General features: G+C 70.5%; 46 protein-coding genes (2 of these 46 cut by a window edge). 18 read left to right on the plus strand and 28 right to left on the minus strand.

The annotated features are described in order from the left end of the window. The 14 genes from ACZ7KI_RS05895 to ACZ7KI_RS05960 all read right to left on the minus strand — a co-directional run. Positions 1 to 858 carry the 5' portion of a 3-deoxy-7-phosphoheptulonate synthase gene (locus ACZ7KI_RS05895; RefSeq protein ID WP_470272064.1) on the minus strand. It extends 183 nt beyond the left edge of the window, so the window shows 858 of its 1041 coding nt (coding positions 1-858); its start codon is at positions 856 to 858; its stop codon lies off the left edge, out of view. Continuing rightward, positions 851 to 2257 (minus strand): DHA2 family efflux MFS transporter permease subunit, encoded by a 1407-nt coding sequence (locus ACZ7KI_RS05900; RefSeq protein WP_470272065.1) that lies wholly within the window; start codon positions 2255 to 2257, stop codon positions 851 to 853. The genes ACZ7KI_RS05895 and ACZ7KI_RS05900 overlap by 8 nt, the downstream gene beginning before the upstream one ends. Next, complete coding sequence (locus tag ACZ7KI_RS05905; RefSeq protein WP_470272066.1) at positions 2254 to 12210, minus strand: amino acid adenylation domain-containing protein; 9957 nt, start codon at positions 12208 to 12210, stop codon at positions 2254 to 2256. The genes ACZ7KI_RS05900 and ACZ7KI_RS05905 overlap by 4 nt, the downstream gene beginning before the upstream one ends. After that, positions 12204 to 12980, minus strand: a complete 777-nt coding sequence (locus tag ACZ7KI_RS05910; protein WP_470272067.1) for an ABC transporter ATP-binding protein — start codon at positions 12978 to 12980, stop codon at positions 12204 to 12206. Before ACZ7KI_RS05910 ends, ACZ7KI_RS05905 begins: the two co-directional genes overlap by 7 nt. Continuing rightward, the gene (locus tag ACZ7KI_RS05915) at positions 12977 to 13999 is read right to left on the minus strand and encodes a FecCD family ABC transporter permease (protein ID WP_470272068.1); all 1023 of its coding nucleotides are present in this window, start codon (positions 13997 to 13999) and stop codon (positions 12977 to 12979) included. Before ACZ7KI_RS05915 ends, ACZ7KI_RS05910 begins: the two co-directional genes overlap by 4 nt. Further along, entirely contained in the window at positions 13996 to 14979 is a 984-nt protein-coding gene (locus ACZ7KI_RS05920) for a FecCD family ABC transporter permease (protein WP_470272069.1), read from the minus strand. The genes ACZ7KI_RS05915 and ACZ7KI_RS05920 overlap by 4 nt, the downstream gene beginning before the upstream one ends. Further along, positions 14976 to 15980 (minus strand): ABC transporter substrate-binding protein, encoded by a 1005-nt coding sequence (locus tag ACZ7KI_RS05925; protein WP_470272070.1) that lies wholly within the window; start codon positions 15978 to 15980, stop codon positions 14976 to 14978. Before ACZ7KI_RS05925 ends, ACZ7KI_RS05920 begins: the two co-directional genes overlap by 4 nt. Before the next feature lie 29 nt (positions 15981 to 16009). After that, positions 16010 to 16864, minus strand: coding sequence for a siderophore-interacting protein (locus tag ACZ7KI_RS05930; protein ID WP_470272072.1), 855 nt, complete (start codon positions 16862 to 16864; stop codon positions 16010 to 16012). Then, positions 16861 to 17094 carry a phosphopantetheine-binding protein gene (locus ACZ7KI_RS05935; RefSeq protein ID WP_470272074.1) on the minus strand — a complete coding sequence of 78 codons (234 nt, stop codon included), beginning with the start codon at positions 17092 to 17094 and terminating at the stop codon, positions 16861 to 16863. Before ACZ7KI_RS05935 ends, ACZ7KI_RS05930 begins: the two co-directional genes overlap by 4 nt. After that, on the minus strand, positions 17094 to 17762 hold the full coding sequence (locus ACZ7KI_RS05940; RefSeq protein WP_470272075.1) for an isochorismatase family protein: 669 nt from the start codon (positions 17760 to 17762) through the stop codon (positions 17094 to 17096). The genes ACZ7KI_RS05935 and ACZ7KI_RS05940 overlap by 1 nt, the downstream gene beginning before the upstream one ends. Next, entirely contained in the window at positions 17759 to 19390 is a 1632-nt protein-coding gene (locus ACZ7KI_RS05945; RefSeq protein ID WP_470272076.1) for a (2,3-dihydroxybenzoyl)adenylate synthase, read from the minus strand. Before ACZ7KI_RS05945 ends, ACZ7KI_RS05940 begins: the two co-directional genes overlap by 4 nt. Next, on the minus strand, positions 19387 to 20580 hold the full coding sequence (locus ACZ7KI_RS05950) for an isochorismate synthase (RefSeq protein ID WP_470272077.1): 1194 nt from the start codon (positions 20578 to 20580) through the stop codon (positions 19387 to 19389). Before ACZ7KI_RS05950 ends, ACZ7KI_RS05945 begins: the two co-directional genes overlap by 4 nt. 157 nt (positions 20581 to 20737) lie before the next feature. Continuing rightward, positions 20738 to 21487, minus strand: coding sequence for a 2,3-dihydro-2,3-dihydroxybenzoate dehydrogenase (gene dhbA / locus ACZ7KI_RS05955; protein WP_470272078.1), 750 nt, complete (start codon positions 21485 to 21487; stop codon positions 20738 to 20740). Between the two features lie 116 nt (positions 21488 to 21603). Beyond that, a complete protein-coding gene (locus ACZ7KI_RS05960) occupies positions 21604 to 21906 on the minus strand; it encodes a GerMN domain-containing protein (protein WP_470272079.1) in 303 nt (100 codons plus the stop codon). Between the two features lie 39 nt (positions 21907 to 21945). Between ACZ7KI_RS05960 and ACZ7KI_RS05965 the strand changes: the two genes are divergently transcribed. Both ACZ7KI_RS05965 and ACZ7KI_RS05970 read left to right on the plus strand, forming a co-directional pair. Next, positions 21946 to 22470, plus strand: coding sequence for a M15 family metallopeptidase domain-containing protein (locus ACZ7KI_RS05965; protein WP_470272080.1), 525 nt, complete (start codon positions 21946 to 21948; stop codon positions 22468 to 22470). Between the two features lie 30 nt (positions 22471 to 22500). After that, positions 22501 to 23136 carry a hypothetical protein gene (locus ACZ7KI_RS05970; protein WP_470272081.1) on the plus strand — a complete coding sequence of 212 codons (636 nt, stop codon included), beginning with the start codon at positions 22501 to 22503 and terminating at the stop codon, positions 23134 to 23136. Here the strand turns inward: ACZ7KI_RS05970 and ACZ7KI_RS05975 are convergent. After that, entirely contained in the window at positions 23129 to 24133 is a 1005-nt protein-coding gene (locus ACZ7KI_RS05975; protein WP_470272082.1) for a saccharopine dehydrogenase family protein, read from the minus strand. The two genes, ACZ7KI_RS05970 and ACZ7KI_RS05975, sit on opposite strands and share 8 nt — an antisense overlap. Positions 24134 to 24214: 81 nt before the next feature. Between ACZ7KI_RS05975 and ACZ7KI_RS05980 the strand changes: the two genes are divergently transcribed. Continuing rightward, positions 24215 to 25189 carry a helix-turn-helix domain-containing protein gene (locus tag ACZ7KI_RS05980; protein ID WP_470272083.1) on the plus strand — a complete coding sequence of 325 codons (975 nt, stop codon included), beginning with the start codon at positions 24215 to 24217 and terminating at the stop codon, positions 25187 to 25189. Here the strand turns inward: ACZ7KI_RS05980 and ACZ7KI_RS05985 are convergent. Genes ACZ7KI_RS05985 through ACZ7KI_RS06000 form a run of 4 tightly spaced genes read right to left on the minus strand, consistent with a single transcriptional unit; the run spans position 25170 to position 29964 of the window. Next, entirely contained in the window at positions 25170 to 25991 is an 822-nt protein-coding gene (locus tag ACZ7KI_RS05985; RefSeq protein WP_470272084.1) for an SGNH/GDSL hydrolase family protein, read from the minus strand. The two genes, ACZ7KI_RS05980 and ACZ7KI_RS05985, sit on opposite strands and share 20 nt — an antisense overlap. Positions 25992 to 26001: 10 nt before the next feature. Beyond that, positions 26002 to 27258 carry a carboxyl transferase domain-containing protein gene (locus tag ACZ7KI_RS05990; RefSeq protein ID WP_470272085.1) on the minus strand — a complete coding sequence of 419 codons (1257 nt, stop codon included), beginning with the start codon at positions 27256 to 27258 and terminating at the stop codon, positions 26002 to 26004. Next, positions 27251 to 28669: an acyl-CoA synthetase gene (locus tag ACZ7KI_RS05995; RefSeq protein ID WP_470272086.1), complete on the minus strand. Its 1419-nt coding sequence runs from the start codon at positions 28667 to 28669 to the stop codon at positions 27251 to 27253. The genes ACZ7KI_RS05990 and ACZ7KI_RS05995 overlap by 8 nt, the downstream gene beginning before the upstream one ends. Positions 28670 to 28680: 11 nt before the next feature. Then, positions 28681 to 29964, minus strand: coding sequence for an SLC13 family permease (locus ACZ7KI_RS06000; protein WP_470272087.1), 1284 nt, complete (start codon positions 29962 to 29964; stop codon positions 28681 to 28683). 147 nt (positions 29965 to 30111) lie between these two features. Between ACZ7KI_RS06000 and ACZ7KI_RS06005 the strand changes: the two genes are divergently transcribed. Then, positions 30112 to 30816, plus strand: coding sequence for a FadR/GntR family transcriptional regulator (locus ACZ7KI_RS06005; protein ID WP_470272088.1), 705 nt, complete (start codon positions 30112 to 30114; stop codon positions 30814 to 30816). On the opposite strand, the gene ACZ7KI_RS06010 is transcribed toward ACZ7KI_RS06005, so the two are convergent. Next, the gene (locus ACZ7KI_RS06010) at positions 30813 to 31991 is read right to left on the minus strand and encodes an aminotransferase-like domain-containing protein (protein WP_470272089.1); all 1179 of its coding nucleotides are present in this window, start codon (positions 31989 to 31991) and stop codon (positions 30813 to 30815) included. The genes ACZ7KI_RS06005 and ACZ7KI_RS06010 overlap by 4 nt on opposite strands. A 110-nt stretch (positions 31992 to 32101) precedes the next feature. On the opposite strand from ACZ7KI_RS06010, the gene ACZ7KI_RS06015 reads away from it, so the two are divergent. Continuing rightward, on the plus strand, positions 32102 to 32452 hold the full coding sequence (locus ACZ7KI_RS06015) for a hypothetical protein (protein ID WP_470272090.1): 351 nt from the start codon (positions 32102 to 32104) through the stop codon (positions 32450 to 32452). Here ACZ7KI_RS06015 and ACZ7KI_RS06020 read toward each other — a convergent pair. Beyond that, positions 32449 to 33672, minus strand: coding sequence for an FAD-binding protein (locus ACZ7KI_RS06020; RefSeq protein WP_470272091.1), 1224 nt, complete (start codon positions 33670 to 33672; stop codon positions 32449 to 32451). The two genes, ACZ7KI_RS06015 and ACZ7KI_RS06020, sit on opposite strands and share 4 nt — an antisense overlap. 107 nt (positions 33673 to 33779) lie before the next feature. Between ACZ7KI_RS06020 and ACZ7KI_RS06025 the strand changes: the two genes are divergently transcribed. The 3 genes from ACZ7KI_RS06025 to ACZ7KI_RS06035 are packed head-to-tail and all read left to right on the plus strand — an operon-like array spanning position 33780 to position 37019. After that, positions 33780 to 35012: an SLC13 family permease gene (locus ACZ7KI_RS06025; protein WP_470272173.1), complete on the plus strand. Its 1233-nt coding sequence runs from the start codon at positions 33780 to 33782 to the stop codon at positions 35010 to 35012. A gap of 25 nt (positions 35013 to 35037) precedes the next feature. Beyond that, positions 35038 to 35811 carry an IclR family transcriptional regulator gene (locus tag ACZ7KI_RS06030; protein ID WP_470272092.1) on the plus strand — a complete coding sequence of 258 codons (774 nt, stop codon included), beginning with the start codon at positions 35038 to 35040 and terminating at the stop codon, positions 35809 to 35811. A gap of 32 nt (positions 35812 to 35843) precedes the next feature. Further along, a complete protein-coding gene (locus ACZ7KI_RS06035) occupies positions 35844 to 37019 on the plus strand; it encodes a 4-hydroxybenzoate 3-monooxygenase (RefSeq protein ID WP_470272093.1) in 1176 nt (391 codons plus the stop codon). A gap of 209 nt (positions 37020 to 37228) precedes the next feature. Here the strand turns inward: ACZ7KI_RS06035 and ACZ7KI_RS06040 are convergent, their stop codons facing one another. Together ACZ7KI_RS06040 and ACZ7KI_RS06045 are read right to left on the minus strand one after the other, a co-directional pair. Next, positions 37229 to 39001, minus strand: a complete 1773-nt coding sequence (locus tag ACZ7KI_RS06040; protein ID WP_470272094.1) for a bifunctional sugar phosphate isomerase/epimerase/4-hydroxyphenylpyruvate dioxygenase family protein — start codon at positions 38999 to 39001, stop codon at positions 37229 to 37231. Then, the gene (locus ACZ7KI_RS06045; RefSeq protein WP_470272095.1) at positions 38991 to 39839 is read right to left on the minus strand and encodes a shikimate dehydrogenase; all 849 of its coding nucleotides are present in this window, start codon (positions 39837 to 39839) and stop codon (positions 38991 to 38993) included. The genes ACZ7KI_RS06040 and ACZ7KI_RS06045 overlap by 11 nt, the downstream gene beginning before the upstream one ends. Positions 39840 to 39953: 114 nt before the next feature. On the opposite strand from ACZ7KI_RS06045, the gene ACZ7KI_RS06050 reads away from it, so the two are divergent. From ACZ7KI_RS06050 to ACZ7KI_RS06060, 3 genes are all read left to right on the plus strand, one after another. After that, positions 39954 to 40595: a TetR/AcrR family transcriptional regulator gene (locus tag ACZ7KI_RS06050; RefSeq protein ID WP_470272096.1), complete on the plus strand. Its 642-nt coding sequence runs from the start codon at positions 39954 to 39956 to the stop codon at positions 40593 to 40595. Positions 40596 to 40716: 121 nt separating this feature from the next. Then, complete coding sequence (locus tag ACZ7KI_RS06055) at positions 40717 to 42024, plus strand: MFS transporter (RefSeq protein WP_470272097.1); 1308 nt, start codon at positions 40717 to 40719, stop codon at positions 42022 to 42024. A gap of 63 nt (positions 42025 to 42087) precedes the next feature. After that, on the plus strand, positions 42088 to 43029 hold the full coding sequence (locus tag ACZ7KI_RS06060) for an alpha/beta hydrolase (protein WP_470272098.1): 942 nt from the start codon (positions 42088 to 42090) through the stop codon (positions 43027 to 43029). Between the two features lie 3 nt (positions 43030 to 43032). Here ACZ7KI_RS06060 and ACZ7KI_RS06065 read toward each other — a convergent pair whose 3' ends face one another. Next, a complete protein-coding gene (locus ACZ7KI_RS06065) occupies positions 43033 to 44148 on the minus strand; it encodes a PucR family transcriptional regulator (protein ID WP_470272099.1) in 1116 nt (371 codons plus the stop codon). A gap of 17 nt (positions 44149 to 44165) precedes the next feature. Next, entirely contained in the window at positions 44166 to 44741 is a 576-nt protein-coding gene (locus ACZ7KI_RS06070; protein WP_470272100.1) for a TetR/AcrR family transcriptional regulator, read from the minus strand. A gap of 87 nt (positions 44742 to 44828) precedes the next feature. On the opposite strand from ACZ7KI_RS06070, the gene ACZ7KI_RS06075 reads away from it, so the two are divergent. Then, positions 44829 to 45740 (plus strand): SDR family NAD(P)-dependent oxidoreductase, encoded by a 912-nt coding sequence (locus tag ACZ7KI_RS06075; protein ID WP_470272101.1) that lies wholly within the window; start codon positions 44829 to 44831, stop codon positions 45738 to 45740. Here ACZ7KI_RS06075 and ACZ7KI_RS06080 read toward each other — a convergent pair. Further along, complete coding sequence (locus ACZ7KI_RS06080; RefSeq protein ID WP_470272102.1) at positions 45730 to 47130, minus strand: PepSY-associated TM helix domain-containing protein; 1401 nt, start codon at positions 47128 to 47130, stop codon at positions 45730 to 45732. The two genes, ACZ7KI_RS06075 and ACZ7KI_RS06080, sit on opposite strands and share 11 nt — an antisense overlap. A 114-nt stretch (positions 47131 to 47244) precedes the next feature. Beyond that, positions 47245 to 47784 carry a hypothetical protein gene (locus ACZ7KI_RS06085; RefSeq protein WP_470272174.1) on the minus strand — a complete coding sequence of 180 codons (540 nt, stop codon included), beginning with the start codon at positions 47782 to 47784 and terminating at the stop codon, positions 47245 to 47247. A 73-nt stretch (positions 47785 to 47857) separates the two neighbouring features. Here ACZ7KI_RS06085 and ACZ7KI_RS06090 point away from each other — a divergent pair, with 73 nt between their 5' ends. From ACZ7KI_RS06090 to ACZ7KI_RS06115, 6 genes are all read left to right on the plus strand, one after another. Beyond that, positions 47858 to 49069 (plus strand): MFS transporter, encoded by a 1212-nt coding sequence (locus tag ACZ7KI_RS06090; protein ID WP_470272103.1) that lies wholly within the window; start codon positions 47858 to 47860, stop codon positions 49067 to 49069. Between the two features lie 32 nt (positions 49070 to 49101). Further along, a complete protein-coding gene (locus ACZ7KI_RS06095) occupies positions 49102 to 50103 on the plus strand; it encodes a LacI family DNA-binding transcriptional regulator (protein ID WP_470272104.1) in 1002 nt (333 codons plus the stop codon). 619 nt (positions 50104 to 50722) lie between these two features. Beyond that, positions 50723 to 52102 carry an ABC transporter substrate-binding protein gene (locus ACZ7KI_RS06100; protein WP_470272105.1) on the plus strand — a complete coding sequence of 460 codons (1380 nt, stop codon included), beginning with the start codon at positions 50723 to 50725 and terminating at the stop codon, positions 52100 to 52102. Next, entirely contained in the window at positions 52080 to 53054 is a 975-nt protein-coding gene (locus tag ACZ7KI_RS06105; RefSeq protein WP_470272106.1) for a carbohydrate ABC transporter permease, read from the plus strand. Before ACZ7KI_RS06100 ends, ACZ7KI_RS06105 begins: the two co-directional genes overlap by 23 nt. Then, positions 53051 to 53920 (plus strand): carbohydrate ABC transporter permease, encoded by an 870-nt coding sequence (locus ACZ7KI_RS06110; protein WP_470272107.1) that lies wholly within the window; start codon positions 53051 to 53053, stop codon positions 53918 to 53920. The genes ACZ7KI_RS06105 and ACZ7KI_RS06110 overlap by 4 nt, the downstream gene beginning before the upstream one ends. A 48-nt stretch (positions 53921 to 53968) precedes the next feature. Next, on the plus strand, positions 53969 to 55570 hold the full coding sequence (locus ACZ7KI_RS06115) for a glycoside hydrolase family 13 protein (RefSeq protein WP_470272108.1): 1602 nt from the start codon (positions 53969 to 53971) through the stop codon (positions 55568 to 55570). Positions 55571 to 55909: 339 nt separating this feature from the next. Here the strand turns inward: ACZ7KI_RS06115 and ACZ7KI_RS06120 are convergent, their stop codons facing one another. Beyond that, on the minus strand, positions 55910 to 57671 hold the 3' portion of the coding sequence (locus ACZ7KI_RS06120) for a helix-turn-helix transcriptional regulator (RefSeq protein WP_470272109.1). Its footprint extends 926 nt past the window's final position; the window shows 1762 of its 2688 coding nt (coding positions 927-2688); the start codon falls outside the window, past its right edge; the stop codon is at positions 55910 to 55912.

The raw sequence follows: 57671 nt of genomic DNA on the forward strand, positions 1-57671 counted from the left end.
CATCACCCCGGCCAGCGCGTCGTTGCCCGACGAGATCTGGTCCGCCAGATCCGCGACGACGACGGGCTGCCGGTTGTGGTCCTTGCCGCTGTTGCCGTGCGAGGCGTCGACGACGAGCCGGTGCGGCAGGCCCGCGGCGGTCAGCGCGTCGAGGGCGTCCGCGACGGCGTGGGCGTGGTGGTTCGGTTTCGGGCCGCCGCGCAGGACGAGGTGCGCGTCCGGATTCCCGGTGCTGCGCAGGATCCGCGGGCGCCCGTCCGCGGCGGCGCCGGGGAAGACATGCGGCAGCCCGGCGGCCTGGACGGCGGCGACAGCGGTGTCGAGCCGCCCGGACACGCAGTTCTTCATGCCCACCGGCATCGGCAGCCACGACGACAGGTGCCGGTGCGGCTGGCTGGCCACGGTCCTCGCGCCGATCGCGGCCCAGCTGATCGTGTCCGCGAAGTAGGGCGCCAGGAACGGGTCGACGAACTCGTACGCCAGCGGCAGCCCGGTCGCGGCGGCGTCGTCCAGGAACCGGCGTCCGATCCGCACGCCGGACGCGAGATCGCCCTCGCCGTCCAGGGTGGGGTCGGGCACCAGGCCGGTCCAGCCCGCGATCGTCCGCGGTTTCTCCAGGTAGGCGCGCAGGACCACGACGAGGTCGTCGGCGAACCGCCGGGCCGTATCCGCGAGCCGGTGCGCGTACTCGAGCGCACCGTCGGTGTCGTGCACCGAACACGGGCCCACGACGACGAGCAGCCGGGAATCGCGCCGGGCGAGGACGTCCGCGACGGTCTCGCGGTGCCGCGCGATCTCCGGCACGACGCCGTTCGTGGCCACCTCGGCCGGACTGGGCAGGGTGTCCTGGTCAAGCATCCGCGTGACCTCTCTTCTTGTCAGGGGCGGCTGTCCCGGCACGGGGCAGCCGCTTCGCGCCGGCGACCGCCACGACGGCGAGGCCGAGAACGCACCAGAAGGCGTCGGCGAAAGCCGCGGCGACGTCCGGACCGCGTGCGGCCAGCCGGGCCTGCAGCACCACGGCCAGCACGGCCGTGCCGATCGAGCCGCCGAGGGTGTTGAGCAGGTTGAGCGCACCGGCCGCCCGGGGCAGCCGGGCGGGTTCGACCTGGCGGTAGACGATGGTCATCACCGGCGCGCCGATCAGCGCCGCGCCGAAACCGCGCAGCAGCAGCGAAACCACGATCACCCAGTCCGGGAAACCAGGGCCGAGCTGGGTGAAGGGTGCGGTCCCGAGCGCGACCAGCCCGATCCCGCTCAGCACCAGCGTGCGCGGCGAGAGCCGGTCGACCAGCCGGTTCACCAGCACCGACCCGGCCGCCGCGCCGATACCCTGCGGCACCAGCAGCAACCCGGTGTCCCATGTGGACAGTCCGGCGCCGCGCTGGAGATAAAGCGGGAGCAGGAACATTGTGCCGAACACCGACGCGCCGAGCAGGACCAGCGCCAGCGCGGCGACCCCGAACGGCGGCCGGGTGAACAGGCGCGGGTCGAGCAGTGGCGCGTCGGCGCGCAGGCCGTGCCGGACGAACGCCGCGAGCATCACGACGCCGGCCGCGACGGCGATTCCGGCGGCGACCGGTGTCCCGCGTTCGAACCAGGTTAGTCCGAACACCAGGACCGCGAGCCCTGGGGACAACAGCAACGCGCCCCGGAAGTCGAACCGGTGCCCCTTGCCGCCCGGTTCGTCCGCCGGGACCCAGCGCCGCGCCAGGACCACGGCCACCACGCCGACCGGAAGGTTGACGTAGAACAGCCACGGCCAGTCGGCGACGGCGAGGATCGTGCCGCTCGCCAGCGGGCCGAGCACCGGCGACAACAGCGGGACCAGGCCCACGACGCTGATCACGCGGCCGATCCGGTCCGGCCCGGCGGACCGCGCCAGCAACGCCTGTCCGGTCGGTGGCAACAGGCCACCGGCGAGCCCTTGCAGGACACGGAAGGCGATGAGCGCGGGCAGTGTGGGCGCCAGCGCGCACAACAGCGACGCCAGCAGGAACACGACGACGGCGGTGAGCCAGACGCGGCGGCCGCCGAACCGGTCGGCGAGCCAGCCGGACGCCGGCACGGCGGTGACCACGGCCAGCAGGTACGCCGTCGTCACCCATTGGACGCCGGTGATCGGCGCGCCGAACTCTTCGGCGAGGGTGTCGACGCCGACCGAGACGATCGTGCTGTCCAGCGTCGCCATGAACGTGCCGAGCACCAGCACGGCCGCCGTACGCCACAGCGCGGCGTCGATCGGGCGCGCGGTCACCGCTCCCCCACGAATCCGGCGGCGTCGCCGTCCAAACAGGACGGCAGCTTCCGGAGGAGCCGGACCAGATCGTCGGCCAGCGACCGAGCGTCGGTTTCCCGCGCGTAGAGAACGCCTTCCCACCCGTGTTCACCGGGAACCACGGTGACGCTCACCGGATGGTGCGTCCGTTCCCGGAACCTCGTCCCGGTGACGGTCAGGCCTGGCGCGGGTTCACGCAGTTTCGCCGGATCCACCGGGTAGTTCTCGAAGACGAGCAGGCTGTCGAACAGCCGCTCGCGTCCGGCGAGCGACGCGAGTTCGAGCAGTCCGATCCGGTGGTGCCCCGCCATCGCCTGCTGCCGGGCCTGCACATCGGCGAGGGCCTCGGCGACCGTGCCGGTGAACCGGGCGCGGACCGGGACACTGTTCGCCAACAGGCCGATGATCTCTTCTATACCGTCCACATCGGACGTCCGGTTCGAGGTCATCACCCCGAAGCTGACGTCCGTGCGACCGGCCCGGTTCGCGAGCACAGCCGCCCAAGCACCCTGCAACAGTGTGTTGACGGTGAGACCGCGTGACGCGCCCAGCCGGGTCAGTTCCGTGACCAGCTGACCGTCCACAGTGAACACCACCGGCTCGGCGGCCCTGCCGGTACGCGGCAGGTGGTCGCCTTCGGGAAGGCCGTCGAGTTCCACCCGCCAGGCCCTGACGTCGGCGGAGTGATCGGCCGCGGCGAGCGAGCGGGTGTACCGGACCAGCGGAACAGGCTCCGGCAGCGGACTTCCCGCGTACAGAGCGAACAATTCGCCGAGGATGCGCGGCGCCGACCAGCCGTCGGAGAGCAAGTGGTGACTGGTCAGCACGACGGCATGACGGCTGGGCTCCTGCCGCACCACCGTGACCCTCCACAGCGGACCGTTGGCCAGATCGAGCGGCTCCGCGAGCTCTTCGTCCAGTGCGGCGTCCACTTCGGACACCTCTCGGGTGCGGAAACCCGCCCTCGGTTCCGCCGGAATCAGCTGGACCTCATGCGACGGCGGGAAGACCGCGCCCAGGTTCGGATGCCGCCGCACCAGCGCGCCCGCCGCCGCCTGAAGTGCCTCGACGTCGAGGTCACCGGACAGCGTGAACGCGGCCTGCACCGGATACGGATCTTCTTCCGAGGTCCGCGACTCGCGCAGGATCACCTCCTGCAACGGCGTCAGCGGGAGGACTTCTCCCGGCCCCGGCACGTCGGCGGCGAGTGCGTCCAGTTCGCGGCGGAAGTGCTCGCCCAGCACGGCGATCTCGTCGTCGGTGAACAACGCGGACGGCCAGGTGAAGCGGACGCCGAGCGGGCCACCGTCGGGGACCATCGCGTTCACCGTCAGCGCGTAGGGCAGCGGCAACTCCGCGCCGCCGCCGGAACCGAGCGGATCGGCGTCCGGCGGCCGCTGCCACGGGGTCTCCTCGACCGGAGCCGCCGGGAAGCGCCCGAGGTAGTTCCACGCGATCTCGGGGCGGGGGCCGCCGATGCCGAGGATTCCGTGGCCGAGGCCGTCCCCTGCCGCGCGCAGATGGTCACGCACGGCCCGCAGCGCGTCCGGTAGTGAACCGGCGGGCGGGGCGATGCGCGCCGGATGCACGGCGGTGAACCAGCCCGCGGTCTGCGCCAGATCGACCTTGCCCGCGAAGTCCGGGGTGTGCCCCGGACGCCCGTGGCTTTCGACGGCGACGAGCAGGTCGGCCCCGGTCCCCCGCCAGGCGGCGACGGCGCGGGCGAGCGCGGTCAGCAGCACGGTGTCCGGGCCGGTGCGGTACGCCGTGGGCAGCGCGGTCAGCACGGCGTGGGTGGTGTCCGCCCCGACGTCGATCCGGTGATGCCGTGCGGTCGCGACGGTGTCCCGCGCCGGGTCGAGCCTGGTACGGCCCAGCCGGGTTTCGGGGGCGGCGGCGATGGCGCGCCAGTACGGCATTTCGTCCTCTCGATGCGGTGCGCCCGCCCGCAGCGACCGTGCCCAGCCCAGGAACGACTGCCCGCGCCGAGGCAGGGTGTCGCCGTGGAAGGCCTGTTCGACGTCGTCGAGCAGCACGCGCCAGGTCACCGCGTCGGCGACCAGATGGTGTGCCACCAGCAGTAGTCGTCCCGGCCGGTGCTCCCCGGCGTCCGCCAGAACCGCGCGCAGCAGCGGTCCTGTGCGCGGGTCCATCCGCGCGACGATCTGCTCGACCTGAGCGTCCAGCACCGCACGCGGATCACCGGACGCGGGGACGGTGGTGAGCACGTCGGCACCGGTCACGGCCCCGACGTCCGGGATGCGCAGCGCGTCCTCGATCAGGTGCGCGCGCAGGACGTCGTGGCGGGCGAGGACGGCGTCGAGCACGGATCGCCACCGCGGCACGTCGCCGGCCGAGGGCACGCAGATCTCGACCCACTGGCAGAACCCGTCCGCCGCCTTTCCCGCGCGCCGCAAGAGATCGCGCATGATCGGGGTGAGCGGGGCGTCCCCGACCGCGTGCGCCTCCTCGGCCCGTTCCGGTTCGCCGCAGCGCGCGGCGATGCCGGCGACCGTGCCGCCTTCGAGGACGTCACGCGCGGTCAGGTGCAGCCCTTCGCGACGGGCACGGGAGACCACCCGCAACGACGCGATGCTGTCGCCTCCCGCGTCCAGGAATCCGTCGTCCAGGCCGACGCCGGGGCCGAGCAGATCCCGGACCACGCGCAGCAGCACGGCTTCCGCCGGCGTGGCCGGTTCTCGCCCATCCGCGGACCGGCTTTCCGGCGCGGGCAGCGCGGCCCGATCCAGTTTGCCGCTCGGGCCGAGCGGCAACCGGTCCAGCGCCACGAACGCTGTCGGCACCATGTACGCGGGCAGCTCCGCGGCGAGGTACTCGCGCAGCGCGGCCGCATCGGGTTCAGCGCCGTCCACGGGGACGAAGTAGGCGACGAGCCGGTCTTCGCGGACGATCACCGCGGAGGCACGGACGTCGTCGTGCGCGGTCAGCGCGGTCTCGATCTCCCCGAGTTCGATCCGGAATCCACGCAGTTTGACCTGGTGGTCGGCGCGGCCGAGGAAGACGATCTGCCCGTCCGGTCGCCACCGGACCAGATCACCGGTGCGGTACATGCGCTCCCCCGGCGGCCCGAACGGATCGGCCACGAACCGTTCGGCGGTCAGCGCCGCCCGGCCGACATAACCCTGGGCCAGCTTCGGCCCGGCCAGGTACAGCTCACCGGTGACGTTCGTACCGACCGGCAACAGCCCGCCGTCGAGCACGTACGCGCGGACCTCGGGATCCGGGCGCCCGATCGGCAGCGGGCCGGGGTCGGCCGGGTCGTAGTGCCAGGTGACCGAGTTGATGGTGACCTCGGTCGGACCGTAGGCGTTGAACAACGCACGCCGGTTCCCCCAGCGCCGCGCCAGTTCCGGGTCGAGCCGTTCGGCGCCGACGACGAAGAACACGTCCGGATCGACGGTCGCGTCGTCGGGCATCGCGGAAAGGAACGACGGGAGCAGGTTGAGCCCGGTGACGCGATGTTCGGCGGCGTAGGCCAGCAGGTCGTCGCCGGAGACCCGTACCTCCTCCGGCGCGATGACCGAGGTGCCGCCGGACAGCAGCGGCAGCATGAACTGCCAGAAGGCGACGTCGAAACTGGTCGACGCGAAGTGCAGGTACCGCTCGGCGGTCCGGATCCCGACGATGTCCTCCTGCAGCGCGATCAGGCTCGGGACGCCGCGGTGCGGCACCGCCACGCCCTTGGGTTTGCCGGTCGTGCCGGAGGTGTAGATGACATAAGCGAGCGCGTCTTCACTGAGCCTGATACACGGATCCGTGTCCTCAGTGGACAGTTCGGCCGGGTCGATCACCGGAAGACCATCGACGTCCGAAGTGGACACGACGGCGGCGGGTCCGATGTCGCCGAGCATGTAGGCGAGCCGGTCGGCCGGGTAGTCCGGGTCCATCGGCACGTGCACCGCGCCCGCCTTGATCACGCCGAACAGCGCGACCACGAGGTCGACGTCGCGGCGCAGGAGGACCGCGACCGGGTCCTGCGGTTTCACGCCGGCGTCGATCAGGGTGTTCGCCAGCCGGTTGGCCCGCCGGTCCAGTTCGGCGTAGGTCAGGCTCCGGTCCCGGCACACGACGGCTTCGGCGTCCGGGGTCTCGCGGACCGAGCGGCCGAACTCCTCCAGCATGCCGCCGCGTTCCCGTTTCGGTTCCGGGCCTTCGCCGAGGCACAGCATCGCCCGCTCTTCTTCGGCGTCGAGCGCGCGAAGCCGAGCGACCGGACGGGCCGGATCGGTGACGATCCCGTGTAGCACGGCGAGCAGCCACCGGCCGAAGGACTCGGCTTCGTCGCGGGTGAAGGCCTGCGGCTGGTAGCCGAGCCCGACGGTGAACTCGTCCCCGGGCAGCACGATCACCGTGAGCGGATAGTGCGTGGCGTCGGTGATGTCGACGCCGACGAGATCCAGCCCCGGGGCCAGGGTGGCGCGGGCGCGGCTGGAGAGCGGGAAGTTCTCCATCACCAGCATCGTGTCGAACAGGTCGCCGACGCCGATCGCGCGCTGGATGCCGGGCAGCCCGGCGTGATGGTGGTCGGTGAGCCGGACGCTTTCGGTGTGCACGCGTTCCAGCACGGTGGCCGCGGTGTCGGCCGGGTCGAACCGGACCCGCACCGGGATCGTGCCGCCGAGCTGCCCGACCATCCGCTCGACGCCGGGGACCTCGGCCGGACGGCCGGACACCGGGCAGCCGAAGACGACGTCACGACGGCCGGTCAGCCTGGCGAGCAGTACGCCCCAGGCGGTCTGGAACACCGTCGTCGGGGTGATTCCGCGTTCGCGGGCGAAGGCGCGCAGCCGTTCGCTGAACTCCCCGCCCAGTTCCACGGTGACCCGCTCCGGACGCTCCACAGTGGACTCGGCACTCGCGGGTGCGAGCCGGGTGCCCTCGTCGAGATCGGCCAAAGCTTCGCGCCACGCCTCCATAGCCGCAGCTGGATCGCGTTCGCCGAGCACCCGGTGGTACTCCGCGAGCGGCGGGGCGACCGGGGCCGCCGGGCCGCCGCCGAGTTCGGCGTAGGTGGCCAGGAGCGTCCGGCCGACGAGCGGCATCGACCAGCCATCGAGGAGCGCGTGGTGGTTGGTGAGCACCAGGCGGTGCTCGTCGGGGCCGAGGGTGAGCAGCAGGAACCGGATCAGCGGCGGGGTCGCCGGGTCGAACGGCCGCGCGAGTTCGGCGCGGCATTCGTCGTCGACCCGCTCCGGTGACACGCTCGCGTGCCGCCAGTCGAGCGACACCGCGGCAGGGATCACCTGGACGACTTCGCCCGCGTCCGTGGTGTGCAGGTGGACACGCAGCGCGGGATGCCGCCGCAGCACCTCCGCCGCGGCTTCGCGCATCCGGTCGGCGTCGAGTGCGCCGCTGAGCAGGGTCACGGCCTGCACCACGTAGACGTCCGTGTCGTCGTCACCGCGCGCCAGAGTGTGGAACGCGAGCCCGGTCTGCAGCGGGGTCGCGGGCAGGACGTCCTCGACGCGGCCACGGCGTTCCAGCGCGTCGATGTCGGCCTGGCCGAGGCCCACCAGCGGCAGATCCGACGGCGTGAGCCCACCACCGTCCGGGCCGATCCGGGCGGCATGCGCGGTCAGGGCTTCGAGCGCTCGCGACCAGGCTTCTTGCAGCGCCTCAACGCTTTCCACCGGTAGCACCGCACCGGCCGCGGTCCATTCGACGGCGAGCCGGGCTCGGCCGTCCTCGCGGACGAAGCAGTTCAGCGCCAGGACTTGGTCCAGCGACTTGCCCTCGGGCTCGGTCACCGCGAACGGGTCTTCTGCCGGCAACCGCCAGCCGGTGCCGGGTAGCGCGGCGAACCGGCCGAGGTAGTTCAGGACGACGTCCGGCGGCGGGATGGCGGCGAGTTCGTCCCGGGTGAGCGGGTCGAGGTACCGGAGGACGCCGAAGCCGACACCGTTGTCCGGCACGGCGCGTTTGGCCTCTTTCGTGGCCCGCAGCAGCTTTCCGGCCGCGTCGCCGCCCGCGAGCGCGTTGGCGAAATCCGTGGTCGCGGCCACGGCGGTGGCGGGGACGCGCAGCGGATGCTCGGCGGTGAACCAGCCGACGGTGCGGGACAGGTCCAAGCCGTTCTGGTCCCGGCCGTGTCCTTCGAGGGACACGGTTTCGGCCTCGACCGGGGAATCTCGCCACGACCGGAGGGCCAGCACGAGCGCGGCGAGCAGGACGTCGTCCGGTCCGGCGCGGTAGGCCGTCGGGAGACTGGTGAGTACCGCCTCGGTCTGCTCCGGCGAGGCGAGGGTGACCGAACGTCGCGCGGTCGCGACCGTGTCGACGGTCCGGTCGAGCGGCCGGTCACCGAGACGCGGTCCGTCGAGCGCGCCACGCCAGTGGCCGAGTTCGCCGCGCCGCGCGCCGGAAGTCCCTTGTTCGGCGAGGCGGAGCGCGTGCCGCCGCCACGACGTCCCCACCGGTTCGAGCTGTCCCCCTGCGCAAGCCGCGTACAGGTCCGGCAGGAGAACCCGCCAGGAGACGCCGTCGATCGCCAGGTGGTGGACCACGATGACCAGGTGATCCGGCAGCCGGGCGACCTTGAGCACACCGCTCCGGAGATCGAGCGAGTCCGCGAGCGCCGCCGCGACCTCGGCCGGATCGCCCGTCGTTTCGGTGACCACGTCGGTCGCCTTCACCGCGCCACGTTCGCGCACCCGCATTTCGTCCTCTAAACGCAGCCGGAGGGCGTCGTGGTGGTCCAGGACCGTTTGCACGCCGTCGACCAACAAGCCGGGTGGCAGATCCTCGTCGAGCCGGATCGCGGTCCATTGGGTGTATCCGGCGATGGTCGCGACGTCCGGATGCGGGTCGAGCAGGGCCCTGGCGATCGGCGGGGCGGGCACCTCGCCGATCGGCTCGTCCGGCGGAACCGCCGGGCCGCCGATCTCGGCGCTCGCCGCGGCCAGCGCCTCGAAACTGCGCCGGGCCAGCAGGTCACGCGGCCGCAGGTCGAGGCCGTGCGCGCGCAGCCTGCTGCTGACGCTGATCGCGGTGATGCTGTCGCCGCCGAGTGCGAAGAAGTCGTCGTCGACGGCGACCTCTTCGACGCCGATCACCTCGGCGATGGTCGCGCACAGCAGGCGTTCGCGGTCGGTGGCCGCGACCCGGCCTGCCGCCGCACGCGGGGCGGGCAGCGCGGCCCGGTCGATCTTCCCGTTGGAGGTCAAGGGAAGCGTGTCGAGTACGACCACCGCCGCGGGGACGAGATGCTCCGGCATCCGCCCGGCGAGTTCCGCGCGAACGTCGTCCGGAACGACCTCTCCGACGACATATCCGATGAGCCGCGGTCCGCGCACGGCGGCGGCCGCCGCACGCACTCCGGGCACGGCGGCCAGCGCGGCCTCGACCTCGCCCAGTTCGACGCGGTGGCCGCGGACCTTCACCTGTCCGTCGCGGCGGCCCAGGTACTCCAGCCCGCGGCCGGGCACCCAGCGCGCGAGGTCGCCGGTGCGGTACATCCGGTCGCCGGGCGCGCCGAACGGGTCGGCGACGAACCGCTCGGCGGTCGCAGCGGGACGTCCGAGATAGCCGCGCGCCAGGTGCGGTCCGGCGAGGTACAGCTCACCCGGGGTTCCGGCGGGCACCGGACGCAGCGCGGCGTCGAGCACCCGCACCGCCGTACCGGGTACCGCGGTCCCGATCGTCGGTTCCCCGTCGTCCAGCCAGGATCCGGCACCGTCCACAGTGGCCTCGGTCGGGCCGTACATGTTGCGGGCACGGACACCGGACCGCACGACCCGGTGCCACAGCGCGGGCGGGGTCGCCTCGCCGCCGAGGACGAGCAGCGCGGGTGGGTGCGTGCCGTCGAGTAGTCCGGCGTCGACGAGCGGAGCGGCCATCGACGGCGTGGTGTCGACGACGTCGATCCGGTCACGCGCGAACGCGGCCAGCAGAGCGTCGGCGTCCCGGGCGATGTCGGTGCCGTAGACGTGGAGTTCGTGCCCGAACAGCAGCCACATCAGCTGATCGAGTGCGGAATCGAAGGCGAACGAGTACGTGTGCGCGACCCGCAATCGCCTGCCGGCGGCGCGTTCGGTTTCGGCGACCGTGGTCGCGCGGTGGTGACGCAGCAGTGTCGCCAGCCCGCCGACCCGGCCGAGCACCCCCTTGGGGCGGCCGGTCGAACCGGAGGTGAAGATGACGTACGCGAGGTGTTCCGGATGGCGCTCCAGGACGAGCGGCGACGCGTCCACTGTGGACAGATTGGTCTCGTTCAGCAGCAGGTGTGGCCCCGGCATGATCTCCGCGTCCGCGGCCACAGTGAGCACCGCGCCGGCTTCGGCGGCAAGTTCCCGCAGCCGTTCGACGGGATGGGCGAGGTCCAGCGGCAGGAACGCGGCCCCCGCGTCGAGCACCGCCAGCAGGGCGACGACGAGATCAGCCGACCGCGGCAGGGCCAGCGCGACGAGGTCGTCAGGCCCGACGCCACGCGCCCGCAACACCCGCGCCAGCCGGTGCACACGCTCGGCGAGTTCGCCGCCGGTCAGCCGTTCGGCACCGGACACCAACGCCATCCGGTCCGGGTCGAGTCCGGCCAGCAGTTCCGGCACACCAACGAGTTCACCGGACGGCTCAGGCGTCGACCACGCCGCCAGCAGAGCGTCCCGCTCCCCCGCCGGGACCAGGTCCGCGCCGCCGACCACCGGGCCGTCCGACTCGGTCAACTCAGTGATCAGGCAGCGCAGCGCGGTCAGCTTGGCGTCGACGGCGGCCTGGTCGTGGGTCCGCGCGTCGACCTCGAAACCGAGCAGCAGCCCGCCGTCCGAGGTCGGGAGCACGGACAGGCCCATGTCCTCGGGCGGTCCGCCCGCGACGTTGCGCATGGTGCCGTGGGCGCCCGCGAAGTCGAGCTTCAGGTCGAAGGCCTTGAGGTTGATGCCCCGGCCGTGCAGCAGCGCCCCCGCGCCGGGCACCGCCAGATCCTGCGGCAGGTCCTCACCGCGATACCGCTGGTGCGTACGCATCTCCTTCAGCGCGCCCGCGACCCGCGCGGTCAGCTCGGCCGCCGAATCCTTCGGGAGCACCGTGACCCGCAGCGGCAGCACGTTGACCGCCATCGCCGGAGTCCGCAGCGCGGCGCCTTCGCGGCACATCAACGGCATCGCGAACACGACGTCGCTCCAGCCGAGCACGCGGTGCAGGAAGGCCGCGTAGCAGGCGATCAGCGCGTCGCCCCAGGTCGTTCCGGCGCGTTTGCCCAGCTCTCGCAACCGGGCCAGGTCGGAAGCGGGCAAGACCGAACGGGCGGTCACCGTGCTTTCGGGAGGCCCCGACGCGCCACTGCCGTCGTCGATATCCGGCAACGGCGTGAATCGCTCGCGCCAGTACTCCCGGTCCTGCTCGAACCGTTCGCTCTCGCGATATGAGCGGTCGGCCTCGACGAGATCGGCGAACCGCGCGAACGTCGAGGGCGGCACGTCCTTGCCCAGGACCGAAGCGGTGTAGCGAGCAGCCGTCCGGCGCGCGAGCATCGCCGCGGTATAGCCGTCGAACACGAGATGGTGCCCGAGCTGGGTGAACCACACGTGCGACTCGGAAAGCTGCAGCACGAGATGGGCGAACAGCGGCCGGTCCACCATGTCGCGGCACGCCTCGGCGACCCGGCGGCGTTCGGCCTCGACCCGTGTGTGCGCCGCAGCCAGCGGATCGGCCTCACCGCGCAGATCCACCACCGCGGGCGACGGCACCGGCTCGTCCGACACCGCTTGGCGAGGCCCGTCCGGTGTCTCGAAGACCCGTAACCGCAGGCTGTCGGCCTCCTCGGTGGTGGCCCGGATCGCCTCGGTCAGCGCGCCGACGTCGACCGGCCGGTCACCGACGATCTCGATCACGTCGCCGACGACGTAGTACGGCGAGTCGGGTTCGAGCCGCTGCGCGGTCCAAATGCCCAACTGGGCTCCGGTGAGACTCAGCATGAGGGCACCACCATCGGGGTTCCGGTCACCGGGTCGGGTACGACGACACTGTGCAGATCGAAGACCTCCTTCATCAGCGCGGCGTCGACGATGTCGGCGGGCGTGCCTTCCGCCACGATCCGGCCGTCCCGCAACGCGACGAGGTGATCGGCGTAGCGACACGCCTGGTTGATGTCGTGCAGGACGGCGATCACCGTGCGGCCCTCGTCGCGCAGACGCGCCAGCAACCCCAGCAACTGGTACTGATGCGCGATGTCGAGGAACGACGTCGGCTCGTCGAGCAGCAGGTACGGCGTCTTCTGCGCCAGCACGAGCGCCACCCACACGCGCTGACGCTGTCCGCCGGACAGCTCTTGCACCGGCCGGTCGGCCAGTCCCGCCACCCCGGCCGCGGTCATCGCGTCGAGTACCGCGCCTTCGTCCTCTTCGGACCACGACGCGAACAGCGACTGGTGCGGGAACCGGCCGCGTGCGACCAGCTGACGGACACGGACGTCCTCCGGCGCGACGGGATCCTGCGGCAGGAAACCGAGTTCCCGCGCCAAACCCTTGCCGTGGAAGGAACCGAGGTCCTTGCCGTCGAGCAGGACCTCGCCGTCGGACGGCCGCAGCAGCCGGACGAAGGCGCGCAGCAAGGTCGACTTGCCGCAGGCGTTCGGTCCGACGACGGCGGTGAACGCGCGGTCGGGCACGTCGAGGCTCAGCCGGGTCGACACGACCCGGTCGCCATAGCGCAGGGTCAGGTCCCGGGCGGTCAAGCGGGCACTCATGTGCGCCGCACCTCCTTGGTGAGCAGCCAGATCAGATAGCCGCCGCCAATCACGGTGCTGACCACACCGACCGGCAGCGCTTCCGGCGCGAGCAGCATCTGGGCGGCCAGGTCGGCGCCGGTCAGGAGAACGGCGCCGGTGAGGGCGGCGGGCAGCAGCGCGATACCGGGCGTGCGGGCCAGCCGCCGCCCGATCTGCGGTGCGGCCAGCGCGATGAACGCGATCGGCCCGGCGACGGCGGTGACCGTCGCCGTGCAGCCGACCCCGATCAGCACCAGCTGCAGCCGCAGCCGGTCCCAGCGGACCCCGGTGGTGACCGCCAGCGCGCCGCCGAGCGCGGCCTGGTGCAGCGCCGGTGCCCGGGTGGACAGCACCGTGAACAGCACCGTGAGCACCCCGAACGGGATGGCGACGTCGTCCCAGCCGACCCCGTTGAGCGAACCGGCGTTCCAGCCGACGGCCGCGATCGCGATCTCGAGTTCGGCGCGCAGCACGATCCACGAGTTCAACGCGGTGAGCATCGCGTTGATCGCGATCCCGATGACGATCAGCCGCAGCCCGGAAAGGCCGCCCCCGAGCGACAACGCGTAGACGAGCGCCGCCGTGACCACGCCGCCGAGCACCGAACCGATCGTCAGCTGCGTCGACGTCCCCGACAACACGGTGATCGCGAACAGCGCGCCGGTATAGGCACCGGCGTCCAGGCCGATGACGTCCGGGCTGCCGAGCGGATTGCGGGTGACGTTCTGGAAGATCGCGCCCGCCAGCCCGAGCGCGGCACCGAACACCAGCCCGGCCAGCACCCGCGGCAGCCGCCATTCCCGGATGACCACCCCCGGGCCGCCACCGGATCCGGTCAGCGCGGCGAACACGCGGGCGGGACTCGCCCACGCCGCGCCGTAACAGAGCCCGAGCAGCGTCAGGCAGGCGATGACCACGACCATCGCCGCGAGGAACCACAGGGTGCGGCGTTCCAGCCGGGCGGAGAACCGCCCGCGCCGCAGGACGAGTGCGTTCACAGCGGCGCCGCCCCGTATTTGCGGACGGCCCAGATCAGCACCGGGCCGCCGAGGAACGCGGTCACGATGGCGACCGGTACCTCGCCGGTCGGCAACAGGACCCGGGAGCCGATGTCCGCTGCGAGCATCAGGACCGGGCCGAGCAGCGCGGCGAACGCGACCAGCCACGGGATCGACGCGCCCGCCACCCGACGGGCCAGATGCGGCACGATCAGCCCCACGAACAGGATCGGCCCGGCCAGCGCGGTGGCCGCACCCGCCATCAGCGTGATCAGCAGCAGGGTGATCGCCCGGACGCGGGCGACGTTCGCGCCGAGGGTGTGCGCGACCGTCTCGCCGAGCGCGATGGCGTTCAGCTGACGGCTCACCGCGAACGCGCCCAGCAGCGACAGGCCGATGATGACCAGCGGCACCGTCGTCGGGGCCTGCTCGCGACCGGCAAGCGACCCCACCGACCAGAACCGGTAGACGTCGAAGGTGTCCGGGAACAGCAGGCGCAGGCCGAGGGTCAGGCCGAGCAGCACGGCGCTCAACGCGGTCCCGGCCAGCACCAGCCGCAGCGGTGACCGGCGTCCGACCGCGGACACCAGCACCGCGGCGCCCGCCGCGCCCAGCACCGCCAGGCCCAGTTCGGCGGGTGCCGAGGCGGCGAGGCCGAGCGCCGAACCCACCGCGATGGCGAATCCGGCGCCCGCGGTCACGCCGAGCACCCCCGGTTCGGCCAAGGCGTTGCGGGACAACGCCTGCACGAGCACTCCCCCGACCGCCAAGGCCGCGCCGACGCCGACCGCCAGTACCGCCCTCGGCGTCCGGATGTCCAGGACCACCGCCCGGTCACTCGGATTCCCTTCGCCCAGCAGGGCGCGCACGACCTCACCGGGGGCGATGGCGTGCGCGCCGACGCCGACGCTCAGCACGGCGACCACGACGAGCCCGAGCAGTGCGGCGCCCAGCAGCGCGGACCGCCCGGTGGTGGTCACTGCTTGAGCAGCGGCGCGAACGCCTGGTCGACAGCGTCCAAAGTGGACGTCGCGGCGCGGTAGGTGGCGGCCTCGGTGTAGCGGAACGGATAGACCTTGCCCGCCTTCACCGCGGGGAGTTCCTTCCACAGCGGCGAGTCGAGGACGTACCTGACCGGCGCGGGGACGGCACCGTCGGCACTGACCGAGTAGGTGATCGCGTCGGCCTCGGCGAACGCGCTGGACAGCTCTTCGATCGACGGGTACTCGCTGACGTCCTTGGAGCCGCCGCCCTTGACTTTGACCTGGCCGTAGTAGGTGGCGCCGACGTCCTGCGCGATGTTGGTGCCCCAGGAACCGTTGAACTCGCGCTGGAAGTTGCCCTTGGCGACCTCGCCGTACGCACCGACATGGCCCAGCTTCAGTTGCGGCAGCACAGCCTTGTACTTCTCGGCCAACCCCTTGGCCTTGGTCTCGTACGCGGTCTTGATGGCGTCGAACCCGGCGGTCGCGCCGGCGGCGTCGGCCTGCTTACGGGACAGCTCACGCCACATCGACGGCACGGACGGGCCGATGGCCACGACCGGGGCGATCGCTTCGAGGCGCTTGATGTCGATGTCGGCGAGCACCGGCTTCGGTACGCCGATGACGATGAGGTCCGGATCGGCCTGCGCGATCGCCTCGTAGTTCGTCTCCGACGCCGACTCGCCCGCGACCTTCGCCAGCTCGTCGTACTTCTTGCGCTCCTGCTCGTTGAACAGCGGGATGCCGCGCTTCCAGCTGGACACCCCGACCAGCGGAGCGCCCGCTTCGAGCAGGGCGGGCACCGCGTAGCCGGTGGCGATGACCCGCTTCGGTGAGACCGGGATGGTGATCTGCCCGTTGTCGGCGGCGAACACCCGGGTCTGGCCGCCGTCCCCCGCCTGCACGGTGTCGCCGGAACCGCAGGCGGTCGCCGCGGTGACGACGGTGAGAGCGAACGCCATCGCCCCGGTGAGACGGCGAGTTCTGGTGGTGCGCATGGATTTCCTCGTTCTTCGCTGAGTGGGGATCAGTGGTCGTGGTCGTCGTCGAAGTCCGCGACTCCGCGTTTCCAGTAGCCGGTCACGTCGTGGTCGTCCTTGCCGAGACCGAGGTCGTTCTTGAGCCAGCGGCGCAAGGGCTTGATCTGCCCGGCTTCCCCGGCGACCCAGGCGTAAAGCCGTTGCCCTGCCGGGACTTCGATCGTGCGGACGGCACGCGCGAGCAGCTCGGAGTCGCCCGGCGCGGCACCGTCTCGGTGCAGCCAGTGCACTTCGACGTCTTCGGGCGCGGACAGCTCGATCTCTTCGCTCGCGTCGGCGACCTCGATGAACGCCCAGCCCGCAGCGGTGCGGGGCAGTTCTTGGAGCCAGCGCGCGATCGCGGGTAATGCGGTGAGATCACCGGCGAGCAGGTAGCGGTCGTAGGTGTGCGGCACGATCAGCCCACCCGGCGGTCCGGCGACGTGCACCGGCGTGCCCGGCGAGACGGCCTTGGCCCAGCCGGAGCCGAGCCCGCCGTCGTGCAGTGCCACGTCGAGATCGAGTTCCCCGGAAACGGGGTCGTACCGGCGGACCGTGTACTCCCGCGACGTCGGCGACGGCTTCGGCCAGCGCAACATGTCGCCGTCCTGTTCCGGCAACCGCGGCTCCGGGTCGACCTCCGGGAACAGCACTTTGACGTGTTCGTCGGGTGAATGCGCCTCGAACCCCGCCGTTCCCGGGCCGCCGAGGGTGACGCGCAGCAGCCCGGAGCCGATCATCGTGGTCCGCACGACTTCGGCCCGCCGGACGCGGATGGGGTACGGGACCTTCTCCGCGTGTTCACCCGCGCGCACCTCGGCGATGCGTTCGAGGTGGCGGTGGCGGTGGTCGGCGCGGCTCACGCGGTGTTCCCGGTGAGGATCTTCGTCCAGTGACCCAGCGTCGGCTGTTCGGCGAGGTCGGCGAACTCGAGGGTGTCCGCGCCTTCGGAGCGCCACTGTTCGACCAGGCCCATGATCCGCATCGAGTCGAGGCCGAGGTCGGTCAGCTCGGTTTCCGGCGTCAGCTCGGCCGGGTCGCAGCCGAGCAGTTCGGCGACGTCGGCGTGGATCTTCGCTGTGGTGAGGCTCATTACCGGGCTCCGGCGTGGATCGGGGCCAGCGCGGCGAGCGCGGCGGCCGTGGTGGTGAGTGCGCCGCAGCGCTGGGCGACGTACTCGCAGGCCTGGTCGTGCCGTTCGCGGGAGAAGTCCGCGACGGCGTCGCCGACCAGGAACGGCTGGATGTCGCGCATGAACGCCTCGACGGCGGTGGCCTGGCAGCCGATATGCGCGTAGACGCCGGTGATCAGCAGCTGGTCCCGGCCGGCTTCGGCGAGCTGTTCGGTGAACGTGCTGCGCTGGAACGCGCTGTAGCGCCACTTCGTCAGGACGGTGTCGCCCGGTTTCGGTGCGAGTCCGGGCACCACGTCCGCGGCCGAGGGGTCGTCGTCGATGACCGCGCCGATGCCGTCGCCCCAGAATTCGGTGAGCAGACCGCGGTCCTCGGCGGCCTGGTGGCCGGGCTGCGCGGTGTAGAACACCGGCACCCCCGCCACGCGGGCGGCGTCGGCGAGCGCGGCGATGTTCGCGATCATCTCCGGGATCGGGGATCCCTCGTACGGCGCGAGGAAGTACCGCTGCGCGTCGTGCACCAGCAGCGCGGCGCGGGCGGGGTCGGGTTTCCAGCCGACCCGTCCGGCGGGCAACTCGGCCTCCGTCGGCAGGGGGTACGGCGGGATCTTGGGCAGTGACACGTTCACTTCTCCTTCGCCAGGGCGGCCAGTGCCGCCCGCAGCTCGCGTTTGCTGGTCTTTCCGACGCCGGTCACCGGGAACTCCGGCACCACCTGGACCAGATCGGGCACCTTGAACGCCGCCACCCCACGCTCACGCACGAACCGGCGCAGCTCGGCCGCGCCGGGTTCGGCGCCTCCCGGATCGGGCACCGCGACGACGTAGGCGCAGGTGCGCTCGCCCAGGTACGGGTCCGGCACCGCGACGACGGCGGCGTCGAGCACACCGGGGTGGGCCATCAAATGGTTCTCGACCTCTTCCGCGGCCACCTTTTCGCCGCCGCGGTTGATCTGTTCCTTGGCCCGGCCGACCACTTCCAGATGCCCGGACGGATGCTGGCGCACCAGATCTCCCGTGCGGTAGAAGCCGTCTTCGGTGAACGCGGTCTCGTTGTGCTCGGTGGCGCGGAAGTAGCCGCGGATCGTGTACGGGCCGCGGGTGAGCAGTGCGCCGATCTCACCGGGCGCGACGATGTCGTCCGAAGTGGACAGTGGGTCGTCCGGGTTCACGACGCGGATCTCGTCGTCCGGCGAGATCGGCCGACCTTGCGTGGCGAGGACGTACTCGTCCGGATCGTCGAGCCGGGTGTAGCAGACCAGTCCCTCGGCCATGCCGAACACCTGTTGCAGACGGCAGCCCAGCGCGGGCCCGATCTTCTCCGCCAACTCACGGGCGCATTTGGCACCACCGACCAGCACTACGTCCAAAGAGGACAGATCGCGGGTGGTCCTCGTGGCGGCTTGCGTCCACGCGGCGGCCAGCGGCGGCACGAGTCCGGTGATCGTCACGCCTTCGGCCTCAATCAGCCGGAACGCGGTGTCGGCGTCCGGACGCGGCGCGAACACCGTGGCCGCGCCCGCGTGCAGCGCGCCGAGCAAACCCGGCGAACTGAGCGGGAAGTTGTGCGCGACCGGCAACGCGGCGAGGTACACGCTTTCCGGGCGCAAGCCGCAGATCCGCGCGCTTTCCCGGACGCTGTAGAGGTAGTCGTCGTGCGTGCGCGGGATCAGCTTGGGCAGCCCGGTGCTGCCGCCGGACAGCTGGAGGAACGCGACACCGGCGGGATCCGGATCCGGCAGGGCTCGCGGAGTGGTCGCTTCGAGTGCGGCGAATTCCTCCGTGCCGACGACGAAGACCTCCCGTACCGACGGGACTTCGGCCGCGACCGCGTGCGCCATGGCCGCGTGGTCGAACCGTTCGTGCTCGCCGACGGTCAGGATCGCCACGGCCTCGCTCTGTTCGGCGAAGTGCCGCAGTTCGCTGATCCGGTGCGCGGGCAGGGCGAACACCGGCAGCGCACCGGCGCGCCACAGTCCGAACACGACGGACGCGAACTCCGGCACGTTCGGCAGTTGGACGACGACGCGGTCGCCCGCCTCGATTCCGGCTCCGGCGAACCCGGCGGCGAGCCGGTGCGCCCGCTCGTCGAGTTCCGTGAAGCTCCAGCGCGCGGACTCGCCGATCACGGCGGGACGTTCGGCGTAGGCCTCGGCGAGGCTGGTCAGCAGCTTGCCGAAAGTCTGGCCGCGCCAGTATCCCGAAACCCGGTACCGCGCGGCGGTTTCGGGCGGCCATGGCACGTGATCCGGGCTCACGCCACGCCCTCCAGCCCCAGCGCGCGCAGCATGGTGCCGAACTTCGCGCCGGTCTCGGCGAGTTCCGCTTCCGGATCGGAACCGGCCACCACCCCGGCGCCGGCGAACAGCCGCACGGTCCGGTCGCGGACCTCGGCGCAGCGGATGGTGACCACCCATTCGCCGTCCCCGTCCGGATCGGTCCAGCCGACCAATCCCGCGTAGTAGCCGCGGTCTTCAGGTTCGAGCGTGGCGATGGTGTCGCGGGCGAGCCCGGTGGGAACGCCGCAGACGGCGGGGGTCGGATGCAGTGCTTCCGCGAGCCCGAGCGCGGACGAACCGGCGTCGCCCGGGTCGGCGAGCCGTCCGCTGATCCGAGTGGAGAGGTGCCACATCGTTGGCGTGCCGATCACTTCGGGTTCGGCGGGCACGTCGAGGTCGACGCAGAACCGGCCCAGCACTTCCGCCACCTGAGCGGTGACGTGAGCGTGTTCGGCACGGTCCTTTTCGGACCCCAGAAGCTCGCTGATCCGGCGGGCGTTCTCGGCGTCGTCTGCCACTCGCGGACGCGAACCGGCCAGCGGGTTTGCCGTGACGATCCGGCCGCGGCGCGAGATCAGCAGTTCCGGGCTCGCGCCGATCAGCGTGCGCGGCGCGGGATCCCCTGGCGCGCTGACGTCGACGGCGAACGCGTGTGCCGCCGGGTCGGCGTGCACGAGGCGGGCCAGCAGGCGAGGTACCGCGACGGGGTCTCCGCCGGTGACGTCGAGACAGCGGGCCAGCACGATCTTGCGCAGGTCACCGTCGCGGATCTCGTCCAGCGCCTTGGCGACGGCAGTGGTGTAGACCTCCGGCGCGGGGCGCGGCGACACCGACCAGTTCCCACCGAGCGGTGCGACCGGGCCGCTCTTCCTCGGTGGTCCGGCCCGGCGCACCACGGCGGGGACCACCAGGCTGCTCGGGGCGTCGGGCCGGAACCCGATCGCCCCGGCCACCACGGGCTCGGCCACTCCCGCCACGAGGGCGGCGTCGAGGACTTCGGCGGCGACACGGGCACGCCTGCCCGGCGCCGCATGGACCGGGGAATACACCCCGTCGGCGAGCAACGATCCTCGAGCGGACGAGTAGTAGAACGATCCGGGCAGGTACGCCGCCAGCAGATCGGCCGCCTGGTGGACCGGCCTCGGCCGAGCCGGTGCGGGTGAGGACACGACTGAATTCCCTTTCGCGAATACCACTGACCAGGTCGGCCCACTTGAGGTGCGTCAGTGCCTTGAGCCGACGCGGAAAGCAACCCCCGGGACACACTTCTTCGGTTAGCCTAACCTAATCATACGGACCCGAAAAGTCTTCGTTGCGTCATCGAGATCACGCGCGGAGCGTGGCGCCGCCGTCGACGTAGAGGTTCTGCATCGTGATGTGCCGCGCGCGATCGGAGGCCAGAAACAGGACAGCGTCGGCGATATCGGCGGGATCGGCTATCCGACCCAGCGGTATGCCGACACGGTATTGCCCGGCATTTCCCGCTATGACGCGATCCGCGCCGTTCTCGTCCGTCCACAGTAGACGTTGCATGTCGGTGTCGGTCGAACCGGGCGAGACGATGTTGCACCGGATGCCCGAGCCGGCGAGTTCAAGCCCGAGGCAGCGGGTCAGCATCGTCGCCGCGGCCTTCGAGGCGGCATAGGCGGCCATCCCGGTCCTCGGAACACCCGCGGCGTTCGACCCCACCGTCACCAGCACACCGCTCCGTCGGGGCACCATGCGACGGGAGATCTCGCGGAGCACGGTGAACACGCCGGTGGAGTTGACCGCGAAGGTCGCCGCCCAGTCCTCGTCACTGGTCTCGCACACCGAACCCGGTTTCAGCACACCCGCGACCGAAGCCCCGATCCCGATCGGCCCGAGTTCGCGTTCGATTTCGCCGACCACGCGCGCGACAGCCGTCGGATCCCCGACGTCCGCGACGTACGAGGTCACCCCATCCCGGGACGGTCCTTCCGCCAGGTCCACCGCCGCCACGATCGCGCCCGCCCCGGCGAGCCCGTCCACGACGGCCGCCCCGATCCCGCGCGCGCCTCCGGTGACGAACGCGACCTTGCCCTCGATCCCTTCCACGCCACAACCACCCCACGTCTGTTTGCTTAGCCTTGCCTAAGCTAGCCGGATGATCCGGACAAAGCGAGGGACCGGCACCGGTGATTCAGACCACTCGCGGTCTGAGCCGCGCTTTCCTAGCAGGACAGCGGACCACGGGCGCTTCCCCCGCCGCGCAGAGTGATCCGCTCGTTGCCGCCGAGCGAATCCCTGGCGGTGCACACGATCTGGTCGACGGCGCGAGCCGACAGTCCGGCGACTCCGATCGAGAGAGTCACCGTGACCGCGTCCGGACCCACGGCCTGGCCGAGAACCGCGGTGCCGGGCGGGACCTCGGTGGTGTAACCCCGTCCCCGTTCGTTGTCGTCCGGCCCGGCGGCGAGCAGCTCGATCGCGTGTCCCGGGCCGGCGTCTTCGGCGAGCGGGCGCGGCACCCGCACCGGTTCCCCGCCGGACAAGCGGCGGCGACCGTGGACGGCATGAAGGAATTCGTTCTCGCGGCGATCACCCGCGTCCTCGCGGTACTGCTGCTGATCCCGGCGTGGTCGCGCTCCCCCGGCCGCGCCCGCCGTCTCGCCTGCGGATGGGCGCTGTCGTTGCGCTTCCCCGCCGAGAACCTCGCCGGGCTCACCGGCGGGACACCGGCCGCGTTCACCGCCGCCAGGACCGAGGCGTTCTGGCGGCACCGCACGTTGATCGGCCTCACCTCGGGGCACCGCGACGCCGCCGAGCAGCATCACCTGTTCCTCTCCGAGATCGCGTCGGAACGGGCGATCCCGAAGCAGGTTCTGCCGGCGAAGGATTCGGCACATGTCCGGGGTACCGCGCTGGACATCCGGCTGCGCGAGGGCGCGCAGTGGCGGGAGGACCACGGTGCCCGCTTCGCGCTCTACCGGATCTACGACAATGAGTGGTGGCATTTCGAGTACCGGCCCGGGCCGGTTCCCCCTGTGCGCTTGCCGCATCCCGGCTGGCGGATGACACACTCGCCTGCCCGCGATTAGCCGGACCACCCACGAAGGAGCAGCCACCCCATGTCGCCCGTGCCCGCTGAAACCACCGCCGCGAGCACCCGGCGGCGATCAGCCCGCCTCGCCACCGAGGTGCTCGCCCCCTGGGTCTGGGTACTCCTGCTCCCGCTCGCCGTCGCCTGGCGAGTCACCTCGCATCACGTCGGCGAAACCCTGCTGTGGGGGCTGATCACCGGCGTCTTCGGCTCGATCCTGCCCATGGCGGTCATCGTCCGCGGCGCCAGGAAGGGACAGTGGGACAGCCACCACGTCACCGACCGGGCCGGACGCGTGATCCCCTTCGCCGCCTGTATCGGTTTCCTCGCCGTCGGCTTCGCCATCCTCATCATCGGCGACGGGCCCCGCGAACTGATCGCGCTCGCGGCCGCCGAACTCGTCTCCTTGATCGTCGCGGTGGCCATCACCTTCGGGCTCAAGTTCAAAGTGAGCATGCACGCGGCCGTCGCCGCCGGAGCCGTCGCCATCCTCGTACAGGTGTACAACCCCTGGTTCGCCCTTCTGTTACTCGGCGTGGGCTGGGTCTGCTGGTCCCGCGTCGAACTCAAGGACCACACCACGGCCGAAGTCTCGGTCGGAACCCTCGTCGGGCTCTTCGTGGGCGGTGGCGCCTACGCGGCCCTCGCCGCGGTCCTCATGTAGTGAAGGTGATCCGCGGGGCCAGCGCCGCCAGGAAATCGGCCGCGTCGAAGACCTCTCCGGCCGAGACGACGCCGGTCGCTTTGGTCCGGCCGTCGAGCACCCGCTGGACGGCCTCCACCACCAGCGGCGCCGTGATCGCGTAGATGTCCTGCCCCTGTGCGACGATCCGCCGTTCCGCGGCACCGGACCGCACGACGACGTCGACCACGAAGGTCTGTGAGGACGGGCCGTCCGTGGCGAGTGACGGCGTCTCGGGGGTCACCACCTCGCGGGCCGCGTTCACCGTCATGTAGGTGGTCACTTCGGGAATGTCGAGGTGACTCGGGACGGTGACGACGTCGGCCATCGTGAACTCGCCGAACACGGCACGGGTCCCGAGCGGCGCCGGGAAGTCCCAGTCCAGCTCTGGCAGCGCGTCGTCGCGGTGCTCGATCCGGCCACCCGAGAACCGGATCCGCTGCCCGCCGCGCCGCTCCCGCGACACCTTGCCCGCCGCACGGGTCCCTTCGGTCGGGTGCCAGCTGCTCAGCCCGTAGGCGATATGCGCCTCGTCGGCCGACGTCCAGTCGCCCATCGCCGCCGTGACCATCAGGTCGCCGAGGCCGCCGAAGAACGCCATCGCCGGGACCACCGTCGCTCCCTCGGCGCGGTCGCCGAAATCCGCGAAGGTGTCGATGTTGGCTTCGAGTTCCGCGGCCACGTCCAGATACGGCACGCCCGCCCGCAGTGCCGCTTCGATCACCGGAGCGGCGGTATCGGCGAACGGACCGGCGGCGTTGATCACCGCGTCCGCGCCTTCGAGTGCGCGATCGAGAGAGGCCGGGTCATCGACCGAGGCCTGCCTGATCTCGAGGCCGGGCCAAGGCAGGGCACGCAGTTTGGCTTCGTCCCGGCCCACGGCCAGCACGCCGATTCCCCGCTCGCGCAACTCCGCCACCACGAACCGCCCGGTGTGCCCGTAAGCCCCGAACACCGCGACGTCGTATCCCGTACCCATGAGTTCTCCTGCCCTCGACTGATCCACTGTGGACCATCCTGTCGGCGGAGACCGCTCGTCGACAGTGTCCGGAACGCCATCATGCGTACACTTTCGGACATGAGCACGATCGCCCTCGCCGCCACCGACGGGATGCTGCAGTTCGAGCTGTCCATCGCCAACGAGGTCTTCGGCACGGGCCTGCCGGGATTCACCGGCCCCTGGTACGAACTCACCGTCTGCGGTTCGGCCGCGGTCAAGGTCGGCCGGTTCCTCCTCGAACCGGACCACGGGCTCGACCGGCTCGCGCGCGCCGATACCGTCATCGTCCCCGGCTGGGCCGACATCGACGTCGACCCGCCCGCCGATCTCGTCGACGCGGTACGCGCCGCCCACGAAGCCGGCGCGCGGGTGGCGTCCCTCTGCACGGGCGCGTTCGTGCTGGCCGCCGCGGGTCTTCTCGACGGCCGCCGCGCGACGACGCATTGGGCGCACACCGACGTCCTCGCCGCCCGCCACCCCCTCGTGGAGGTCGATCCGGACGTCCTCTACGTCGACAACGGCAGCGTGCTCACCTCGGCGGGCAAGGCCGCGGCGATGGACCTGTGCCTGCACCTGGTCCGCTCCGACCACGGTTCGGCGATCGCGAACACCATCGCCCGCCGCCTGGTCGTCCCACCGCATCGTGCGGGCGGGCAGGCCCAGTTCGTCACCGCGCCGGTGCCCGCGCAGGACGGGCACCCGCTCGGCGACCTGCTCCCCTGGGTGACCGAACGGCTGGACCGGCCGCTGACCGTCGAAGATCTCGCCCGCCGCGCCAACATGAGTTCGCGCAACCTGGCGCGGCACTTCCGCTCGGCGACCGGGACGACGCCGCTGCGCTGGCTGCTGACCCAGCGCATCCGCCGCGCGCAGGAACTACTGGAGCGGACCGACGAGAGCGTCGACCTGATCGCGGAAGCCACCGGCATGGGCACCGCCGCGACCTTGCGTCGGCATTTCAACCAGACCGTCGGGGTGCCGCCGGACAGCTACCGGCGCACCTTCCGCGCTCGGGCTAGTGGATCCGCGCCGTGACCAGATCGGCGACGGCCGCCATCCCGGCTTCGTTCGGGTGGTAGGGAACGCGTCCCGGCGCGGTCGCGTACCGCTCCATCCACGGAACGGCGGCACAGGCGTCGTGGTGCGCGCTCACCGCGGCGGCCGGGATCAGGGTCGCCCGCTCGGTGCGGGCCGCTCGCCGGGTCGCGGCCGCCAACCGGTCCGCGACTTCGCGTTCGAAGGCCAGTTGCTCCGAGGTGAGCGGCACGCCGTCACAGGCGGGCGGCGTGCGCGGCACGATCGTCAGATAGTCGACGATCAGCACCCTGGCCCGCGGCGCGCGCCGGTGGACGGCCGCGATGACGGCGCCGATCTTCTCGTGCACCGTGGTGAGTGCCGTGCGCATGGCGTTCTGGTCGACCTGACCGCAGTTCGCGCCGCCGGTGTTCTGGCAGCCGTAGGTGAAGAGGCTGCCGACGTAGCCGACGTCGTTGCCGCCGATGGTGACCGTCACGAGCCGGGTGCCCGGGGTGACCGCCTCGATCTGCGGTGGCTGCCCGGCCTGTCCGGTGGTGAGGATGTTCGCGGTGGTGGCACCGCTGCAGGTCACGTCGGTGAGGGCCAGTCCGTGTTTCTCGGCGACGAGGCTCGCGTAGTTCTTGGTCGAACGTCCGCAGGCGGCCGGTGTTCCGGGCTGTTGCGGCGGGATTCCCGGTCCAGCCGCGAAAGAACTGCCCATGGCGACGTAGCGGGTGGCGTCGCCGGCTTGAGCGGGCGGTGTGGCCAGGAGAGCGAGCGCGACCGCGGCGACCACCGCGGCGGATATCCGTTTGACCATGTCGAACCCCTTATCTCGCGAAGGTGACCGGTTCCGATCCCGCGATGCCGTCGATGACACCGAGGGCGAGCAGATCTTCGGGACGTGGCTTCAGCTCGCCGGCGAGCGCGGGGATCTCCTCGGCGTCCCGTTTGAGGATTCCCGCCGCCAGTTCCGGTGCGATGACGGAGAAGCAGGCGTCCGGGGTGAGCCAGATCCGGTCCGCCGAGCAGAAGGCGAGCGCGCCACCCGACCCGCCTTCGCCGATCACCAGTGTCGTGATCGGCGTCCTCGCCGCCGCGACCGTGCCGAACAGTTCGGCGATGGCGTGTCCGATCCCGGCCTTCTCCGCGGCCGGATCGGCGGCCGCGCCCGGGGTGTCGACGAGGGTCAGCACCGGCAGGCCCAGCCGGTCGGCGAGCCGGATCAACCGGGTCGCGGTCCGGAAGCCGTCGGGCGTGGTCGCGGTCCCGGTCTGCGCCGCGAACGCGATCGACCGTCCGCCCCGGCCGCCGATTCCACAAAGGACACCATCGTCGGCGCCGCCTCGCAGGGTGACGCGGGCGTCGAAATGGTCATCGAGGTAGGCGGCCGCACGAGGCCGCTCCGCCGAGCGTGCGCGTTGGACGGCGTGCCAGCCGTCCCGCGCGGCTTCGAGGGAGCCGAGCGCCCGGGGCAGCTCGGCCGGACGGTTCCGGGAACCGCCGGTCAGGAGATCGAGCCAGACCTCCAGCCGGTCGGCGAGCGCGTCCTCGGTCACCAGTTCGTCGAGATATCCGGCCTCGTACTGGTTTTCCGCCGTGTAGGCGGGATCGTCGGCGTGGCGTTCTTCCCGCACGCGGCGACCGGCGAACCCGACCTGGGCACCGGGCACGGCGAGCACGACGTCGGCATCGGCGCCGAGGGACGCCCACACCCCGCCGGTGGTGGGATGCCGCACGACGGCGATATGCGGCAGGCCTTCTTCACGCACCAGCACCAGGTCTCGCGCGATGCGCTGAAGCTGCCGCAGGGCGGGAACGCCCTCCTGCATCCGCGTGCCACCCGTGGACAGCAGTGACACGACGGGCAAGCGGAGCTCGCGAGCCTGATCGAGCGCCTGCTCGATCAGCGCGCCGGTCCCGGTGCCGACCGAGCCACCGAGGAAGCCGAACTCGAAGCGGATCACCATGACCTCGTGGCCGCCGAACTTCGCGCGTTCGCAGACGACCGCCTCGTCCGTGCCCGTGCGTTCTCTCGCACGGGCCAGAGCGGCGCCGTACCCTTTCCAGCCCAGCGGGTCAGCCATGGAGCGCCCGCTTGAGAACCTTGCCCATCTCGTTGCGGGGCAACGCTTCCAGGTAATGGACCACCCGCGGTCGCTTGTGCGGGGACAGCAGACCGGCCACGTGGTCGGCGAGTTCGTCGGCCGTCGGCTTCACCCCGGCCGGGACGATCCAGGCGACGATACGCTCGCCGAGATCCTCGTCCGGCTCGCCGGTGACGGCCGCCTCGGCGACCCCGGGATGGTCCAGGAGCGCGTTCTCGATCTCGCCCGCGCCGATCTTGTAGCCACCGCTCTTGATCAGGTCGGTGGCGCGGCGGCCGACGATCCGCACGTAGCCGTCCGCGTCACGCACCGCCATGTCACCGGTGCGGAACCAACCGTCGTGCAACGCGGCTTCCGTGGCGTCCTGCCGGTTCAGGTAGCCGAGGAACAAATTCGGGCCGCGGACCTCGATCTCCCCCACCGTCTCACCGTCGACGGCGTCGAACGGAACTCCGGAGTCGTCGACCAGCCGCAGTTCGACACCGGGCACCGGCGGGCCGACCGCGCCGGGCCGCCGCTCCCCCGAGGCGCGGACACCGCAGTTCATCAGCGTCTCGGTCATGCCGTAGCGCTCGACCACGCGCTGTCCGGTCGCCGCGGCGATCCGCTCGTGATCGGTCGCGGGCAGGGCCGCGGAACCCGACACCAGCAGCCGCGCCGCACCCACTCCGGTGGCCAGCGCGGGATCGGCTTCACAGTCGGCCGCCAGCCGGTGGTACATCGTCGGGACGCCGAAGAGCATCGTGCCGTCACCGGCGAGTTCCTGCGCCGCGGCTTCACTGCTGAAGCGCCCGAGGTGGTGCAGCGAACCTCCCCGCCGCAGCGGGCCGACCACGCCCAGGATCAGGCCGTGCACGTGGAAAAGCGGGAGGGCGTGCACGAGGACGTCGGCGTCGGTCCAGTCCCAGATCTCCGCGAGCGCGTCGAGATTCGAGGCCACCGCCCGTCGCGGGAGCAGGACGCCCTTCGGCGGGCCGGTGGTCCCGGAGGTGTAGATGACGAACGCCGGGGTCTCCGGGTCGGGCTCGGCTCCTTGCCACGGCGTACCCGAGGCATCCAGGTCGACGTCGAGCCGTGACAGCGCCCCGAGTTCCGCGGGCAGCACCGTGTCCGGCTCGGCCAGCACCAGATCCGGCGCGCTGTCGGCGACGATATGCGCCAGTTCGCGCGATCCGGCCTTCGGGTTGATCGGCACCACCGGGACTCCGGCGGTCAGCGCCGCGACGATCGCGACACACGTCCGGAGGGTCGGTGTCGCCCACACCGCCACCCGCGTGCGGCCGGCCAACCCGATGGCCAGCGATCCCGCGACGGACGCGAGTTCGCCGTAGGTCAGGGATTCGGCGCCGAACCGCAGGGCGACGCGGTCCTTCTTCCCGGCGAACAGCATGAGTCTCCTCCTCAGCCCCAGTTGGGCACGACGAACACGAGCCAGGCGATCAGCGGCACGACGGCCACCACGAGCGCCCCGTACACCAGCAGCTGTTTGAAGAACTTGTCGCGGTCGATGTCCTTCGCGTTGGCGAGGACGAGCGCACCGTTGGTGGAGAAGGGACTGACGTCCACCATCGTCGCTGAGACCGCGAGGGCGGCGATCATGCCGACCGGCCCGATCGTGCCCTGCGCCAGGAACGGCACGGCGAGCGGGATGAGCGCGCCCATCAGCCCGACCGACGACGCGAACGCCGAGACCACGCCGCCGATGTAGCAGAGCAAAAGCGCGGCGAGCAGCGGGATCCCGACGGTGGTGACCGCGTTGCCCACGTAGTCGATGGTGCCGATCTCCTTCAGCACGGCCACATACGTCAGCACACCGCAGATCAGCAGCACGGTCGGCCAGGTGATCTCGGAGACGGCGGACCGGCTGGTCTTGGGCCATGCGACGCTCAGCAGGACGGCGACGGTGATGGCGGTCAAGCCCGGGTCGAGGTCGAAGACCAAGGTGCCGACCACGAGCGCGACCAGCCCGATCAGCGTCACGATCTTGGGGCCGTCCAAGGGAATGCGCTGCTCGTGCGGCAGCGGTTCCTCGTCGGCCTCCTCGGTGCCGGAAGCCGCTCCGGCCGTCACGGCCTGACGACGCCGCAGTTTGGTCCCGCCGAGGACGACGAAGAGGACTCCGGCGATGGCGAGGTTCATGAAGAGACTCGCCAGGAACAGCACCACGGGGCTGCCCGTGAGGTGGTTGCGTTCCACGATCCCGTTGACGATCGAGCCGTAGACGCTGATCGGCGAGAATCCACCGCCCTGCGCGCCGTGGACCACCATCGCCCCCATGAGCAGCGGGCTGATCTTGTAGCGGGCGGCGAAACCGAGCGCGATCGGCGCGACGATCGCGCAGGCCGCCGGGCTCACCGCGCCGATCGCGGTCAGCGCGCCGGTGACCACGAACATCACCCACGGGATGAGCGCGATCCGGCCGCCGACGAGCCGGACGGCCGCGGCCACCAGCCAGTCGGTGGTGCCGTTGGCCCTGGCGATGGCGAACAGATACGTGACCCCCACCAGCACCACGAAGATGTCACCGGGGAAACCGGCGAAGATGCCGTCAGTGTCCAGGCCGCCGGCGAGCGTGCCGACGAGGAACGCGCCGGCGAAGGCGAGCGCCCCCATGTTGACCGAGCGGGTCGTGGCGACGGCGAAGATCACCGCGAGGACGAGGATCGAGATCAGCTGGGCGGACATGACCGTCCTCCTTGACGGCGGGAGCCCCCTGGCGAATGGCCGAGTGGACTAGTGGCTGAGCCACTTTCCCTGTGACGGCGGCCACCTGTCAAGGCGCGAGTGGTAAATTGGCTGAGCCACTTCCGCAGTCCGACCGAAGGGGGATTCGTGCCGGAGGCGCTGAGCCGGTTGAACCGGGCGAAGCTCTACGAGCAGGTCGTCGAACGGATCAAGGCGCACGTCGAGGAATCCGGCATGCACGCGGGCGACAAGCTCCCCAGCGAACGTGACCTCGCCGAACGGCTCGGGGTCAGCCGCGCGTCGATCAAGCAGGCGATCGTCGTGCTCGAGGTGCAGGGACTGCTCGAATCCCGCCACGGCGGGGGCACTTACCTGCGCAACGATCATCTCGACGTCGAACCGGTCGACGAACTCGTGGCCCGCCGCCGCCGTCTGCCGGAAGTGCTCGAAGCCCGCGAAGCGATGGAGACCAAGCTCGCGGAACTGGCCGCGCTGCGCCGATCCGACGCCGATCTCGCCGCGATCGACGCGGCGCTGGCGTACATGGCGACCGAGATCGAGGGCGGCGGGCACGGCGCCGAAGGCGATCGCCGGTTCCACGAAGCGATCACCGCCGCCGCGAACAACAGCCTCCTCGCCGAATTCATGCGCTCGATCGACGCGCAGATCGCGGAAAGCCGCACCGAGTCACTGCGCCAGCCCGGCAGGCCGTCGCGATCGCTCAACCAGCACCACAAGATCGCGGACGCCATCCGGAACAACGACCCGAAGGCGGCCGCGAACGCGATGCGACGGCACGTCCAGACCGTGAGCAAGGTCCGGCTGCTGAGCTGGGATCCGCAGAGCGATTAGCGCGCGAGCGCCTTGGCCAGCCTCCGCAGACCTTCCGCGATCGTCTCGGGCGCGTGCGCGGCGAACGAGAGCCGCAACGCCGACCGATCCGGCTCCCCCACCTGGAACGCCGAGCCGGGCACGAAGGCGACGTCGTACCGCAGCGCCTCCGGAAGCAGCAGGTCGGCGTCCCTGCCGTCGGGCAAGGTGACCCACAGGAACATCCCGCCGTCGGGGTCGGTCCACGTGGTCCCCGGCGGGGTGATCGCGGGCAGTTCGGCCAGCATGGCGTCCCGGCGAACGCGATAGGTCTCGCACAGCCGCCGCACGTGCGCGTCGAGATCCGCGGCCGCCAGGTATTCGGCCGCGGCCGCCTGGTCGATGGTGGAGGTGTGCAGATCGCTCGCCTGCTTCAGGATCGCGACCCGGCGCAGGAGTTCCCGCGGTGCCCGGAGCCAGCCCAGCCGCATACCGGGCGCGATCACCTTCGAGAAGCTGCCGAGGTAGATCGAACGTCCGGCGAGTTCCGGCCGCGCCGACATCGGTTCTTCGCGTTCACCGCGGTAACGGAGTTCGTGGTACGGATCGTCCTCGACAAGCCAGAACCCGTGACGAGCGATCACTTCCGCGAGCGCGCGACGGCGTCCGGGGGTGACCGTGCGGCCGGACGGATTGGAGAAGGTCGGGACGAGGTACAGCAGCGAAGGCCGTTCCCTGGCCGCGATCTCGTCCAGTGCCGCCGGGTCGATCCCCTCCTCGTCACCGGGAACGGGCACGATCCGGGCCTCGGCGAGCTGGAAGCACTGCAGGGCCGACAGGTACACCGGCTCTTCCACCAGCACCACGGCGCCGGGGTCGAGCAACGCGGTGCTCAGCAACTGCAGGCCCTGCTGCGAACCGGTGGTGACCAGCAGATCGTCCACAGTGGTCGGGAGCCCGCGTCCGGCCAGCCGCCCGGCGAGCAGTTCGCGCAGGCGCGGGTTTCCTTCCGTGGGCGAGTACTGCAGGGCGCGGCGGGCGGACTCGTCGGCGAGTGTCCGGTCGAAGGCGGCGCGGAGGCCGTCCACATCGAACAGTTCGGGGGCGGGAACGCCACCGGCGAAGGAGATCACGCCGGGGCGGGCGGTGAGCGCGAGCAGATCGCGCACGGGGGAACTGGTGACGCCGTCCATACGACGGGCGAGGGGAAGAGACATGAAGGCTCCTCGGGAGAAACGGGCGGCTCCAGTGCAGCGGCCGGGGATCTTCCCGCGCGAGCAAGCAACTTCCGTCAGGATATCAGCCCGACCGGGCTAAACTCGACCTTGTGCCACTCGTCGAAATCACCTACGCGCCTCATCTTCCCGAAGCCAAGTTGCGTGAGCTGGGCTCGGTTCTGCCGCATCTCGTTTCCGTCGCGGTGGAGTGCCCTGAAGAGCCCTACGACGGCGATCTCCAACCCGGCGATGTCGAGCTGCGCTTCCGTCGGCCAGGCCCGTTCGACCGCTTCGGGCTGGATCTCCTGGTCGAGGTCCGGTCCAAGTGGTTCCCGAGCCGGGCCGACAACCGGCAAGAGCGGGTGGACCTGCTGCGCACGAGCATCGAATCCGCGACCGGCATCGACGACGTCGGCGTGTACCTTTCACTGCCCGTCGCCGCTTGGTCGCAATCGGATTAGCGCTCGCCGAAGACGTTCCTTCGTACGAACGGGTTCCGGAACTTGCCGTCCGGGTCCAGTTCGTCGGCCAGCTTCCGGAAATCGGCCAGCCGCGGGTAGTCCGCTGCCTGGTCGAAGAGCTTTCCCCAGTGCGGCCGGACACCGAAGGGCGCCAAGCGCTCCTCCATGACGGGAAGCAGCGCGCGGACCGCGTCCTGTTCCGGCTGCCAGGTGAAGTGCAACGCCAGCCGGTCGCCGCCGTGGAAGGGGCTGAGCCACAGCTCGTCCGCCGCGACCGTGCGGATCTCGGAGGTGAGCAGCAGGGGCGCGAGCCGGTGTCCGAGGCCGCGCATGGCCTCCATGGCGGCGACGGCGTGCCGAATGGGGACGAAGTACTCGGTCTGCAGTTCGTTGCCGACACTGGGTGTGAAGTCCAGGCGGAAATGCGGGAGCCGTTCGTGCCACGGCCCCGGCACCCCGAGCTGCCGCGTGCAGTTGTCCGCCGGGATCCCGGCGGCGTGTGCCGGATGCCGCGGCCCGTCCGCGGCCTTCGCGCCGAAGAAGTCCGCGCCCGGCTGCCCCGGTCCCTTGACCCAGACCTGGTCGATCGTGTCGCGGGCCCAGTTCGTGAACAAACTGACGCTGTAGCCCGCGGCCTGGATCTCCTCGAAGTGCTCATACGCGGATTCCCACGGCAAACCGTCGAAGACGTCCTGCCGCAGGTCGAAGGCCGGCACCAGGTCGAGGGTCAGCCGGGTGACCACGCCCAGCGCGCCGAGACCGACGACCACACCGTCGTGGTGGGAGTACGTCTTCACCTCGCCGTCCGCGGTCACCAGCTCCAAACCGGACACGGCCGACGCGAGGCTCTGGTTCCGCCACCCCGAACCGTGCGTCGCCGTCGCGACGGTGCCGGCCACCGTGCAGTGCGGCAGTGACGCGAGATTGGCCAGCGCGAAACCGGACGCGTGCACCCGCTCGGCGATGTCTCCGTAGCGCGCCGCCGCCGGAACCGTGATGGTCGCCGCGGCACTGTCGAGTTCGGTCACCGGGTCGAGCCCGGCCAGATCGAGCTGGACGCCGCCCGGGGAGTCCGCGATGTCGTTGAAGCAATGCCTGCTGCCCAGTGCCTTGACCGCGGTCGCCGCGGCGACCGCTTCCTGGACCTGTTCGACGGTCCGAGGGCGAAGGATCCGTTCCGCGGTGAAGGTCTGATTCCCCGCCCAGTTCGTCTCGCGCACCAAGCCCCTTTTCCTTGCGCCGTCCGGACGTCCAGCCTACCCAGGCTAGATTGCCGGGGTAGCGCTTCACGTGGAGGAGGTTCGCCCTGACCGGCATCACCGGCGAGATCGTGTCCATTGTGCTCTTGCTGGTCGTCCTGGCCTTCGCGGTGATACGGCCTCGTGGCCTGCCCGAGGCCGTGGCCGCCGTCCCCGCCGCGGGGATCGTCCTGCTGGCCGGAGTGATCTCGTTCCCCGACGCCGTCGACGAGGTGGCCAGGCTGGCGCCCGTCGTCGGGTTCCTCGCCGCGGTGCTCGTGCTGGCCAAGCTGTGTGACGACGAAGGACTGTTCCAGGCGGCCGGGACGGTGATGGCCCGGTTCGGCCGGGGGCAGCCGCGCCGGTTGCTGACCGCGGTGTTCGCCGTCGCCGCGGCGGTCACCGTGGTGCTCAGCCTGGACGCCACCGTCGTACTGCTGACGCCGGTCGTGTTCGCCACGGCCGCGCGGATGGGCGCGCGGGCCAAACCACACGCCTACGCCTGCACGCATCTGGCCAACTCGGCTTCGTTGCTGCTGCCGGTGTCCAATTTGACCAATCTGCTCGCCGTCGCGGCGACCGGGATCTCGTTCCTCCGGTTCACCGCGCTGATGACCTTGCCCTGGCTCGCGGCGGTGCTCACGGAATACCTCGTGTTCCGCCGGTTCTTCGCCGCCGACCTGGCGGCGCGGCCTCGTGGCGGGAACGCCGTCCCGGCTCGCAAGGTCCCGGTGTTCGTCCTGGTCGTCCTCGGCCTGACGCTGGCCGGGTTCGTGGTCACGTCGTTGCTGGACGTGAGTCCCGCGTGGGCCGCGTTCGCCGGTGCCGCCGTGCTGGCCTGCCGTGCTTTCGCGCAGCGGCGGACCTCGCCGGCGGCGATCGTGCGATCGGCGAACATCCCGTTCCTGGCCTTCGTGCTCGCGTTGGCGATCGTGGTCCGCGCCGTCGTCGACAACGGACTGGCCGAGGCGCTCGGCCACGTGGTGCCGACTTCCGGCACGTTTCCCGCCCTGCTCGGCGCCGCCGCGGTGGCGGCCGTACTCGCCAACCTGATCAACAACCTGCCCGCCGTGCTCGTGCTGCTCCCGCTCGCCGCGGCGGGCGGGACACCGGTGGTGCTGGCCGTGCTGATCGGGGTCAACCTCGGGCCGAACCTCACCTACGTCGGCTCGCTGGCCACGTTGCTGTGGCGGCGGATCCTGCACCGGCACGACGCCCGGCCCCAGCTGGGCGAGTTCACCCGGCTCGGACTGCTCACCGTTCCGGCGTCCATCGTGCTCGCCGTCGCCGGGCTCTGGGCCGGGCTGATCCTGATGCCGTGATTCCACTCAGTGAGAAGATGATGAGGTGTCCGGGAACCTTTCCTCGCCGGGAGCGAGCGTCACGTCGCGGGTGTTCGCCCTGCTCGGCGCGTTCGACGTCGACCATCGCGAGCTGTCACTGACCGAACTCGCGAGGCGCGCCGCCCTGCCGCTGCCCACGGCACACCGCCTCGCCCGCGAGCTCGTGGGACTGGGCGCGCTGGAGCGACGCGAAGACCGCTACGCCGTCGGCAGGCGGATCTGGGATCTCGGTCTGCTCGCCCCCGTCCACTTCGAACTGCGGCAGGTCGCCGCCCCGTTCCTGCAGGATCTCTACGGCGCGACGGGCGCCACCGTGCACCTCGCCGAACGCGACGGCGGCCAGGTGCTCTACCTCGACCGGCTTTCCGGGAACGCGTCCGTCCCGGTGGTCAGCCGGATCGGCGGGCGCTTGCCGCTGCACGCCACCGGTGTCGGGAAAGTATTGCTGGCCTGGGCTCCGGAAGATGTCCAGCGTCAGGTGCTCGAATCACTGACCCGCGTCACGCCGTACACCATCACGCAGCCCGGCCGATTGCGCGAACAGTTGCGGCGCGTCCGTCGCGAGGGCTACGCCCAAACCGTCGAGGAGATGAGCCAAGGCGCCTGTTCGGTCGCCGTCCCGATCCGGCCCTCCGCGACGGGCGAGGTCGTCGCGGCGCTCGGCCTGGTCGTCCCGGATCTGAGCCGTGGCCGGGCGCGGCTGATCGCCGCGCTCCAGGTGGCGGCAGCCGGCATCGGGCGGAGCCTCCGGCTTTCACTGAGTGGAAGCGAACACTAGAAGTTCGCCCGCGGCACGCCCAAACTCCTGTCATGCGCACCCCAGTCGCCATCGTCGGCGCCGGCCCCGCCGGACTTCTCCTGTCGCATCTGCTCGACCTGGCGGGAGTCGAATCGGTGATCGTGGAGACCCGCTCGCGCGAGTACGTCGAGGCGCGGATCCGGGCCGGCATCCTCGAACAGTCCACAGTGGATCTTCTCCGCGAGGTCGGGCTCGCCGAACGGCTCGACCGCGAAGGCGACGAGCATCGCGGCATCTACCTGCAATGGCCGGAAGAGCGGCACCACCTCGACTTCGTGGACCTGGTCGGGCGCAGCGTGACGGTGTACGGGCAGACCGAGGTGACCAAGGATCTCGGCAAGGCGCGGGCGGCGGCCGGACAGCGGATCCACTACGAGATCAGCGATACCGCCGTACACGACATCGAGACCGATAGCCCTTACGTCACCTTCACCGACCCGGACGGAACTGCGCAGAAGCTGGACGCCGACGTCGTCGTCGGCTGCGACGGCTCCTTCGGTCCCTGCCGCGCCGCGATCCCCGACGCCGCGAAGCAGACCTGGGAACGCACCTACCCCTACTCGTGGCTCGGCGTCCTCGCCGACGTCGCCCCCTCGACCGATGAGCTCATCTACGCCTGGCATCCCGACGGTTTCGCCATGCATTCGATGCGCTCGGCCACCGTCAGCCGGCTGTACCTGCAGGTGCCCAACGGCACCGACATCGGCACCTGGTCCGACGACCGGATCTGGGACGCGCTCGCGACCCGGCTCGGCCACGGCCAGCATGGCTGGACGCTCACGTCCGGGCCGATCACCGACAAGAGCGTGCTGCCCATGCGCAGCTTCGTGCAGCAACCGATGCGCCACGGCAGGCTCTTCCTCGCCGGGGACGCCGCCCACATCGTGCCGCCGACCGGCGCCAAGGGCCTCAACCTCGCCGTCGCCGACGTCGCCCTCCTCGCCCCCGCACTTGCCGCTTTGGTGCGGGACCGGGATTCCGCGCTCGCCGACGCCTACTCCGATACCGCGCTGCGCCGGGTTTGGCGGTGTACGCACTTCTCATGGTGGATGACGACGATGCTGCACCAGTCGGGGGACCCGTTCGACCGGCAGTTGCAGCTTTCGCAGTTGCGGTGGCTCGCACGGAGCGAGGCCGGCCGGGCGGGGCTGGCGGAGAACTATGCGGGACTGCCCATCGGCTTCTGAGCGTGTTCGGCAGCGGCTAGTGGCGGTGTCGCTCCTGTGTACGCGTTCTTCTGGTAGCGAAGGCCTCCTTGCCTACTCTGACGGTAGTGAAGGAGGCTTTCGCTACCGTCGGATGTGATCCCTGGTGACGGTGGGGCGGCTGTGATCTCGGCGGCCGGTCGTGAAGGCCCACCGACAAAAACGGAAACCCGGCGAGCACGGCTCCTAGCTCACCGGGCCAGGCTCAGCCGTCGTTCCCGATGCGCCGTCATGTACACCGGCGTGTACACCACTCCATACCCCCGATACCCGCCGATCCGTTGCACCACCTCGAAAAACACCCGGGTCCCGAGGAGTTCCGTGAAGAAGTGCAGGTACTCACCGTGCTCGTCACGGTCGTACAGCACCGAGTTCTCCCGCAGTTCCGAGGCGAACGGCAGCTCGAACCGCGCATCGAGATCGTCGTAGTAGTTCCCGGGAATCGAAAGCAGCGGCGCACCCGCCTCGCGCATGGCACGCGCGGCGGCGAAGGCGTCTTCGCACGCGAAGGCGATGTGCTGCGGCGAAGGCACTCCCGGCGCCCACTCTCCTCGCCGCACCAGAGCACTGTCCAATGTCAGGCGGACGTTCTGATCGCCGACTGCTCGGCTGCGCACCAGTCCGAACGGCGCCGCGAACTCCGAGCCGGGTTCGGGCCGCAAACCCAGCACCGAACGGTAGAACAGCGTCGCCTCGTCGAAGTGGTCGAAGGGCTGCGTCAAGGCGACGTGGTCGATGCCGGTGATCCCCTTCCCCCCCGAAGTCGCCCGCGAAAGAACGAAGTCGTGAAGCCAGTCGTCGTTGCCGCAGAAGAAAATCTCGGTCCCGTCCGGCGCGGCGACGGCGGACAGATCCGCCTCGTCCGGTCCTTGCTCCCGTGGCAGAACGGGCGCGAGCAGCGTCTCCGCGCGCCGCGCCGAGGCGGCGGGATCGGTGCTCGTCAGCCCGAGAGCGCTGATCGCGCCGTCCACAGTGGTCCCGTTCACCAGCACCCTCGCGGAACCCTGCTGCCACAGCTGGACCGGCTTCGAGCGATGCGTTCCGGTGTGGACGAAACCGAGCGCCGCGAGCACCTCCCCCGAATCGGCGGGCACGGAGAGTTCCGCGAAAGCGTGGCCGTCGAGCCGCGGTGCGGGAGGAACCTCCAGTGCGTCAACGGATTCACGTAACGCCACCAGCGATCGCATGGCGTCGACGGCGGCGGGACGCGGGTCCGCCTGGCGGAAGACGTCGTTGAAGACCTCCAGCGACAGCGGCCCCCGATACCCCGCGGCCAGCACGTGACCGGTGAACGCGGTCAGGTCGAACGCACCCTGACCGGGGAAGAGCCGGTGATGCCTGCTCCAGTGCAGCACGTCCATGTCCAGAAGTGGCGCGTCGGCCAGCTGCAGGAAGAAGATCTTCTCCCCCGGGATCGTCCGGATCGCGCGGGGATCACTGCGCCGCGACAGGATGTGGAAACTGTCGAGGCAGACACCCAGAGCCGGATGATCGGCTCGCCGGACGATGCGCCACGCGTGCTCGTAGGTGTTCACGAACCGGCCCCAGGCGAGGGCTTCGTAGGCGACCCGGATTCCGCGTTCCCCGGCCGCCGCCGCCAGCTCATGCAGTTGCGAAGCGGCGAGGTCGTCGTCATCGACGGCGTCGGGCGAGACCGACGAGCAGACCAGGACGGTGTCCGCCCCGAGTTCGGCCATCAGGTCGAACTTCCGTCGCGCCCGGCGGAGATTCGCTTGGAGCACGTCCGGCGGTACGGCCTCAAAATCGCGGAACGGCTGGTAGAGGTCGATCGTGAGACCGAGATCGGCGCAGAGCCGCCGGATCTCCGACGGTGACCGCCGTGAGGCGATCAGATCGTTCTCGAAGATCTCGACGCCGTCGAACCCGGCCGCGGCGGCCGCCGTCAGTTTGTCCTCGAGCGTCCCGGACAGGCAAACGGTCGCGATGGCGGTGTCACCGGGCATGCGCGGTCACCCCTTCCAGCGCTTCGAAATGCCGGAGCATCCGGTCGGCGTCCGGCTCCGCGCCGGTGAACAAACGGAACGAATCGGCCGCTTGAAAGACCACCATCCCGCCGCCGTGCAGGGTCCGGCAGCCACGCTCGCGCGCTTGTTTCAGCAGCGCGGTCTCCAGCGGGCGGTACACGATGTCGGCCACCCACATCCCCGGCCGCAGCGACTCGGGGGGAACGGGCGACCCCGGATACGCGGCCATCCCGGTCGGCGTGGCGTGGACGAGTCCGTCGGCCGTCCGGAGGTCGTCCAGCGAACCGGCACGGGCCCGGACCTCGCCGAACCGCCTCCGCAGTCCGGCCACGAGGGTGCCCGCTCGACCGGGGTCGACGTCGTGGACGATCAGCCGTCCGGTCCCGAGGGAAAGCAGCGCGTGGGCGACGGCGGCTCCGGCCCCACCCGCGCCCAGCAGGACGACCGTGTCGAGGTCGGCGTCGGGCAGGCCTTGGGTGAGATTGCGGGCGAAGCCGGTCGAGTCGGTGTTGTGCCCGGTCGCCAGCCCTTCGCGGAACACCACGGTGTTCACCGCGCCGAGCGCGGCGGCGTCGGGCGCGATTTCGTCGAGATACGGCAACACCCGCTGCTTCACGGGATGCGTGATGTTGAGCCCGTCGAAACCCGCGGTCCGCACGGCGTCCAGCACCTCGCCGATCGGCGTTCCCAGCACGTCGAGGTCGAGCCGCCGGTAGAGATAGCGCAGCCCGAGTTCGTCGGCTTCCCGCTCGTGCAGCGCCGGGCTCAGCGACGGCCCGATGCCGGTACCGACCAGGCCGATGAGGTAGCTGGTCACCAAGACCCTCCGAAAGTAATGTACGAACTAGTGAGTTCACTGTAGCTCGAACCGGTCGGCACGAGAAGGGCTGCGCTAGAGTGAGGCCTCCACCAGCGGTTCGGAGGGAGTCAGGTGGCCGCACCGTCGTCCGAGGTCGAGCGTCAGCGCGACAAGGAACGCACCCGCGCCGAGATCCTCGCGGTGGCCACCAGGGAGTTCGCCGACAAGGGTTACGCCGGCGCGAGAGTGGACGAGATCGCCGCCCGCACGAGCACCACGAAGCGGATGATCTACTACTACTTCGGCGGCAAGGAGCAGCTTTACGTCGCCGCGCTCGAACGGGCGTACGCCACCATCCGCGCCCTCGAACAGGACCTGGACGTCGAGCACCTCGAACCCGAGGACGCGATCCGCCAGCTGGCCGAGCTCACCTTCGACCATCACGAGGCCAACCCGGATTTCATCCGGCTCGTGAGCATCGAGAACATCCACCACGGTGAGCACATCGCTCGCTCGGAAGCCCTGTCGGGCATGGCGAATCCCGCCCTTGACGTACTCACCCGCATCCTCGACCGCGGCCGTGAAGCAGGCCGGTTCCGCGACGACGTCGACGCGCTCGACGTGCACATGGTGATCAGCTCGTTCTGCGTGTTCCGCCTCGCGAACCGGCACACCTTCTCCGCGATCTTCGGCCGCGACATGCTCGATCCGAAACGCCGCGCCCACTACCGCCTGATGCTGGGCGACCTGGTGATCGAGTACCTGACCGCCTGAAACATCGGCTCTTGACAACCGGGGCGGCGTCTCGCAGGCTGCATTAACTAACTAGATCGTACATTGCTGGATCGTACCTTGGAGCGTCGACGTGGCCCCTCCTTCTCTTGTCACGCAAGGCATGCCCCGCAAGGCAGCGTTGGCCGCCTGGATCGGCAGTGCGCTGGAGTACTACGACTTCTTCATCTACGGCACAGCGGCCGCGCTGGTGTTCAACAAGGTCTTCTTCCCGGCCTCCTCCCCCGCCACCGGAACACTGCTCGCGCTGGCGACCTTCGGCGTCGGGTACCTCGCCCGCCCGGTCGGCGCGTTCGTGCTCGGGCACGTCGGCGACCGCCTCGGCCGCAAGAAGGTCCTGGTCTTCACGCTGTTGCTGATGGGCGCCACGACGTTCCTCGTCGGTTGCCTGCCGACGTACGCCTCCGTCGGCGTGCTCGCGCCGATCCTGCTCGTGGTTCTCCGTCTGCTGCAAGGACTTTCGGCCGCGGGCGAGCAGGCGGGCGCCAACTCGATGTCGATGGAACACGCGCCACCGCACCGGCGTGGTTATTACACGAGCTTCACCCTGAGCGGTACGCAGGCGGGCCAGATCCTCGCCACCGCAGTCTTCCTGCCGATCGCCGCGCTGCCCCAGGACCAGTTGCTCACCTGGGGCTGGCGGATCCCGTTCTGGTGCAGTGCCGCCGTCGTGGTCGTCGGCTTCGTGATCCGCCGCAAGATCGACGAAACCCCGGTGTTCGAACAGAACCGGGCCGAGGTCGCCAAATTGCCGGTCGCCGTGCTGTTCCGGACACACTGGAAGGACGTGCTCCGCGTCATCGCGGCGGCCACGATCGCCTCGGTCAGCACGATCTTCACCGTCTACGCGCTGAGCTACGCGGTCAACACGGTCGGGCTGGCCCGCGGGCCGATCCTGTGGGTCGGCGTGCTGGCCAACGTCGTCGCGTTGCTGGCGATCCCTCTGCTGGCCGGGCTTTCCGACCGGATCGGCCGCAAACCGGTGTTCATCGCCGGTTGTCTCGCCTGCGCGGTCCTCATCTTCCCGTATCTGTGGTCGATTTCGGGTGGTTCGTTCCCGGTGATCTTCGCTTTCGGCATCCTGCTGTTCGGGGTGGCCTACAGTGCCGTCAACGGGGTGTGGCCGTCGTTCTACGGCGAGATGTTCGACGCCAAGGTCCGCCTTTCGGGGATGGCGATCGGCACCCAGATCGGGTTCGCCATCGCCGGATTCGCCCCGAGCGTGGTGGCCGCGATCGGCTCCGGGAAGGACGACTGGCTCGGCGTCGCCGTCTTCACCGCCGCGGTCTGCCTGCTCAGCGCGACGGCCGCGCTCACCGCGCGCGAGACCCACGACGTCCCGACGGAGGATCTCGGCGCCGCGCACGTTCGGCGGGTGAAAGAACCCGCTTCCGCGACGCGTGGCGGATGAAAACGGCGGGGCACGCTGGCCACAATCGTGGTACCCCGCCACGTCACGTCAGGAGTGCGACCGATGACCTACGCGTACGACCCGGAGATCGCCCCGGCCGTCCCGCTGTTGCCCACTGTGGACCTCACCGACCTGCCCGCCACCCGCGAACAGCTGAACGCCACCATCGCGGAGCGGCTGAGCGAAGTGGACGAAACCGGGGTCACCCACCGGGAGGAATTCGTGCCCGGCCCGGACGGCGCACCGGAGGTCAAGGTGCGGATCTACACGCCGGACCGGATCACCGCACCGGCCCTGATCTTCGACGTCCACGGCGGCGGGTTCATCGTCGGTGACCTCGAGATCGACCACGCGAGCAACGTCCGCTTCGCCCGCGAACTCGGTGTCGTCGTGGTGTCGGTCGACTACCGGCTCGCACCCGAAGCGCCGTACCCGGCGGCACTCGAAGACTGCTACGCGGCGCTCACCTGGGTCGCGAAGAACGCGACCGAGCTCGGCGCCGACCCCGATCGGATCGCGATCCACGGCGTCAGCGCCGGCGGCGGACTGTGCGCGGCGCTCGCGCTCCTGGCCCGCGACCGGGGCGGCCCGGCGATCAAGTTCCAGTACCTCGGCGTTCCGGAGATCGACGACCGGCTGGAGACGCCGAGCATGCGGGCGTTCGTCGACACTCCACTGTGGAACCGGCCCAAGGCGGAATTCAGCTGGGATGCCTACCTCGGCGAAGGTGTGCGCGGCGGCCCGGACGTACCCGTTTACGCGGCACCCGCCCGGGCGGTCGACCTGAGCGGCCTGCCGCCCGCGTACGTCTCGGTGATGGAGTTCGATCCGCTGCGCGATGAAGGAATCGCCTACGCCCAGGCCCTTCTCGCCTCCGGGGTCACCACCGAGCTCCACCTGTTCCCCGGCACCTTCCACGGTTCGGCGGTCGTGGAGTACGCCGCCGTGAGCAAACGCGAGGTGGCCGAAGCGATCGCCGTGCTCGGCCGCGCTCTCGAGGTCTAGCGGCTAGCCGCGCTGCGCGAGGCGGCGGGCGAGCAGGGCGAGACGCGCGCGGAAGCGGTCGCCCGGTTCGTCCAGCCGCCAGCCCAGCGCGTCCTCGACGTGGGCGAGCCGCGCCGCCACCGAACTGTGGTGCCGGTGCAGCGCGACCGCGGCCTGCCGCAGCGATCCGGTGCGGCAGAACGCTTCCAGTGCCGCGACGTCGGCGGCCCCGGTCGGCGTCGCGGCGAGCGCGTCCAGCGCCAGGACGTCGTCCTGTGCCCGCAACCGCGCCACCGGCACTTCGGCGAGCAGGGTGAGCGAACCCAGCTCGCCGTGCACCACGACCGGCTCCATCGTGGAAACGGCGAACCGTTCCGCGAGCCGTGCCTGCAGCCAGGAGCGGCGCGCTTCGAGTCCCGGCACGGCGTCGCCGACGCCGACCCGCACGCCACCGGCGGTGTCGCGTTCCCGCGCCCGATCCGCGAGCGCGGACCGCAGCGAGCCGACGACCGAATCTTCGCGCGGTTGCAGCAGTACCGCGGCCACCTCCCCGACCGTCGCCACGTGCAGCCGCGGCAGCGAACCACCTCGCGCCAGAAGGCCGACCGCCGCCGCGCCGGGATCGCGATCGTCCTCGGTTCCGACGGCCAGCACGCGTACCGGCCGGTCGGGGACCAGGCCGAGCAGTCGCAGCGCTCGGGAGCGGTCCTCCTCACCGGCCCGCTCCCCCAGCAGCAACTCCACCAGCGCGGGATCCGCCAGATGCGGGGTCGTCCCACCGGGTTCGGCACGGCCGAGGACGCGGGCCGCCATGGCGAACCGCTCCAGCACGAGGTCGTCGAGCGGGCCCGGCGCCCCGGCTCGTTCCAGCCAGACCTTCCCCGGCGGTTCACCGAGATCGGCCGCCGCGGACTCGGTCACCTCGCCGGGCGCGGGCTCGCCGTCCGGCGCGAACCGCAGCGGTGAAGACAGGCCTTCCCGGCTCAGCCCGGCCACACAGTCCGCGAGTGCCGCGCCGGCCCGCACGAGATCGGTGAGGTGGGCCTGCCGCGCCACGAGTTCGTCGAAATAGGCGATGACCCGGACCGCGGCTTCCGCGTCGGCGTCGACCGCGGACAACCGCAGCAGCAGACCCTTCATTTCTCCAGGCTAGCCGCTCAGAACCCCGGCCAGCCTCGGCGCAGAAAGGCGAAAGCGGCGTCCAGCGCGGCGGCGGGGTCGGATTCCGTACCCGCCAGATCCGGGATCTCCAGGACATAGCGGGCCAGCAGCCGCACGGAGAAGTCGTCCTCGCCGGTCTGCTCGGCGATGACTTTCGCGAGCGCGTCCTCGCAGCCCGTCCAAAGTGTCCTGGCGTAAGCGCGCAGTGCCGGGGTGGCGATCACGAGCTCCGCGACCCGGCGCGACAGCGGATCGGGAGCCGGATCGAAGGGACCGCGAGTCGCGAGGAAGTCCCGCAGCGCCTGCAGGATCGAGACGCCCTCCGCGCGGTTTCGCACCGCGGCGGACAGAGCCTCCTCGCGTTCTTGCCCGTGGCCGAGGATCAGCGCTTCCTTGCCACCGGGAAAGTGCGCGAACAGCGTGGACACCGCCGTGTCCGCGGCGTCCGCGATCTCCGCGACGGTGACGTTGTCGAAGCCCCGCTCCAGGAACAGCTCACGCGCCGCCCCCGACAGGGCCTGGCGGGTCGCCGCCTTCTTGCGCTCACGTCTGCCCGGCTCGGTCCGTCCCATACGATCATGATACCCGATATCGAAGCCACTCCGAAACCGGAACGTGTGTATATTCGAAGTGACTTCGACTTTGAACCGGGAGCCATCATGCAGCACTGGGACGTCCACCGCCCGCCTCGCGCCGAAGGCAAGACCTTCCTGGTCACCGGCGGCAACGCGGGTATCGGCTACTTCGTCGCCGAACAACTGGCCGGGACCGGCGCCACCGTGCTCCTCGGCAGCCGGGACGCCGCCAAGGCCGACGCCGCGATGGCGTCGATCCGGTCTCGCGTCCCGGACGCGAAGCTCGGGCACCTGCGGCTCGATCTTTCCGATCTCGCGTCCATCAAGTCCGCTGTGGACACTCTCGACCTCGATCGGCTCGACGCCGTCGTCTGCAACGCGGGCGTGCTGTTGGAGAACCAGCCGAGGCGCGAGACGGCCGAGGGCCACGAGCTGACGTTCGCGACCAACCATCTCGGCCATTTCGTGCTGGTGCATCGGCTGATGCCCTTGCTCGAAGCGGCGCGGGCCGGTCGCGTCGTCACGACGGGCAGCTTCGTGGGCAAGTCCGCGGAATTAGACCTGGACGATCTCCAGAGCGAACGGGACTACCAGCCCAAGCGCACCTACGCGCGCTCCAAGCAGGCGCAGATGCTGTTCGCCTTCGAACTCGACCGGCGGCTGCGCGCGACCGGGAGCACGGTGCTGAGCGTCGTCGACCATCCGGGCGGCGCGCTCGACTCCCTGACCCCGCCGAGGCCGGTGCACCCGGCGCCGGACGGCCGGAAGTTCCCCGCCGGGCTTCTCCTACAGGGCAAGGAGGCCGGTGCTTGGCCCGCCGTCCGCGCCGTACTCGACCCGGACGTGCGCGGCGGCGAGATGTTCGGTCCCCGCGTGTTCGGCCTGCGTGGTGAGCCCCGGCGGGAACCGGTTCGAGGGAGGCTGGCCGACACCGAGCTCGCCGCCCGGTTGTGGGCGGCGAGCGTCGGCCTCACCGGGGCCGGGATCACACGGTGACGTCGGCGAACTCCGGTTTGGCACGGGATCGCAGGCCCAGCAGCAGATCCAGCACCAGGAACGCCAGCAGGCTGATCCCGAACAGCGGCACGAACCAGCCGATCGCCGCGGCGAGCACGACGAGTCCGACCACGAGGGCGGGCGGCGCCTTGCGCCACTGCCCGCGTGGGATGGGACGCCCGAACGCCAGGCCGGTGGCGCGGGTCGGCCTGCGCTGCCACCACATCCGGTAGCCGAGCACGACCAGCGTGACCAGACCGGCGCCGAGCAGGAGCAGCGCGATCTGGTTGGGCCAGCCGAACAGGACGCCCATATGCGCGTCGATCCCCCAGCGGGCGAACTTCGCCATCAGCGGGTAGTCGTCGAACCGGACCTCGCCCAGGACCTGCCCGGTGCTCCCGTCGACCGCGACGGCGTCGACCTGTGTCGGCCAGCTGCGCTCGATTTCCGCCACCTGCCAAGGAGATCCGGGTTTGGTGGGCAGCCCGATCTCCACCGAGGCCGCGTCGATCCCGGCGGCCCGGGCCGAGGCCAGCACCGCGTCCACGCTTTCGGGACGGGCGGGTGACGGCGCGGCCGGCGCGTCGCCGTGACCCGCGTGCCCGGCATGCTCGTCGGCGCCCGTCACCTTCAAGGCGGGGGTGGCCCACCCGAGGGATTCGCGCAGGGCCGAGACGTTCTCACCCGCGTACGCCGACCACGTCAGCCCCGTCGCGGACAGGAACACCGCGCCCAGCAGCACCCACAGACCGATCGTCCCGTGCCTGCGTACCGACTTCCCCCGGGCGGACTCGGCCTTCGCGGCCTTCTCCGCCTTCTCGTTCCGGCGGGCGCGGCGACGGCTCACCCACAGCACGAGACCGCCCAAGGCGATCACCCACAGCCAGGACGCCGCGAGTTCGCTGTAGAGCCGTCCCGGTTCGCCGAGCAGCAGGTTGCGGTGCAGCTGGTCGAGGACGGTCCGGAACGGCAGGGCGCCACTCGTGCCGTACGCGACGAGGTCGCCGCGTACTTGAGCGGTGGCGGGGTCGACGAAGACCGCCCGCCGTTCGGACTCGCCGAGCCCCTCCTCGGCGAACAGCACCCGGGTCGTGTCGCCCGGCTCGGGCGCGGGACGGACGGCGACCAGGTCACCACCGGGGTGGGCCGCCTGCGCCGCCTTGACCTGTTCGGCGAGCGAGGCCTGGTTCAGCCCGACGGGTGCCCGCAGCTGGTCGGCGTAGATCCAGGACTCCATCTGGGGAGTCGCTGCGTACAGGACGCCGGTGAGCGCGGCGATGAGCACGAACGGTCCGACGAGGACGCCGGCGTAGAAGTGGAGCCGGAGGAACAGCCCGCGCCAGGCGGAGACGCGCGGTGGACTGGTGGTCGGTTCGGTCTGTGTTGCCATGGGGGAACTCCTGAGGCGTCGGTGGGGTGGCGTGCGCCCGCACCACGCGCCGGAGTGGTCACGGCGCGCGTGCTGAGCCCTGCCGGGACACGGGTCTCGGCAGGGTTTCGGGGATCAGGCGAACGACACCGGCGGGCCGCGCCGCGAAAGCACGTCTCGCAGGAGCGCCTCGGTCGCGGGGTACTTCACCGCGACCGGGACGTGGAGCCGCAGCGGCGCTGTCGCGGGCCGCGGCGCCAAGCGGCGCGGAAGGACCGAAGCGATCAACGCCAGGAGCGCGAACAGCGCGCGCTCGGCACCGGCCAGCACCGTGACCACCACGAGGGTCGCCACGGCGTGCCCGGCCGCCATCAGAAGACCGCTGTCCGCGGTTTCGGTATGCCGGGAGTGCGATTCCCAGGCCAGGAAGGTGAGGGAGGCGTGCATCGCCAGTTGCCCGCCGGCCACCAGGCAGAGGATGGCGAGCGGACCGCGCCGCCGCCCCGCGAACGCGTACGCCACCCAGCTCAGCAGAGCCACGAGCAGCACGACCACACCCAGGTCGGGGACGCGCCCGTTGGCGCTCAGGTGGGCACCGGTCGCGAGAGTGCCGGTCAGCACCCCCACGGCCCCGCCCCGGAGGCGCCGCGCCGGGCCTCGGGTCGGGGTCGGCATGCGCACGGAAGGCAGAGTAGAGCGTGACCCGCCCCGCTGTCGCGTACCGAAGACGCCAGGGCATTCTTCCGGCATGCTCCGCACCCTGTCGTTCGCCCGGCTCTGGACCGGCAACACCGCGTCCGGGCTGGCGACCTGGGCACTGCCGTTCATCCTCGGGCTGGCGGTGCTCGAACGCTCGCTTTCCGCCGTCGACCTCGGCATCGTGCTGGCCGCCCGTACCGTGGGATTCCTCGTGGCCGTGCCGGTGGCCGGCGTCCTCGCCGACCGGCACTCCCGCCGTCAGGTCGTGCTGTGGGCGGGCCTCCTCGCGGGTCTCGCCACTCCCCTGATCACCATCGGCATGGGCCGGTCCGTCCCGCTGATGGCCGTCGCGGCCGCCATCGTCGGGATCGGCCAGGGCGCGTGCCGCCCGGCGTTCCAGGCGCTGACCGCCGAAGTGATCGCCGAGGACCGGCGTCAGCAGGCCAACGCGGCGATGACACTGGCCGTGCGGGTCACCACCCTGGTCGCACCCGGCCTCACCGCACTGCTCGCCGTCATCGCCTCGACGCCGGTCCTCGTCATCGGCACCGGTGTGCTGTGGTTGGGCGTGGCACTGATCCCGCCCCGAGGCACCTTCACACCGGCACCGGCCGTCACCAAGACCCGCTTCTTCGGCGATTTCGCCGACGGACTCCGCGAAGCTCGCCGTCACCCGTGGTTCCTGGCCGGGCTCGGCGCGCTGACCGCCGTGATCGCCACCGGCTACTCCGCCACCGGCGTCGTACTGCCCTTGGTCAGCCGCGACCGCTACGACAGCGAAGCCGTCCTGGCGGGCGGACTGACCGCGTACACGCTCGGCGCGCTCGCGGGCGCCGTCGTCATCGCGCGCTGGCGGCCGCGACGCCAAGGCTGGGCCGCGCTGATCGGACTCGGCTGCTACGGCTTCGCGCCGCTGAGCCTGCTGTTCCCGGTGCACCCGGCCTTCGTCATCGCCGCGTACGCCGTGGCCGGGCTGGGCATCGAGCTGTTCAACGTCCCGTGGTTCACCGCGACCCAGCGGGAGGTCGAACCGGGGAAGCTCGCCCGCGTGTCCTCTTTGGACTTCCTGTTCTCCTACGGCCTGGCGCCCGCCGGGCTGGCGTTCATCGCGCCCGCGATCAGCGAGTTCGGCGCGGGGCCGGTACTGGCGGCGTGCGCCGTCATCTGTTTCGCCGCCCCGGCGGCCGCCGCGCTCGTCCCGTCGTCGCGCGACTTCCGTGTCTGGAAAGAACCCAGCACCGCACCGATCGAGAGTGTCTAGTTTTTGCGCTCGCTTGCGGTAAAGTTTCACGCATGACGCGTCGACTTGCCGAAGTAGCCCGTAAGGTCGGGGTCAGCGAAGCCACGGTCAGCCGGGTGCTCAACGGCCGGTCCGGGGTTTCCGCGAGCACCAGGGCCGCCGTCCTCACCGCGCTGGACGTGATGGGCTACGAACGCCCGACCCAGTTGCGCGGCGACCGCGCCCGGCTGGTCGGGCTCGTCCTTCCCGAACTCCAGAACCCCATCTTCCCCGCGCTGGCCGAGATCATGGGCAACGCCCTCGCCCAGCAGGGTTTCACCCCGGTGCTGTGCACCCGCACCGCGGGCGGGGTGTCCGAAGCGGAGTACGTGGACCTGCTGCTGCAGCAACAGGTTTCCGGCGTGGTGTTCGCCGGCGGGCTGTACGCCCAGGCCGACGCGGTGCACTCCCACTACCACCATCTCGCCGAACGCCGCCTGCCGACGGTGCTGATCAACGCCGCTGTCGAACACCTCGGGCTGCCGCAGATCTCGTGCGACGACGCGGTCGCCGTCGAGCAGGTCGTCGGGCATCTGAGCTCACTCGGGCACGAGAAGATCGGCCTGGTCCTCGGCCCCACCGACCATGTGCCGTCACAGCGCAAACTCGAGGCGTTCCGTTCCTACGCCGGGAAACTCGGCCTTCCGGTCCTGGACGAACTCGTCGAGCACGGCATGTTCTCCATCGAAGGCGGCCACGCGGCCGCGGCTCGGCTATACCCGCGTGGCGCCACCGCCGTGCTGTGCGCGAGCGACCTGCTGGCTCTGGGGGCGATCCGCGCGGCCCGGCGACAGGGCCTGTCGGTACCCGAAGACGTCTCGGTGGTCGGCTACGACGATTCCGCGCTGATGAACTGCACCGATCCGCCGCTGACCACGACCCGCCAGCCGATCGAGGCAATGGGCCGCGCCGTGGTCGAACTGCTGGTCAAGCGCATAAACGGCGGAGAAGTCGCCGCCGAGGAACTGCTGTTCGCACCCGAACTCGTCGTCCGGGGCTCCACCGCCCGCCGGTAACCCCGGTTCCCCGCGAACCAGGCACCTCAGGGTCGCGGCAGAGTCGAGGTAAGGGAATGTCTGGTTCTGGTCGCCGGCCGGGCTTCAGTGTCCACAAGGGACATCGCCCAGGGCAATTGAGGGTCTGATTGATGCCGCTATGTACGTTTCTGCGTGGGGCCGTGAGTGATGATGAGGGGTAACCCCAAGGTGGCGTGCCCTGGGGACTGATTCGGTGTCGCGGGGAATCGGGAACCGGACATGTCCCCAATGCGGCATTGGAGACGCTCAGCGCCCCCAATGCCGCATTGGGGACATCAGACCGCGGCGCGAAACCGCGCAAGTCACCCAAACCGGGCACGTTTTCTCGGAAAGTGTCCCTTATGGACAGTCGAGAGCCGAGTGACGCTCCTTGCGTGAGCCAGCTCCCGCCGGGTCACCGCGACACGGTGCCCAGTCTCGCTGTAGCGGCCCCAGATCAGGCACCTTCTCACCCGAGAAGGTGCCTGGTTCGCGTTCAGGGGTCGGTCATTGTCGGTAAGTTGCACGTTCTCATCCACTTATTGCGTCAATCTGGTCTTCACTTTAGAGTGACCGCAATCACGTGACAGCCGTCGCGATCGGCGAGATGAGGCTTGAGATGAGCAGCACTTGGTCCCCGACAGTGCGCCGCCGGATGTTCTGCCTGCTCCTTGCGGGCGGGCTCGCCGTGGGGGCGGCCGCCTGCGGTTCCGGTTCCGGTGAAAGCACCGGAACCGGGGGCAAGGTCAAGATCTCCGTCACCGGTCAGCCACCGACCAGCCAGCCGTTCGAACGCGGCGTGTTCGACGCCGACGTCAAGGAGTTCGAGGAGAGCCACCCCGACATCGACATCGAGCCGCACGAAGGCTTCATGGACCCGAAGACCTTCTCCGCCAAACTCGCCGGCGGTCAGCTCGAAGACGTCTACTACGTCTACTTCACCGATCCGGCGCAGATCATCGCGCGCCGTCAGGCCGCCGACATCACCGAAGCGGCGAAGGACCTGAAGAACATCAACGACATCAAGCCGGAGCTGCTGGCCAACTTCCGCGACTCCAGCGGCAAGCTCTACGGCCTGCCGACGATGAACTACAGCATGGGCCTGCTCTACAGCCGCCCGCTGTTCCAGAAGGCCGGGCTCGACCCGAACAAACCGCCGCAGACCTGGGACGAGGTCCGCGAAGCCGCGAAGAAGATCGCCGCGCTGGGCAACGGCACCGTCGGATACGCCGACTACAGCAAGAACAACCAGGGTGGCTGGCACCTGACCGGCTGGCTCTACTCCATGGGCAGCGAGGTCGCCCGCAAGGACGGCGACAAATGGGTCGCCGCCTTCGACAACGACAAGGCCAAGGCCGCGCTGAACCAGCTGCGCGCCATGCGCTGGGACGACGACACCATGGGGAGCAAGCAGTTGCTCGAAGCCCAGGACGTCCAGCGCATGATGGGCGCCGGCCGACTCGGCATGTACATGGCCGCCCCCGACAACGTCCCGGTGCTGGTGAAGCAGTTCAACGGCAAGTACGAGGACTACGGCGTCGCCGGGATGCCGGGCGGGCAGGGCACACTGCTCGGCGGCGAGGGCTACATGATCAATCCCAAGGCCTCGCCGGAGAAGATCAAGGCCGGCCTGGAATGGGTTCGTTGGAAGTACCTCAACCCGGAGCGGTTCGAGAAGCACGTCCAGCAGTACGTCGACGGCAAGCAGCCGGTCGGGCTGCCTGCCGAGCCGACCCCGGACGTCTGGCAAGGCGCCGTGCGTGACCAGCAGCTCGCGATCAAGGCCAAGCACGCCAACGTACCCGCCGAGAACTACCAGTCCTATGTGGACGCCGGTTCGCGGATCAAGGGCAGCATCGAACCACCGAACGCGCAGCAGGTCTACGCCATTCTCGACAGCGTGATGCAGGCGGTGCTCACCGATCGGAACGCGAACATCGATCAGCAGCTGTCGTCGGCCGAGTCGAAGGTCAACAGTGTCCTCGCACAGGTCAAGTAGCGTTCTCGACTGGCCCGCGGCGTCCTCGTCGCGGGCCAGTCGCCCGGTCGCGTCCGCGGCCGAACGCCGCCGGATCCGGTTGCGCCGCAAGCTCAAGGAAAACCTCACCGCATACGGCCTGCTCTGCGCCGCGCTCCTGGTTTTCGCGCTGTTCTCGTGGTACCCCATCGTGCGCGGGGTACTGCTGAGCTTCCAGCAGGTCGATTTCGTCAATCCGGCCACGTGGGTCGGCTTCGACAATTTCACCCGCCTGTTCGAAGACCCGTTGTTCGGCGTGGCCTGGCGCAACACCCTGCTGTTCACCGGGCTCGCCTTGGTGTTCGGGTTCCTCGTGCCGTTCCTGACCGCGGTGCTGCTCAACGAACTGCGGCACGCCAAGGCGTTCTTCCGGCTGGCGGTCTACCTGCCGGTGATGCTCCCGCCGGTGGTCACCGCGCTGATGTGGAAATGGTTCTACGACCCGGGTGCCGGTCTGTTCAACTCCGCGCTCGGCGCCGTCGGCCTGCCCGGCGGGCAATGGCTCGACTCCGGCGACACCTCGATGCTGTCGCTGGTCTTCGTGTCCACGTGGGCGAACATGGGCAGCACCACGCTGATCTACCTCGCCGCGCTCGGCACGATCCCCGGCGAGCTCTACGAGGCCGCGGAACTCGACGGTGCCGGGCTGTGGAAACGCCTGCTCCACGTCACCTTGCCGCAGACCCGGTTCGTGCTGCTGGTGCTCCTGCTGCTGCAGGTCGTCGCGACCATGCAGGTGTTCACCGAGCCGTACGTGATGACCGGCGGCGGACCGGACGATTCGACGGTGACCGTGCTCTTGCTGCTGTACCGCTACGCCTTCGTCTACAACGACTTCGGCTCGGCCAGCGCGTTGAGCCTGTTGCTGTTCGTCGCGCTCGGGGTGTTCTCCGCGCTGTACGTGCGCCTGACCCGGAAGGCGGATCAGTCATGAGGACGCTCGTCTCCCCCAGCACGCTCCGCAGTCCCAGTGGCAAGATCGGCTACGCCGTCGTCTTCACCTGCACGCTGCTGCTGTTCGTTCTCGCGTTCCTGTTCCCGCTGTACTGGGCGGTCACCGGTGCGCTGAAATCACCGCAGGAACTGGCGCAGACCCCGGCGACGTTCATCCCGGACGAATGGCATCCGGAGACCTTCGCCGACGCCTGGAACCAGCTCAGCCTCGGCAAGTACTTCCTCAACACGATCATCGTCGCCGGAGGCGCCTGGCTGGCCCAGCTGGCCATCGACGTCCCGGCGGCCTTCGCGTTGTCGAAGCTGCGCCCGAAGTTCGGCAATGTCGTGCTGGGCCTCATGCTCGCGACGCTGATGCTGCCCGCGGCGGCGTTGCTGGTGCCGACGTACGTGACGATCACCGATCTCCCGCTGCTGCACCTCAACCTGATCAACTCGCCCGCGGCGATCTGGCTGCCCGCCGCCGCCAACGCCTTCAACATCTATCTGCTGAAACGGTTCTTCGACCAGATCCCGGACGAGCTGCTCGAAGCCGCGCGGCTCGACGGCGCCGGACCGGTGCGCACGCTGTGGCGCATCATCCTGCCGATCTCGCGGCCGATTCTCGCCGTGGTCTCGATCCTCGCGGTGGTGGCCGCGTGGAAGGACTTCATCTGGCCGCTGCTGGTGTTCCCGGACACCGAGAAGCAGACGCTGTCGGTGATGTTGCAGCGGGTGGCCATCGACATGCCGCTGAACGTGCTGGTCGCGGGCATGGTGCTGGCCAGTGTGCCGATGGTGGCGCTGTTCCTGGCCTTCCAACGGCACATTCTCGCCGGGCTCACCGCCGGCAGCGTCAAAGGCTGATTTTCGCCGCATCCGGGGTTTCCACGAACTACTGAGGAGGACACTTCCGTGACCGCATTGGGGCAGTCCGCCGCCGGATGGTGGCGGAGCGCGGCGATCTACCAGGTCTACATCCGCAGTTTCGCCGACGGGAACGGCGACGGCGTCGGCGATCTCGCCGGCGTCCGCGCGCGGCTGGACTACCTGGCCGAACTGGGGATCGACGCGATCTGGTTCACCCCGTGGTATCCGTCGCCGATGGACGACGGCGGCTACGACGTCGCCGACTTCCGGGAGATCGACCCGCTCTTCGGCACCCTGGCCGAGGCCGAAGACCTGATCGCCGCGGCACACGCCAAGGGGATCCGGGTGATCATCGACATCGTGCCGAACCATTGCTCCGACGAGCACCGCTGGTTCAAGGAAGCGCTCGCGGCGGCACCCGGATCGCCCGAGCGGCAACGGTTCTGGTTCCGTCCGGGCCGCGGCCCGGACGGTTCCGAACCGCCGAACAACTGGAAGTCGCGCTTCGGCGGCTCCGCGTGGACGCGGGTCCCCGACGGCGAGTGGTACCTGCACCTCTACAGCTCGCGCCAGCCGGATTTCAACTGGGACAACCAGGACATCCGCGCGGATTTCGAGGATGTCCTGCGGTTCTGGTTCGACCGCGGCGTCGACGGTTTCCGCATCGACGTCGCCGACGGGCTGGTGAAGGACCCGCGGCTGCCCGACGTCGACCCTGGTGACGAGACGCCGTTCTCCGATCAGGAGGGACTGCACGAGATCTACCGGTCGTGGCGCAAGATCGCCGACAGCTATCCGGGTGACCGGGTTCTCGTCGGCGAGATGTGGCTGCCGGACATGTCGCGTGCCGCGCGGTATCTCCGGCGCGACGAACTGCACGCCGCGTTCAACTTCGACTTCCTGGTGTGCCCCTGGGATTCCACGAGGTTCCGGGACGTCATCGAGCGGACGCTGCTGGCACACGAGGAGGTCGACGCGCCCGCGGCCTGGGTGCTGTCGAACCACGACGTCACCCGGCACGTGACCCGGTACGGACGCGAGGGTGACACCGGCTTCGCGTTCGCCGACCGGCTGCACGGCACTCCGGTCGACCTCGGACTCGGGACCCGGCGGGCGCGGGCGGCGGCGCTGCTGACCTTGGCGCTGCCCGGTGGTCTGTATGTCTACCAAGGGGAGGAGCTCGGTTTGTGGGAGATCGAGGACCTCCCGGACGAGCTCCGGCAGGATCCGGTGTATGCCAGGACGAACGGCGCCGACCCCGGCCGTGACGGCTGCCGGGTCCCGCTCCCCTGGTCTGGCGACGCGCCGCCGTTCGGCTTCGGCACCGCCGGGACGTGGCTGCCGCAGCCCGCGGAATGGCGCTCCAGAACGGCGGAAGCGCAGGCGGCCGATCCGGCGTCGATGCTCCGCCTGTACCGCGCCGGGCTTCGGATGCGGGAGGAGCTTCCCGCGCTCGGGCCCGGTGGCCTGGAATGGCTGTCGCTCGGCGACGGCGTGCTCGCGTTCACGCGGGAGCCGGAGTTCACCTTCGTGCTGAACTTCTCGGACACGCCGGTCCCACTTCCGCCGCATCGCGATGTACTCCTGACCAGTGGCCCGGTCGACGGTGAACTGCCGACGGATACGGCGGTGTGGTTGCGCACCTGACCGCGGCCTCGTGAGACGTCGTGAGTGATTTGGGTCGTTCTCTTGAGGGGAAAGGCAAACGTGTCGTGGCATGGGGCCGGTGTCGCTCACGTGCACGCGTTCTTCTGGTAGTGAAGGCCTCCTTGCCTACTCTGACGGTAGTGAAGGAGGCTTTCGCTAGCGTCAGATGTGGTCTCTGGTGACGGTGGGACGGCTGTGACCTCGGCGACCGGTCGTCAAGTACGTGAAGGCCTCCTTCACGTACTTCGGCAAGGCCAGTGCGGTGCCACGTCACCCAGCCCACCGCCTCGCCCGAGACACGACACGCTTGGCTCACTCCTCGATAACCGTCATCACCAGTCACGAGAATTTCTTGAGTTCCGCCCGCGAAGTCACGCCCAGCTTCGGGAAGATCCGGTGCAGATGCGTGCCGACCGTCCGGTGCGAGAGATAGAGCCGCTGCCCGATCTCCCGGTTGGTCAGGCCCTCCGCGGCCAGTTGCACGATGCTCAGCTCGTGCGGGGTCAGCTTCTCCCGCGCGTCCGGGCCGCGGTTGGGGCTCGACTCCCCCGCGCTCCGCAGTTCACGGCGCGCGCGTTCGGCCCACGCCGTCATGCCGAGCGCGTCGAAGGTCTCCCGCGCGGCACGCAGATGCGCTCGCGAATCCACGACACGCCGCTGACGCCGCAACCATTCGCCGTAGGCCAGCCGCAGCCGGCCGCGTTCGGCGGGCCAGCCGTCCAGCTCCGCCCGCAACGCGGTCTCGAACAGGTCCTCGCCGGGATCGAGGACGGCGCGGGCGTACCGCAAGCCGATGTGCAGGGCCGGTGCCGCCGTCGACAAGGCCAGCTGTTCCATTTCCGCGACGATCTCCCGCAGGGCCTCGACCTGCCCCGCCCGGAGCGCGGCCTCGGCCAGTTCCGCGACGAAGTAGACGCGCAGAGCCAACTGGAAGGCGGGATCTGCGGGATCGAACAGCCGCCGCAGGTCGTCGAAAGCGTCGTCGAAGCGGCCCTCACTCGACGCCGCGATACCCCGGGCGAGCTGGACGGTCGCCAGTACCGGCCGGGCACCGGCGGCGAGCCCGATCCGTTCGGCCTCGTCGGCCAGCGCCTTGGCCTGTTTGTGCTCGCCCCGCAACGCGGCGATCTCGGCCTGGACCGCGGTGGCGAGGCCGTACATGAACGGCTGACCGGTCTCCTTGGCGAATTTGGCCGCTTCCGCCGCGACCGGGACCGCCGCGGCGAGGTCGCCGAGCCGGACCTGGCTCCACGCCTGGACCGCCAACGCCCTCGGCAGCAGGCCGAGCCTTCCTTGCGCACGAAGCCCCGGGGCCGCGGCCGCCGAGAACCGGGCGGCCAGATCGACCGCGCCGACCTGGAGTGACGCACTGCCGAGAAAGCGGTCGACCTCGGGATCGGTTCCGCCGGTGGCGGCGAGTCCGTGCAGGTCACCGAGTACGGCTTCGGCCCGTTCGAACGGCGCGACGTAGGCGGTGACGGCGACGAGGCGCGGGTCCGAGTTCTCGACCGGGAGCCGGTCCGCGACGGCCAGCAGCGTCCGCCGCGCCTCCGGGCCGGGTTCGGTCCAGAAGCAGCGCATGGCGGCACCCCACAGGATGCGCATCGCCGGATCCGGCATCCCGTCCTTCGCCACCGACTCGGCCAGCCGCGCCAGTTCGGCGACCCGGGACAGGTCTTCGCGCACGCCGTCCTCGAACCCGCTGAGCAACCAGCTCGCGGTCGCTCGCTGCCTTGGCGTGAGCTCGCCGGAACGGGCGTCCTCGACGAGCCGTTCCGCCTTCTCGCGCCCGCCGGATTCGACGGCCAGTTCGGCCGCCCGCAGCAACCGCTCCGCCCGCCGTCCGGGATCGGCGCTCAACCGGGCGGCCTGCTCCAGCGCCGCGACCGCGGCCGCCGGTCCGCCACGGTGCCGGGCGCGGTCGGCGGCGTGCTCCAGGTCACCGGCCACGGCTTCGTCGGCGCCGATCGCCGCGGCGGCCCGATGCCACGCCCGGCGATCCGGCTCCTCGCGCAGGACCTCGGCGAGAGCGAGGTGGGCGTGCCGCCGTTCCTCGGCCGACGCCGACGCCGGGATGGCCGAACGCATCAACGGGTGCCGG

Source organism: Amycolatopsis sp. NPDC039088, assembly GCF_055598845.1.

Coding starts and splice junctions, on each gene's coding strand:
- ACZ7KI_RS06080 (WP_470272102.1), bottom strand. CDS start 47,130: ATGGCAACACAGACCGAACCGACCACCAGTCCACCGCGCGTCTCCGCC.
- ACZ7KI_RS05980 (WP_470272083.1), top strand. CDS start 24,215: ATGCGTACACTTTCGGACATGAGCACGATCGCCCTCGCCGCCACCGAC.
- ACZ7KI_RS05905 (WP_470272066.1), bottom strand. CDS start 12,210: ATGCTGAGTCTCACCGGAGCCCAGTTGGGCATTTGGACCGCGCAGCGG.
- ACZ7KI_RS06010 (WP_470272089.1), bottom strand. CDS start 31,991: ATGTCTCTTCCCCTCGCCCGTCGTATGGACGGCGTCACCAGTTCCCCC.
- ACZ7KI_RS06110 (WP_470272107.1), top strand. CDS start 53,051: ATGAGGACGCTCGTCTCCCCCAGCACGCTCCGCAGTCCCAGTGGCAAG.
- ACZ7KI_RS06040 (WP_470272094.1), bottom strand. CDS start 39,001: ATGCCCGGTGACACCGCCATCGCGACCGTTTGCCTGTCCGGGACGCTC.
- ACZ7KI_RS05925 (WP_470272070.1), bottom strand. CDS start 15,980: ATGCGCACCACCAGAACTCGCCGTCTCACCGGGGCGATGGCGTTCGCT.
- ACZ7KI_RS05985 (WP_470272084.1), bottom strand. CDS start 25,991: ATGGTCAAACGGATATCCGCCGCGGTGGTCGCCGCGGTCGCGCTCGCT.
- ACZ7KI_RS06090 (WP_470272103.1), top strand. CDS start 47,858: ATGCTCCGCACCCTGTCGTTCGCCCGGCTCTGGACCGGCAACACCGCG.
- ACZ7KI_RS05970 (WP_470272081.1), top strand. CDS start 22,501: ATGTCGCCCGTGCCCGCTGAAACCACCGCCGCGAGCACCCGGCGGCGA.
- ACZ7KI_RS05910 (WP_470272067.1), bottom strand. CDS start 12,980: ATGAGTGCCCGCTTGACCGCCCGGGACCTGACCCTGCGCTATGGCGAC.
- ACZ7KI_RS05975 (WP_470272082.1), bottom strand. CDS start 24,133: ATGGGTACGGGATACGACGTCGCGGTGTTCGGGGCTTACGGGCACACC.
- ACZ7KI_RS06060 (WP_470272098.1), top strand. CDS start 42,088: ATGACCTACGCGTACGACCCGGAGATCGCCCCGGCCGTCCCGCTGTTG.
- ACZ7KI_RS06055 (WP_470272097.1), top strand. CDS start 40,717: ATGCCCCGCAAGGCAGCGTTGGCCGCCTGGATCGGCAGTGCGCTGGAG.
- ACZ7KI_RS06085 (WP_470272174.1), bottom strand. CDS start 47,784: ATGCCGACCCCGACCCGAGGCCCGGCGCGGCGCCTCCGGGGCGGGGCC.
- ACZ7KI_RS05935 (WP_470272074.1), bottom strand. CDS start 17,094: ATGAGCCTCACCACAGCGAAGATCCACGCCGACGTCGCCGAACTGCTC.
- ACZ7KI_RS05990 (WP_470272085.1), bottom strand. CDS start 27,258: ATGGCTGACCCGCTGGGCTGGAAAGGGTACGGCGCCGCTCTGGCCCGT.
- ACZ7KI_RS06095 (WP_470272104.1), top strand. CDS start 49,102: ATGACGCGTCGACTTGCCGAAGTAGCCCGTAAGGTCGGGGTCAGCGAA.
- ACZ7KI_RS06065 (WP_470272099.1), bottom strand. CDS start 44,148: ATGAAGGGTCTGCTGCTGCGGTTGTCCGCGGTCGACGCCGACGCGGAA.
- ACZ7KI_RS06100 (WP_470272105.1), top strand. CDS start 50,723: ATGAGCAGCACTTGGTCCCCGACAGTGCGCCGCCGGATGTTCTGCCTG.
- ACZ7KI_RS06000 (WP_470272087.1), bottom strand. CDS start 29,964: ATGTCCGCCCAGCTGATCTCGATCCTCGTCCTCGCGGTGATCTTCGCC.
- ACZ7KI_RS06070 (WP_470272100.1), bottom strand. CDS start 44,741: ATGGGACGGACCGAGCCGGGCAGACGTGAGCGCAAGAAGGCGGCGACC.
- ACZ7KI_RS06035 (WP_470272093.1), top strand. CDS start 35,844: ATGCGCACCCCAGTCGCCATCGTCGGCGCCGGCCCCGCCGGACTTCTC.
- ACZ7KI_RS05995 (WP_470272086.1), bottom strand. CDS start 28,669: ATGCTGTTCGCCGGGAAGAAGGACCGCGTCGCCCTGCGGTTCGGCGCC.
- ACZ7KI_RS05965 (WP_470272080.1), top strand. CDS start 21,946: ATGAAGGAATTCGTTCTCGCGGCGATCACCCGCGTCCTCGCGGTACTG.
- ACZ7KI_RS06075 (WP_470272101.1), top strand. CDS start 44,829: ATGCAGCACTGGGACGTCCACCGCCCGCCTCGCGCCGAAGGCAAGACC.